The sequence below is a fragment of the Burkholderia sp. FL-7-2-10-S1-D7 genome (assembly GCF_001524185.1).
Taxonomy (GTDB): domain Bacteria; phylum Pseudomonadota; class Gammaproteobacteria; order Burkholderiales; family Burkholderiaceae; genus Burkholderia; species Burkholderia diffusa.
The window spans coordinates 228,144-285,814 of sequence record NZ_LOWY01000011.1 but is presented as its reverse complement, the minus strand read 5'-3'; the positions used below and the strand labels follow the sequence as shown (position 1 = coordinate 285,814).

The 57,671-nt window shown below is 63.4% G+C and carries 43 protein-coding genes, 1 tRNA gene and 3 pseudogenes (2 of these 47 cut by a window edge); 32 read left to right on the top strand and 15 right to left on the bottom strand.

Annotated elements, in window-relative coordinates; all coding sequences use genetic code 11:
- The 3 genes from WS75_RS04050 to WS75_RS04040 form a co-directional block, all read left to right on the top strand.
- On the top strand, window positions 1–18 hold the end of the coding sequence (locus WS75_RS04050; RefSeq protein ID WP_059450813.1) for a CvpA family protein. Its footprint begins 477 nt before the window's first position; the window shows 18 of its 495 coding nt (coding positions 478–495); its start codon lies off the left edge, out of view; the stop codon is at window positions 16–18.
- Window positions 19–69: 51 nt separating this feature from the next.
- Window positions 70–1,602, top strand: coding sequence for an amidophosphoribosyltransferase (gene purF, locus WS75_RS04045; protein WP_059679262.1), 1,533 nt, complete (start codon window positions 70–72; stop codon window positions 1,600–1,602).
- Between the two features lie 258 nt (window positions 1,603–1,860).
- Window positions 1,861–3,051: an O-succinylhomoserine sulfhydrylase gene (locus tag WS75_RS04040; RefSeq protein WP_059679307.1), complete on the top strand. Its 1,191-nt coding sequence runs from the start codon at window positions 1,861–1,863 to the stop codon at window positions 3,049–3,051.
- A 97-nt stretch (window positions 3,052–3,148) separates the two neighbouring features.
- Here WS75_RS04040 and WS75_RS04035 read toward each other — a convergent pair whose 3' ends face one another.
- From WS75_RS04035 to WS75_RS04025, 3 genes are read right to left on the bottom strand one after another with little or no spacing between them, the layout of a single operon-like run.
- Window positions 3,149–4,123 (bottom strand): NAD-dependent epimerase/dehydratase family protein, encoded by a 975-nt coding sequence (locus tag WS75_RS04035; RefSeq protein WP_059679261.1) that lies wholly within the window; start codon window positions 4,121–4,123, stop codon window positions 3,149–3,151.
- Entirely contained in the window at window positions 4,110–5,156 is a 1,047-nt protein-coding gene (gmd, locus tag WS75_RS04030; RefSeq protein WP_059679260.1) for a GDP-mannose 4,6-dehydratase, read from the bottom strand. The genes WS75_RS04035 and gmd overlap by 14 nt, the downstream gene beginning before the upstream one ends.
- Window positions 5,157–5,191: 35 nt before the next feature.
- Window positions 5,192–6,256: an acyltransferase family protein gene (locus WS75_RS04025; protein ID WP_059679259.1), complete on the bottom strand. Its 1,065-nt coding sequence runs from the start codon at window positions 6,254–6,256 to the stop codon at window positions 5,192–5,194.
- Window positions 6,257–6,747: 491 nt separating this feature from the next.
- Between WS75_RS04025 and WS75_RS04020 the strand changes: the two genes are divergently transcribed.
- From WS75_RS04020 to WS75_RS04010, 3 genes are read left to right on the top strand one after another with little or no spacing between them, the layout of a single operon-like run.
- Window positions 6,748–8,940, top strand: a complete 2,193-nt coding sequence (locus WS75_RS04020) for a hypothetical protein (RefSeq protein ID WP_059679258.1) — start codon at window positions 6,748–6,750, stop codon at window positions 8,938–8,940.
- 43 nt (window positions 8,941–8,983) lie between these two features.
- The gene (locus WS75_RS04015) at window positions 8,984–10,450 is read left to right on the top strand and encodes a flippase (RefSeq protein ID WP_059679257.1); all 1,467 of its coding nucleotides are present in this window, start codon (window positions 8,984–8,986) and stop codon (window positions 10,448–10,450) included.
- Window positions 10,447–12,912, top strand: a complete 2,466-nt coding sequence (locus tag WS75_RS04010) for a glycosyltransferase family 4 protein (RefSeq protein WP_059679256.1) — start codon at window positions 10,447–10,449, stop codon at window positions 12,910–12,912. Before WS75_RS04015 ends, WS75_RS04010 begins: the two co-directional genes overlap by 4 nt.
- Before the next feature lie 421 nt (window positions 12,913–13,333).
- On the opposite strand, the gene WS75_RS04005 is transcribed toward WS75_RS04010, so the two are convergent.
- Window positions 13,334–14,509 (bottom strand): acyltransferase family protein, encoded by a 1,176-nt coding sequence (locus WS75_RS04005; RefSeq protein WP_059679255.1) that lies wholly within the window; start codon window positions 14,507–14,509, stop codon window positions 13,334–13,336.
- Between the two features lie 213 nt (window positions 14,510–14,722).
- On the opposite strand from WS75_RS04005, the gene WS75_RS34025 reads away from it, so the two are divergent.
- Window positions 14,723–14,866 carry a hypothetical protein gene (locus WS75_RS34025; RefSeq protein ID WP_006479318.1) on the top strand — a complete coding sequence of 48 codons (144 nt, stop codon included), beginning with the start codon at window positions 14,723–14,725 and terminating at the stop codon, window positions 14,864–14,866.
- 228 nt (window positions 14,867–15,094) lie between these two features.
- The gene (galU, locus tag WS75_RS04000; protein ID WP_059679254.1) at window positions 15,095–15,982 is read left to right on the top strand and encodes a UTP--glucose-1-phosphate uridylyltransferase GalU; all 888 of its coding nucleotides are present in this window, start codon (window positions 15,095–15,097) and stop codon (window positions 15,980–15,982) included.
- 325 nt (window positions 15,983–16,307) lie between these two features.
- Here galU and WS75_RS03995 read toward each other — a convergent pair whose 3' ends face one another.
- Complete coding sequence (locus tag WS75_RS03995; protein WP_059679253.1) at window positions 16,308–17,426, bottom strand: acyltransferase family protein; 1,119 nt, start codon at window positions 17,424–17,426, stop codon at window positions 16,308–16,310.
- Between the two features lie 311 nt (window positions 17,427–17,737).
- On the opposite strand from WS75_RS03995, the gene WS75_RS03990 reads away from it, so the two are divergent.
- Both WS75_RS03990 and WS75_RS03985 read left to right on the top strand, forming a co-directional pair.
- Window positions 17,738–18,187, top strand: a complete 450-nt coding sequence (locus WS75_RS03990) for an HU family DNA-binding protein (protein ID WP_011548077.1) — start codon at window positions 17,738–17,740, stop codon at window positions 18,185–18,187.
- 254 nt (window positions 18,188–18,441) lie between these two features.
- A pseudogene (locus WS75_RS03985) lies at window positions 18,442–19,228 on the top strand (aminoglycoside adenylyltransferase family protein).
- A gap of 139 nt (window positions 19,229–19,367) precedes the next feature.
- Here WS75_RS03985 and WS75_RS03980 read toward each other — a convergent pair.
- The 3 genes from WS75_RS03980 to WS75_RS03965 form a co-directional block, all read right to left on the bottom strand.
- Complete coding sequence (locus WS75_RS03980; protein ID WP_059679252.1) at window positions 19,368–19,841, bottom strand: VOC family protein; 474 nt, start codon at window positions 19,839–19,841, stop codon at window positions 19,368–19,370.
- 469 nt (window positions 19,842–20,310) lie between these two features.
- Window positions 20,311–21,468, bottom strand: coding sequence for a porin (locus tag WS75_RS03970; RefSeq protein ID WP_059679250.1), 1,158 nt, complete (start codon window positions 21,466–21,468; stop codon window positions 20,311–20,313).
- Window positions 21,469–21,892: 424 nt separating this feature from the next.
- The gene (locus WS75_RS03965) at window positions 21,893–22,813 is read right to left on the bottom strand and encodes a YihY/virulence factor BrkB family protein (protein WP_059679249.1); all 921 of its coding nucleotides are present in this window, start codon (window positions 22,811–22,813) and stop codon (window positions 21,893–21,895) included.
- A 140-nt stretch (window positions 22,814–22,953) separates the two neighbouring features.
- Here WS75_RS03965 and fdnG point away from each other — a divergent pair, with 140 nt between their 5' ends.
- From fdnG to WS75_RS03925, 7 genes are all read left to right on the top strand, one after another.
- The gene (gene fdnG, locus WS75_RS03955; protein WP_082729490.1) at window positions 22,954–26,025 is read left to right on the top strand and encodes a formate dehydrogenase-N subunit alpha; all 3,072 of its coding nucleotides are present in this window, start codon (window positions 22,954–22,956) and stop codon (window positions 26,023–26,025) included.
- A gap of 10 nt (window positions 26,026–26,035) precedes the next feature.
- Window positions 26,036–26,950 carry a formate dehydrogenase subunit beta gene (gene fdxH / locus WS75_RS03950; protein ID WP_059679246.1) on the top strand — a complete coding sequence of 305 codons (915 nt, stop codon included), beginning with the start codon at window positions 26,036–26,038 and terminating at the stop codon, window positions 26,948–26,950.
- Window positions 26,947–27,573, top strand: coding sequence for a formate dehydrogenase subunit gamma (locus WS75_RS03945; RefSeq protein ID WP_059679245.1), 627 nt, complete (start codon window positions 26,947–26,949; stop codon window positions 27,571–27,573). Before fdxH ends, WS75_RS03945 begins: the two co-directional genes overlap by 4 nt.
- A 107-nt stretch (window positions 27,574–27,680) precedes the next feature.
- Window positions 27,681–28,616 (top strand): formate dehydrogenase accessory protein FdhE, encoded by a 936-nt coding sequence (fdhE, locus tag WS75_RS03940; protein WP_179948870.1) that lies wholly within the window; start codon window positions 27,681–27,683, stop codon window positions 28,614–28,616.
- Between the two features lie 73 nt (window positions 28,617–28,689).
- Entirely contained in the window at window positions 28,690–30,129 is a 1,440-nt protein-coding gene (selA, locus tag WS75_RS03935; protein WP_059679243.1) for an L-seryl-tRNA(Sec) selenium transferase, read from the top strand.
- A complete protein-coding gene (gene selB / locus WS75_RS03930) occupies window positions 30,126–32,051 on the top strand; it encodes a selenocysteine-specific translation elongation factor (protein WP_059679242.1) in 1,926 nt (641 codons plus the stop codon). Before selA ends, selB begins: the two co-directional genes overlap by 4 nt.
- 28 nt (window positions 32,052–32,079) lie before the next feature.
- Window positions 32,080–32,175, top strand: a tRNA-Sec gene (locus WS75_RS03925).
- Between the two features lie 239 nt (window positions 32,176–32,414).
- Here WS75_RS03925 and WS75_RS03920 read toward each other — a convergent pair.
- Complete coding sequence (locus WS75_RS03920) at window positions 32,415–33,506, bottom strand: IS5 family transposase (protein WP_059679241.1); 1,092 nt, start codon at window positions 33,504–33,506, stop codon at window positions 32,415–32,417.
- A gap of 194 nt (window positions 33,507–33,700) precedes the next feature.
- Complete coding sequence (locus WS75_RS03915; RefSeq protein WP_059679240.1) at window positions 33,701–34,513, bottom strand: DNA-binding transcriptional regulator; 813 nt, start codon at window positions 34,511–34,513, stop codon at window positions 33,701–33,703.
- Window positions 34,514–34,677: 164 nt separating this feature from the next.
- Between WS75_RS03915 and WS75_RS03910 the strand changes: the two genes are divergently transcribed.
- The 9 genes and pseudogenes from WS75_RS03910 to WS75_RS03865 all read left to right on the top strand — a co-directional run bounded on the left by WS75_RS03910 (window position 34,678) and on the right by WS75_RS03865 (window position 44,994).
- A complete protein-coding gene (locus WS75_RS03910) occupies window positions 34,678–36,525 on the top strand; it encodes a bifunctional 3-(3-hydroxy-phenyl)propionate/3-hydroxycinnamic acid hydroxylase (RefSeq protein ID WP_059679239.1) in 1,848 nt (615 codons plus the stop codon).
- A gap of 1 nt (window position 36,526) precedes the next feature.
- Window positions 36,527–37,480: a 3-carboxyethylcatechol 2,3-dioxygenase gene (locus tag WS75_RS03905; protein ID WP_059679238.1), complete on the top strand. Its 954-nt coding sequence runs from the start codon at window positions 36,527–36,529 to the stop codon at window positions 37,478–37,480.
- A gap of 4 nt (window positions 37,481–37,484) precedes the next feature.
- Window positions 37,485–38,273, top strand: coding sequence for a 2-keto-4-pentenoate hydratase (gene mhpD, locus WS75_RS03900; RefSeq protein ID WP_059679237.1), 789 nt, complete (start codon window positions 37,485–37,487; stop codon window positions 38,271–38,273).
- Between the two features lie 17 nt (window positions 38,274–38,290).
- Complete coding sequence (locus tag WS75_RS03895) at window positions 38,291–39,238, top strand: acetaldehyde dehydrogenase (acetylating) (RefSeq protein WP_059679236.1); 948 nt, start codon at window positions 38,291–38,293, stop codon at window positions 39,236–39,238.
- A gap of 15 nt (window positions 39,239–39,253) precedes the next feature.
- Window positions 39,254–40,276, top strand: coding sequence for a 4-hydroxy-2-oxovalerate aldolase (dmpG, locus tag WS75_RS03890; protein ID WP_373558497.1), 1,023 nt, complete (start codon window positions 39,254–39,256; stop codon window positions 40,274–40,276).
- A 58-nt stretch (window positions 40,277–40,334) separates the two neighbouring features.
- A complete protein-coding gene (gene mhpT / locus WS75_RS03885; protein WP_059679306.1) occupies window positions 40,335–41,588 on the top strand; it encodes a 3-(3-hydroxy-phenyl)propionate transporter MhpT in 1,254 nt (417 codons plus the stop codon).
- A 14-nt stretch (window positions 41,589–41,602) separates the two neighbouring features.
- Window positions 41,603–42,487 (top strand): alpha/beta fold hydrolase, encoded by an 885-nt coding sequence (locus tag WS75_RS03880; protein WP_059679234.1) that lies wholly within the window; start codon window positions 41,603–41,605, stop codon window positions 42,485–42,487.
- Window positions 42,488–43,051: 564 nt separating this feature from the next.
- Window positions 43,052–43,919 (top strand): annotated as a pseudogene (locus tag WS75_RS33290) (IS3 family transposase); the annotation flags it as partial.
- A gap of 58 nt (window positions 43,920–43,977) precedes the next feature.
- Entirely contained in the window at window positions 43,978–44,994 is a 1,017-nt protein-coding gene (locus WS75_RS03865) for an IS481 family transposase (protein WP_059679305.1), read from the top strand.
- Here the strand turns inward: WS75_RS03865 and WS75_RS33285 are convergent.
- From WS75_RS33285 to WS75_RS03845, 5 genes and pseudogenes are all read right to left on the bottom strand, one after another.
- Window positions 44,991–45,335 (bottom strand): annotated as a pseudogene (locus WS75_RS33285) (transposase); the annotation flags it as partial. The gene WS75_RS03865 and the pseudogene WS75_RS33285 overlap by 4 nt on opposite strands.
- 183 nt (window positions 45,336–45,518) lie before the next feature.
- The gene (locus WS75_RS03860; protein WP_059679233.1) at window positions 45,519–46,721 is read right to left on the bottom strand and encodes an acetyl-CoA C-acyltransferase; all 1,203 of its coding nucleotides are present in this window, start codon (window positions 46,719–46,721) and stop codon (window positions 45,519–45,521) included.
- A gap of 39 nt (window positions 46,722–46,760) precedes the next feature.
- The gene (locus WS75_RS03855) at window positions 46,761–48,857 is read right to left on the bottom strand and encodes a 3-hydroxyacyl-CoA dehydrogenase NAD-binding domain-containing protein (protein ID WP_059679232.1); all 2,097 of its coding nucleotides are present in this window, start codon (window positions 48,855–48,857) and stop codon (window positions 46,761–46,763) included.
- 24 nt (window positions 48,858–48,881) lie between these two features.
- Complete coding sequence (locus WS75_RS03850; RefSeq protein WP_059679304.1) at window positions 48,882–49,913, bottom strand: NADP-dependent oxidoreductase; 1,032 nt, start codon at window positions 49,911–49,913, stop codon at window positions 48,882–48,884.
- 19 nt (window positions 49,914–49,932) lie between these two features.
- Entirely contained in the window at window positions 49,933–50,613 is a 681-nt protein-coding gene (locus WS75_RS03845) for a carboxymuconolactone decarboxylase family protein (RefSeq protein WP_059679231.1), read from the bottom strand.
- A gap of 266 nt (window positions 50,614–50,879) precedes the next feature.
- Here WS75_RS03845 and WS75_RS03840 point away from each other — a divergent pair, with 266 nt between their 5' ends.
- The 6 genes from WS75_RS03840 to WS75_RS03815 form a co-directional block, all read left to right on the top strand.
- Complete coding sequence (locus tag WS75_RS03840; protein ID WP_082729487.1) at window positions 50,880–52,139, top strand: acyl-CoA dehydrogenase family protein; 1,260 nt, start codon at window positions 50,880–50,882, stop codon at window positions 52,137–52,139.
- Window positions 52,140–52,193: 54 nt separating this feature from the next.
- Entirely contained in the window at window positions 52,194–53,294 is a 1,101-nt protein-coding gene (locus tag WS75_RS03835; RefSeq protein WP_082729486.1) for a phosphotransferase family protein, read from the top strand.
- Window positions 53,295–53,350: 56 nt separating this feature from the next.
- Entirely contained in the window at window positions 53,351–54,541 is a 1,191-nt protein-coding gene (locus WS75_RS03830) for an acyl-CoA dehydrogenase family protein (RefSeq protein WP_059679229.1), read from the top strand.
- A 14-nt stretch (window positions 54,542–54,555) separates the two neighbouring features.
- Complete coding sequence (locus tag WS75_RS03825) at window positions 54,556–55,641, top strand: acyl-CoA dehydrogenase family protein (RefSeq protein ID WP_257129316.1); 1,086 nt, start codon at window positions 54,556–54,558, stop codon at window positions 55,639–55,641.
- Between the two features lie 61 nt (window positions 55,642–55,702).
- On the top strand, window positions 55,703–56,497 hold the full coding sequence (locus tag WS75_RS03820; protein ID WP_059679227.1) for an enoyl-CoA hydratase/isomerase family protein: 795 nt from the start codon (window positions 55,703–55,705) through the stop codon (window positions 56,495–56,497).
- A gap of 291 nt (window positions 56,498–56,788) precedes the next feature.
- Window positions 56,789–57,671, top strand: the 5' portion of a protein-coding gene (locus WS75_RS03815) for a spinster family MFS transporter (protein ID WP_059679226.1). The gene runs 395 nt beyond the window's last position; the window shows 883 of its 1,278 coding nt (coding positions 1–883); its start codon is at window positions 56,789–56,791; the stop codon falls past the right edge of the window.

The following is a 57,671-nucleotide window of genomic DNA, read 5'->3' as shown; positions in this document are numbered from 1 at the left end:
CAGTACGTACGCGTGTGACGACGCGGCCGGGCAGGACGGAACCGATTTTGTCATTCTGAAGGACATGCCATGTGCGGCATCGTAGGCGTTATCTCCCAATCCCCGGTCAATCAGCTGATCTATGACAGCCTGCTGCTGCTGCAGCATCGCGGTCAGGACGCAGCGGGCATCGCGACGGCGGACGGCAGCAATTTCCACATGTACAAGGCGAACGGCATGGTGCGCGACGTGTTCCGCACGCGCAACATGCGCAGCCTGCCCGGCACCTTCGGCATCGGCCAGGTCCGTTATCCGACGGCCGGCTCGGCGTCGAGCGAAGCCGAGGCGCAGCCGTTCTACGTGAACGCGCCGTTCGGGATCATCCTCGCGCACAACGGCAACCTGACGAACTGGGAACAGCTGAAGGACGAGATGTTCCGGATCGACCGCCGGCACATCAACACCAATTCCGACAGTGAAGTGCTGCTCAACGTGTTCGCGCACGAGCTGCAACTGTCGACGACGGGCCTCGAGCTCGATCCGGCCGCGGTGTTCAAGGCGGTCGCGGGCGTGCATCGCCGCCTGCAGGGCTCGTACGCGATCGTGTCGCTGATCGCCGGCTACGGCCTGCTCGCGTTCCGCGATCCGTTCGGCATCCGCCCGCTCTGCATCGGCAAGCTCGAGACCGAACACGGCACCGAGTGGATGGTCGCGTCGGAGTCGGTGGCGGTCGAAGGCATCGGGTTCGAATTCGTGCGCGACGTGCAGCCGGGCGAAGCGATCTTCATCGACAAGGCCGGCAACTTCCACAGCCAGCAGTGCGCGGAGCACCCGACGCTGAATCCGTGCATGTTCGAATACGTGTATCTCGCGCGTCCGGATTCGTGCCTCGACGGCGTGCCCGTCTACAACGTGCGCCTGCGCATGGGCGACTACCTCGCCGAGAAGATCAAGCGCGAGCTGCCGAACGTGCCGATCGACGTCGTGATGCCGATTCCCGATTCGTCGCGTCCGGCCGCGATGCAGGTCGCCGCGAAGCTCGGCGTCGAGTATCGCGAAGGCTTCTTCAAGAACCGCTACGTCGGCCGCACCTTCATCATGCCGGGCCAGGCCGTGCGCAAGAAGTCGGTGCGCCAGAAGCTCAATGCGATGAGCATCGAGTTCAAGGACAAGAACGTGCTGATCGTCGACGACTCGATCGTGCGCGGCACGACTTCGCACGAGATCGTGCAGATGGCGCGCGATGCGGGCGCGAAGTCGGTGATCTTCGCGTCGGCGGCACCGCCCGTGAAGTTCCCGAACGTGTACGGCATCGACATGCCGACGCGCGGCGAGCTGGTTGCCCACGGCCGCACCGACGAGGAAGTCGCGAAGATCATCGGCGCCGACCACCTGATCTACCAGGACGTCGACGACCTGCGCCGCGCGGTGCGCGACATCAACCCGAAGCTCGAGCAATTCGAGGCGTCGTGCTTCGACGGCAACTACATCACCGGCGCCGTGACGCCCGAGTACCTCGATGCGATCGAGCGCGCGCGTCTCGCACCGGCGTCGCAGGCTGATCGCGACACGGCCGGCGATGCCGCGCGTTCGCAGATGAACCTGCAACTGTCGGTCGAGTGATGCAGCCGCACGCTTCCGACGAAGCGTGATAGGATGTCGCCGTGCGTCGATTTGATTCAGCTTGCGGACGCGGGGCGACTTCCCAAAACAGCTAAAGCGAAGGCCGGCGGCAGTCGGCCCGAGTCGATCGCTGTCGTACCGCACCGAAGCCCGCTGATGCCGACGCATAGCGGGCTTTTTGTTTTGGCCTGATTTTGTGGCTGGGTTCGCGCCCGATGCATGACCTGCGGCGCGACCCTCGAATACGGAAAACGGAACATGGACGACTCCCTCAACTTCGACACGCTCGCCGTGCGCGCGGGCACGTTGCGCAGCAACTTCAACGAGCATTCGGAAGCGCTGTTCCTCACGTCGAGCTTCTGCTTCACGAGCGCGGCCGAGGCGGCCGAGCGCTTCGCGAATTCGGAAGACTATTTCACCTATTCGCGCTTCACGAACCCGACCGTCACCATGTTCCAGGATCGTCTCGCCGCGCTCGAAGGCGGCGAGGCCTGCATTGCGACGGCGTCGGGCATGGCCGCGATCATGTCGGTCGTGATGTCCGCCCTGCAGGCGGGCGATCACCTCGTCAGCTCGCGCAGCCTGTTCGGCTCGACGCTCGGGATGTTCTCGCAGATCTTCAGCAAGTTCGGCATCACGACGACCTTCGTCGATCCGACCGACCTGAACGCATGGCAGGAAGCCGTGCGGCCCGAGACGAAGATGTTCTTCCTCGAAACGCCGTCGAACCCGTTGACCGAACTCGCCGATATCGAGGCGATCGGCAAGATCGCGAAGGCCGCGAACGCGCTGTTCGTCGTCGACAACTGTTTCTGCAGCCCGGTGCTGCAGCAGCCGCTGAAACTCGGCGCGGACGTCGTGATGCACTCGGCGACGAAGTTCCTCGACGGGCAGGGCCGCGTGCTCGGCGGCGCGCTGGTCGGCTCGAAGGAATTCATCATGGGCAAGGTGTTCCCGTTCGTGCGCAGCGCGGGGCCGACGCTGTCGGCGTTCAACGCGTGGGTGCTGCTGAAGGGGATGGAGACGCTGTCGCTGCGCGTCGAGAAGCAGTCGGCGAACGCGCTGGAAATCGCGCGCTGGCTCGATTCGCATCCGGCCGTCGCGCGCGTATTTTATCCGGGGCTCGAATCGCATCCGCAGCACGAACTCGCGAAGCGCCAGCAGAAGGCGGGCGGCGCGATCGTGTCGTTCGAGCTGAAGGGCGACACGCCGGAGCAGCAGCGCGCGAATGCGTGGCGCGTGATCGACAGCACGAAGCTGATCTCGATCACCGGCAACCTCGGTGACACGCGCACGACGATCACGCATCCGGCGACGACGACGCATGCGCGCATCACGCCGGAAGCGCGTGCGGCCGCGGGGATCACCGAAGGGCTGATCCGCCTCGCGGTCGGCCTGGAAAACGCGGGCGACCTGCGCAACGATCTCGCGCGCGGTCTCGAGGGCTGAGCGCGGCGGCAGGTCACAGGGCCGACATGACGACGGGCCGCTCGATCAGATCGAGCGGCCCGTCGTCGTTTGGCCGGCGCCGCGCGCGTTGACGCAATCAGCCGGCGTGCCCGGCCTGCGCGGGCCGAGGCACGTCACGCATCGCTTCCATCATCCAGCGCAGCGTGTCGTCGAGCGGCGTCACCGGAAGCTCGCCCACCGCGCGCCGCAGCTTGTCGCGCGACCCGCTCAGGCGCTTCACCTCGTTGTGCCGGACGAAACGTGGATCGATCGTCACGTCGATCACGTAGCCGGCGATCCGCGACAGCATCGCCAGTACTTCCTTCAGCGAATACGCGCGCTCCGAGCAGACGTTGAACGTCTCGCCGGCCGGCGCGGTTTCGAGCAGCTTCAGATAGGCCGTTGTCACGTCGCGCACGTCGGAGAAATCGCGGCTCACGTCGAGATTGCCGAGCGAGATGCGCGGCGCGTTGCGCGCATAGTGCGACACGAGTTTCGGCAGCAGATACGCCTCGTCCTGGCCGACGCCGGTGTAGTTGAACGGCCGCGCGATCACGATTGGCAGGCGGTCGGCCCACAGCTTCGCCGCATATTCCATCGCGAGCTTGCTGACCGCGTAGTCGTTCGCGGGGGCGGGTGGGACGGTTTCGTCGAGCACGCCGGCCGTCGAATTGCCATAGATGTTTGCGCTGCTGGCGAGCAGCACCGCCGACGGACGGCGATCGAGACCCGCGAGCGCGGCCAGCAGGTTGCGCGTGCCGACGATGTTGACCGCGTAAGTCTGCGACGGCGCGTCCTGCGCGACGTGCGCGCGCGCAGCCAGATGCACGACCGCATCGGGTCGCGCGTCGGAGGCCGCCGCGCGCATCGCGTGCGCGTCGAGCAGGTCGACCGGCAGCAGCGTGCAGTTCGCGAACGCCGGATCGTCCGGCCGCGCCGCGCCGGGCGCCACGGTGCCCCACACATCGTAGCCGGCCGCCTCGAGCTGCTGCGCCATGTAGCGGCCGGTGAAGCCCGTCAGGCCCGTGACGAATGCGCGGCGCGACGAGCGTCCGCCATCAGTACGTGTCATGGTGACGATTCCGCGTCAGGTCCGCTTCCACCATCATCTGGCAAAGCTGCTCGAGCGTCGTTTTCGGCGCCCAGCCGAGCTTGGATCTGGCCTTGTCCGCGCAGCCGATCAGCAGGTCGACTTCGGCAGGGCGGTAGAACTTCGGATTCACTTCGACGAGCACGTTGCCGTTCGACGCGTCGAGGCCGCGTTCCTGTTCGCCCTTGCCGGTCCATTCGATCTGGTAGCCGGCCGCCGCGAACGCCATCTGCACGAAGTCGCGGACGGTCTCGGTGCGGTTGGTCGCGAGCACGTAGGTGTCGGGCTCGTCGACCTGCAGCATTTGCCACATCCCTTCGACGTATTCGAGCGCGAAGCCCCAGTCGCGCTTGGCGTCGAGGTTGCCGAGCTCGAGTCTGGTCGCCTTGCCGAGCTTGATCTTCGCGACGGTGTCGGTGATCTTGCGCGTGACGAACTCGCGGCCGCGCAGCGGCGATTCGTGGTTGAACAGGATGCCGCTGCAGCCAAACAGGTCGTAGGACTCGCGGTAGTTCACGGTCATCCAGTGCGCGTACAGCTTCGCGACACCGTACGGGCTGCGCGGGTAGAACGCGGTCGTTTCCGTTTGCGGAATGGCCTGCACCTTGCCGAACATCTCGGACGTCGATGCCTGGTAGAAGCGCGTCTTCGGGCTGACCACGCGGATCGCCTCGAGCAGGTTCAGCGGGCCGATGCCGGTGACCTCGGCGGTCGTCGCCGGCTGATCGAACGACACGCCGACGAAGCTCTGCGCGGCCAGGTTGTACAGCTCGTCGGGCTGCGTGCGTTCGAGCAGCCGCAGGCTCGAGCCGGCATCCGTCAGGTCGTGCTCGACGAGCGACAGGTTCGGGTGCGTATCGACGCCGAGCTCGGCGATGCGCCAGAAGTTCACCGAGCTGGTGCGGCGGTAGGTGCCCGTGACTTCGTAGCCCTTGTCGAGCAGCAGCTTGGTCAGGTAGGCGCCGTCCTGCCCGGTGATCCCCGTGATGATGGCCTTCTTGCGAGTTTGGCTCATGGCAATGTCCTGGTCGAATCGATGGATTGAGAAATTCAGGCGGTCGTGCGCGCGGCGGCGGGCACCGTGGCGCGTGCGGGGCCGCGCGTCAGGCGCCGCTCGAAGCCGTACCAGCTCACGGTGGCGTACGCGAGCGTGATGGCGAGGGCGAGCGCGGCCGTGACGAAGCGGTTCAGGTGCAACGGCCACAGCGCGTACAGCACGCTCAGGTGAATCAGGTAGACGGTGTAGCTGACGGTGCCGACGTACACGAGCAGCGGGTTCGTCAGTACGCGCTGCACGAGGCCGCGTCCGCGCAGCGCGATCACGACGATCGACGTGCACAGCAGCAGCGAGATGCTGTAGAGCGCGGCGTTCGACAGCGGCGTGTTCGCCGCGCGAAAACGCGGGAACGACAGGTGCAGCCAGCCGAGGATCGCGAGCGACACGAGCGCGCCGACGATCGCGAGCGGATAGAACGGTTCCAGCGCGCGCCGGTCGCGGCGCAGCACGATCGCGAGCAGCGCACCCGCGGCGAGCAGGTCCATCCGGAACGGCGTCAGGTAGTAAATCGGCCAGAACGAATCGAACCACGGCGTCGCGATCGCGCGCAGCACGGGCGCCGCGACGATCAGCGCGGCGGCGATCCACAGCAGCGCGCGCTCCGAACACCACAGCACGACGAACGGCCAGAAGATGTAGAACTGCTCCTCGACGGCGAGCGACCACAGCACGTTCAGGCTGTCGTGACCGATGCTGCCGAGCGACAGTCCGATGTTGGTCGAAAAGAACGCGAACCACGGCCAGTGCGGCAGCCAGCTCGCGCCGAACAGCAGCGTCGACACGATCAGCAGCAGCACGTACGGCGGCAGGATCCGGCGCACTCGGCGTGCGTAGAAATGGCTGAAGTACGACTGTCCGCGTGCCTTGCGATCGAGCAGGATGCCGGTGATCAGCAGGCCGCTCAGCACGAAGAACAGGTCGACGCCCATCCATAGCGGCGCCTTCAGCGCGTGCTGGAGGAACACGGCGCCGACGGCGATCGCGCGCAGCCCGTCGAGCTGCACGATGCGGCCGTGTTGCGGCGGGGCAAGGTCGGTGGTGCGCGAGATGCCCGTCATCGCGCCGCTCCTTCGCGACGCGCGGCCGATGCCGTGGCGCGCCGCGCTTCCGATGCGTGAACGTAATGCATGCGTTTAAATGAAATATTGAATCGAAATCGATTCTAGGGAAAAGAAATCGGCAAAAAAACGCATGCCATTTATCCGGCTGAAAACATTCGAATGCCGGTTTTTCAATCGCGACATGAAAGGTTTGCAGGCTACGCGCCCCAGCTGGCGGGCCGGGGTGGCATTTTCTACGGATTGCCGCATGAAAGGCGGTCGATATTTCCGCTTCGTCGGGCCAATTTTTCGTTGTTCCGGTTCAATATTTCAGGTGGAAACATCCCCAAATATTTCCAAATTTCTTGTGATTATTTTTGCTTGTAACCTGCATCGCGACGTTTGAAACCTATTTAGCGACAGGGCATCAGGGCAGGCAGCATGCCGCGGCGCCGGTCGCTTCCGAATCGAGTCTGGAGAGCGCATTGCGACGTCTGATTCTGGTTGGCATGACGGTATGCGCGGTGCTGTCCGCGAGCGCCGCACCGGCTGAAACCGTGTTGCCCGCGACCACGTCGTGGATCGGCAACACGTTCGGCTATGGCGACGGCAGCTGGACGCAGATCGACATTCGCGCGATCGCGGTGACACCGGACGGCAAGGTGTATACGAACGCGCCGTGGGACGAGAGCGGCGCCGAGGCGAGCGTCTACCAGGACGGGAAGATGCTCGGCTTCGCGGGCGGCACGCACGGCTGGGGCAACCTCGGCGGCAACGCGGTCGCGGTGAACGGCAAGTATGCGTACGTCGCGATCGGCGTGGGCAACGAGCGCGGCCATCTGCAGTCGCCCGGCATCTGGCCGGACAAGGGCAAGCAGTGGTTCGGCATTTCGCGCCGCACGATCGGCGACATGAAGCAGCCGGCGCCGTTCCGCGCGGCGCCGCAGGTCGCGCCGGGCGGGCGTGCCGATGCCGGTCGCGCGCGGATGGCCGCCAGCTTCATGATGGTCAACGAGGTGCCGGCCCCGGCCCGGTCGGAAGTGGGCGACGCGAAGGCGGAAGTCGGCGGCCTCGCGGCCGACGACAAGACGCTGTTCGCGACGAATCCGTCGCATGACGCGGTCGACGTGTATGACGCCGAGACGATGCAGAAGAAGGCCACGTGGAGTGCGCACGAGCCGGGCCGCATCGCGCTCGCCGGCGACGGCACGCTGTGGCTGCTCACCGATACGATCGGCGGGCCCGCGCATCTCGTGCACGTGCGCGCGGACGGCCGCAAGCTCGATGACGCGCCGCCGCTGCCGGAAGGCACCGATGCGGTGGACGTGGCGGTCGACGCGAAAGGGCGCGTGCTCGTCGCGGACAACGGGCCGCGCCAGCAGATCCTGATTTTCTCGAAAGGCGGCAAGGGTTATGCGCCGTCCGGCACGCTCGGCGAGCGCGGCGGAATCTTCGCGGGCCCGGTGCCTGGCCGTCCGGGGCCGCAGCGCTTCAACGGGCTGACGGGCGTGGGCGTCGATCGCGCGGGCAACATCTATGTGTCGATGAACGGGATCGGGCCGCGCCACGACACGATCGGCGCGGGGCTCGGCGCGGTGCTGGAAAGCTACACGCCGGACGGCAAGCTCCGCTGGCAGGTGCAGGGGCTGCTGTTCGTCGACGGCGCGTGGCTCGACCCCGCGCGGCCGAACAGCGTGTATACGGGCAACAAGCGCTTCGAGCTCGACCTGTCGAAGCCGCCGGGCCAGGACTGGAAATATGTCGGATTCCTGTCGAACCGCTTCAAGTATCCGGACGACCCGGTGTTCCACACGGACCAGTATCCCGGCATGCCGATCGCGCGGCGCGTCGACGGCCGCACGTTCCTGTACCTGACCGACATGTACGCCGATCACCTGAAGATCTACCGCTTCGACGCGAAGCGCGACGGCGAGGTGGCGATTCCGTCGGGCCTGATCGCGGGCCGCGCGCGGCCGGTCGACAAGGTGCCGAACAAGCCGCCGGGCGGCGACTGGATCTGGCGCGACGCGAACGGCAACGGCCGGCTCGACGAGGACGAGTTCACGACCAACACGACGGGTAAGGCCAAGGCGGGCGGCTGGGGCTGGTGGGTCGACACGAAGGGCGACATCTGGCGCACGAGCGACGTGCGCGGCATACACCGCTTCGGTTACGGCGGCATCGACAAGGCCGGCAACCCGATCTACTCGTACGACAAGGTCACGACCTATCCGATGCCCCAGCCGTTCACGCAGCTGCGCCGCGCGATCTACGAGCCGCAGACGGACACGCTGTACGTGACCGGCTACACGGCCGACGCGCCGCCGCAGCCGGGCATCAACAAGGAAGTCGGCCGCGTGCTGGTGCGCTTCGACAAGTGGTCGAGCGGCTCGCCGGTGGTGCGCTACACGGTCGCGCTGCCGTGGCAGCTCGACGCGAAGCCGATCCTCGACCTGATCGGCATCACGGTCGAGGGCCGCTACATCTTCACGGTGGAGCCGGTCGGCAAGATCCACGTGTACGACAAGGAAACCGGCAAGGAAGTCGGCGTGATGAGCCCGGGCGCGGAGGTCGGCAAGGCGTCGGGCTGGGTCGACGTGCCGTTCGGCATCAGCGCGTTCCGGCGCGAGAACGGCGAATACCTGGTGTTCGTCGAGGAAGACGCGCGCGGCAAGGTGCTGATGTATCGCTGGAAACCGTGACGGGCGGCGCGCCGTCGTCGTTGGCGTCACACAAGGCAGAAGCATGGACAAAGGCATACTCAAGAACGTATCGATCAACTTCATCGGGCTGATCCTCCCGACCTTCGTGTCGTTGGTGACGGTGCCCGCGTATATCCACGCGCTGGGCGTCGAACGCTACGGCGTCGTCAGCCTCGTGTGGACGCTGATCGGTTATTTCGGGATCCTCGATCTCGGGATGAGCATGGCCGCGCAGAACCACATCTCGAAGGCGCTCGCGAGCGGCAACGCGGACGAAAGCGCGCGGGTCTTCTGGAGCGCGTTCTGGCTGAACCTCGGCACCGGCATCGTCGGCGGCCTGCTGATCTATTTCGGCGCGTTCGTCTACACCGCGTATTTCACGAAGGTGTCGGCGGCGATGCAGCACGAGGTGTATCTCGCGTTGCCGTGGCTCGCGCTCGCGATTCCGCTCGCGAACGTGTCGTGGGTGTTCGCCGGCGCGATCAACGGTGCCGAACGGTTCGGCGTGTTCAACACGAACCAGACGATCGGCACGTTCCTGTTCCAGTTGCTGCCGCTCGGCGCCGCATGGTGGATCGCGCCGAACCTGCAGACGGTGCTGGCCGCGGCCGTCGTCGCGCGGCTGATCGCGGCGGTGATGCTCGGTCACGCAAGCATCAAGGTGCTCGCGATCCGGCGCATCGATCCGCCGCAGTGGGGCACCGCGAAAGGGCTGTTCAACTTCGGCGGCTGGATGCTGATCGCGAGCACGACGAGCATGATCGCCGACACGCTCGATCGCGTGATGCTCGGCGCCGGCATGGGCGCGAAGTTCGTCACCTATTACACGGTCCCGCAGAACCTCGTCACGCGGCTGAACATGCTGCCGAACGCGCTGGTGCGCACGCTGTTTCCGCGGCTGTCGGCGGTCGGCCGCGAGCATGCCGACACGCTCGCGCGCCAGTCGCTCGAATTCCTGAACGGCGTGTTCACGCCGGTCGGCATCGTCGCGATCTTCGCGCTCGCGCCGTTCCTCACGTTGTGGGTCGGCGCCGATCTCGCCGCGCATTCGGCACCCGTCGGGCGCGTGCTGGTGATCAGCGTATGGCTCGTCGGCCAGGCGAGCGTCACGCGGATCCTGATCCAGTCACAGGTCAATCCGGCCCGGGCGGCGTTCGCCGGGCTCGTCGAAATGCCGTTCTTCGTCGGCGGCCTGTGGTTCGGCATTCATCACTTCGGGCTGATCGGCGCGGCGGTGGTCGTTGCTGCCCGCGCGCTGGTCGATTACGGCGTGCTGCTTTACCTGTCGGCAATCCGGATGCGCGCGATCGTGCTCGACATGCTCGCGCATCTCGCCTTCCTGCTCGCGAGCCTGTTTCTCGCGCGAGCGTGGTCGGGGCTCGGCGAGTCGATCGGCTTCTGCGCCGTCGTGCTGGTGCTGAACCTTGCGTGGTCGTTCACGATGACGCCGGCCCTGCGCGCGCTGGTGCGCGACCTGTTCGTCCGTCTCAATGCGAGGAAAACCGTATGAATCGCGATCTGGCGGAACACGCCATCCTGAACCTCGCCACGGCCGGTGCCGCGGTGGCCGAAGCCGGCGACACCGCCGCGCTGCGCCGGGCCGAACCGGCCGCACAGGCGGGCGCACGTGATGCGTCGCGCCCGCTGCGCGTGGCCATCGTCCACGACTGGCTCGTCACGTACGCCGGCGCCGAGCGCGTGCTCGAACAGATCGTCGCGTGCTTTCCCGACGCGGACCTGTTCAGCCTCGTCGATTTTCTCGACGATCGCGCGTTCGTGCGCGGCAAGCGGGTGACGACCTCGTTCATCCAGAAACTGCCGTTCGCGCGCACCAAGTACCGCAGCTACCTGCCGCTGATGCCGCTCGCGATCGAGCAGCTCGACGTGTCGGACTACGATCTCGTGATCTCCAGCAGCCATGCGGTCGCGAAAGGCGTGCTGACCGGGCCGGACCAGATGCACATCAGCTACGTGCATTCGCCGATCCGCTACGCGTGGGACCTGCAGCACCAGTATCTGGAACAGTCGAACCTCACGCACGGGCCGAAGTCGCTGCTCGCGCGGATGATCCTGCATTACATCCGCAACTGGGACACGCGCACCGCGAATGCGGTGGACGGCTTCGTCGCGAACTCCGCGTTCATCGCGCGACGCATCCGCAAGGTGTATCACCGCGACGCGGCGGTGATCTTCCCGCCGGTCGACGTCGACGGCTTCTCGCTGAACGAGGCGAAGGACGATTTCTACCTGACCGCGTCGCGGATGGTGCCGTACAAGAAGATCGACCTGATCGTCGAAGCGTTCTCGCGCACGCCGGAGCGCAAGCTCGTGGTGATCGGCGACGGCCCCGAGATGCAGAAGATCCGCGCGAAGGCCGGCCCGAACGTCGAGATCATGGGTTATCAGCCGTTCGCGGTGCTGCACGACCGGATGCGGCGCGCGAAGGCGTTCGTGTTCGCGGCCGAGGAGGATTTCGGGATCTCGGTGGTCGAGGCGCAGGCATGCGGCACCCCCGTGATCGCATACGGCAAGGGCGGTGCGCTCGAGACGGTGCTCGACCCGAGCTCGCACGCGCATCCGACCGGGCTGTTCTTCGACGAACAGACGCCGCACGCGATCGTCGCGGCGGTCGACGATTTCGAACGCGCGCCGCAGCGCTTCACGCCGCACGCGTGCCGCGCGAATGCGGAGCGCTTCTCCGCCGACACGTTCCGGCGGCGCTTTCTCGACTACGTGGAGACGGTGCTGCCCGGCTCGACCGCGCAGCGCGGCACGGCCGTCGCGCCGGTGCCGCCCGCGCGCGGCCCGGCGACGCTCGTGCTGGACCAGAGCGGTGTGCTCGGCGGCGCGGAGCTGTCGCTGCTGGAGATCATGAAGCACATGCGCGCGAACGCCGACGTGGTGCTGTTCGACGACGGCCCGTTCCGCGCGGCGCTCGACGAGATCGGCGCGCGCGTCGACGTGCTCGACCAGGGCGCGCTCGCCGGGGTACGCAAGCAGGGCGGCGTGTCGGCCGGCGCGTTGAAGCAGCTTTTCGCGCTCGTGCGGGACGTCGCACGGCGTGCACGGCGGGCCGAGGTGATCTACGCGAACACGCAGCGCGCGATGGTGGTCGCGGCGCTGGCCGGGCGGCTCGCGCGCAAGCCGGTGGTCTGGCACCTGCGCGACATCGTCAGCGGCGACCATTTCGGCAGCAAGCAGCTGATGGCGATCAAGCACTGCGCGCGGTTCGGCGTCACACGCGTGATCGCGAACTCCGACGCGTCCGCGCAGGCATTCCGTGCGCTGACGGGCTTCACGCCGCAGCACGTCGACGTCGTGTTCAACGGCATTTCGGCCGAACCATTCGACGCGCTGGACACGGCCAGCCAGGCCGCGCTGCGCGCGCGCTTCGGGTTGCCGGAGCACGCATGGCTGGTCGGCTCGTTCAGCCGCCTCGCGCACTGGAAGGGGCAGCACCTGCTGCTGGAGGCCGCGGCTCGCCATCCCGAGCTGCACGTGGTGCTGGTCGGCGCACCGCTGTTCGGCGAGGACGAATATGCGGCGCAGCTGCACGAGATCGTCGCGCGTCACGGGATGGACGATCGCGTGCACTTCCTCGGCTTCCAGCGCGACGTGGCCGCGTGCATGAAGGCGGTCGACGTGGTCGCGCATACGTCGATCACGCCGGAGCCGTTCGGGCGCGTGATCGTCGAGGGCATGCTCGCGCGGCGTCCGGTGGTCGCGGCTCGCGCGGGCGGAGTCGTTGAGATCATCGAGGACGGCGAAAACGGGCTGCTGTGCGAGCCGGGCAATGCGGCCGCGCTGGCCGATGCGCTGGGCAGGCTGCGGCACGACGCCGCGCTGCGCGAGCGGCTCGTCGCGAGCGGGCGGGCGACCGCGGTGCGCCGGTTCGGCACCGAGACCTATGTGGAACGGGTCGAGAAGATCCTCGCGGATACGGCGAAGGCTGCGAAGGCGAAGAAGCGGTAGGTGCGGTGCGGCGGCGCGAATCGACGCCATGCGCCGGCAAGCGAGCCCTCATGCGGCGGTGTGCTGCATGAGGGTTCTGCTTTTTGGGCGGGCGGGAGCCTGTTACGCGTCAGGCATGGGTTGCCGGAGGCGAGCTGATGATGCGTTCGCGCATGGGGCCTTGGGGGAGCAATCGCCGTCTGGATCGGAATTGCTTCACGGAACGCCGTGAGGCGATGCAGTGAGGCCGGCGAGGGGGCGGGCGACGCGACGGTAGCGCAGCCGCCCAGGCGGCGTGTGACGCCTCATGAGCACTTCGGTACGTCATACCAGCCGCACCCGACGACGCGCAAATGCATCCCCGCGCGCGTCGCGCTCATGAAGATGCCCCCGTACGACTTGAGGACGTGCGGGGGGGCAGGGAGCGCCGGTCAGGGCGCGCTCAGACAGCCCGTTCGGGTGCCGGCGCCACGACGCGGGCCGCGCGAGTCGGCTTCAGGCTGGCCGACCACATCATCGCGGGGCGCTCGAACAGCCGGTAGAACACGTAGGCGACCGGAATCGCGGCGGCCATGAACGCGATCGACGGCCAGATCGACAGTTGCAGTTCGGAGTGGAACAGCACCGAGCCGAGGCAGACGAACAGCGGCAGATGGATCAGGTACAGCGAGTAGCTGAAGTCGCCGAACCAGCCGAGCACGCGCAACAGCGGCGTCGGGCGCGGCGGGCAGGCGAGCGCGCGGTACAGGAAGCACGCGAAGCCGGCCGCCCACAGCTGGAACGCGCCGTACTGGCCGAAATGGAACGCGCCGCAGCCCGCGGCCAGCAGCGCGGCGGCCGCGAGATACCAGGCGCGCGAAGGCACGGCGGCCGTGCCGCGCGCCGGCTGCGCGCGCAGGTCGGCGATCCATGCGCCGACCGTCCAGGACAGCCAGTACGACGTGAAGAACTGCAGGTCGTGCCGCTCGAGCAGCCACGCCGACGCGACGTTGACGAGCGCGACGGCCGCCACGATGGCCGGCATGCCGATCCGACGGCGCAGCGCGAACAGCAGCGGGTAGATCGCATAGAACTGCACTTCGAGCGACAGCGTCCACAGCGCGCCGTTCGACCCGTACGTGTAGCCGGCGACGCCCTGCAGCGAGAACAGGTTCACCAGGAACGCGGTGATGCCGACGTCGCGGATCTTGTGGCTGACCGGCGCGATCTGCAGGCTGACCGCGTCCATCGCGAGCGTGAACAGCAGCGCGGCGAGCAGCACCGGGTAGATGCGCGCGAAGCGGCGCGCCCAGAAGTTCGGCGCGTCGAGCCGGTACGCCGGGTTGGCCGCGAGCTTGAGCGCCGCGTTGCGGTGGATGCAGTAGCCGCTGATCACGAAGAAGATCGGCACGCCGGCGGAGCCCCACGCGAACGGGAAGGTCAGGTAGCCGGCGATTACGCTCGGGTTCAGCGCATGACCGTAAGCGTGATGGAAGCTCTGCATGCCGACCCAGACGACCTGGCGGCAGTGGAAATAGGCGACGAGCAGCGCCGCGAACCCGCGCATCGCGTCGATCACGTGTTCCTTGTGGTCGGCGACGGGTGGCGCGGTCAAAGACGATCCGCTGGAAGCTTGCATGCGATTCGATTCCTTGCGACGGATGAAGGGGATGGTCCAATCGTAATGCGCAAGAATTCGATCGAATGAATAAAGAAATATCGCCGGGAAATAATGGTGTTTCGGATTGTGGTTTTATTCCGGTCTGAAAGCGGTTCCGTCGTCGCCACAATTATTTGCCGATTTTTTTCTGATAGTTTGAAGCTCCAGTTGATTGATGCAAGGAGCGGCAAGATGGACATGCATTGGATCGCGAGCGCGGCAGTACTGCTGGTCATGGCCGTGCTGTCGGCGTACCGCGAGGCGCTGAAGAACGAGCCGATTCGCCCGGGCCTCGAGCGGGGCGGCGTCCCGTATATCGAGGAATTCGAATCGTAAGAATTTGTATCCGGAAAATCGGTAATTTGTTTATGTTTCGGCATCGGGTTCGGCAATATCGACCGGATGCGCGGATTATCCATTTTCCGGAAACATGGGCAACAGGTCCATATCGAAAATGAGCGGAGTGGAATGGGCCGTGCCGCCGGTTCTCGATATGCCGTTCGAAAAACAATCGCGCCGGGTCGCCCAGCGACGCGGCGCAGTCAACGCAACCAGGATGCGAACATGTTGAAAGTCACCAAGGCCGTGTTCCCCGTCGCCGGTCTCGGCACGCGGTTCCTCCCGGCAACGAAGGCGAGCCCGAAGGAGATGCTGCCCGTCGTCGACAAGCCGCTGATCCAGTACGCGGTCGAGGAAGCGATCAACGCCGGTATCACCGAGATGATCTTCGTGACCGGGCGCAGCAAGCGCGCGATCGAGGATCACTTCGACAAGTCGTACGAGATCGAGGCCGAACTCGAGGCGCGCGGCAAGGAAAAGCTGCTCGAACTCGTGCGCGGCATCAAGCCGAGCCACGTGAACTGCTTCTACGTGCGCCAGCCGGAAGCGCTCGGTCTCGGCCACGCGGTGCTGTGCGCGGAAAAGCTCGTGCACGGCGAGCCGTTCGCGGTGATCCTCGCCGACGACCTGCTGCACGGCGAACAGCCGGTGCTCAAGCAGCTCGTCGACGTGTTCGACCACTATCACAGCTCGGTGATCGGGGTCGAGACGATCGCGCGCGAGGACAGCCGCTCGTACGGTGTCGTCGAAGGCCGCGAGTGGGAAGAGGACATCATCAAGCTGTCGGGCATCATCGAGAAGCCGGCGCCGGAAGACGCGCCGTCGAACCTCGGCGTGGTCGGCCGCTACGTGTTCATGCCGACGATCTTCGATCACCTGCGCAAGCTCAAGCCGGGCGCCGGCGGCGAGTTGCAGCTGACCGACGCGGTCCAGACGCTGCTCGCGAACGAACAGGTGCTCGCGTATCGCTACTACGGCACGCGTTTCGATTGCGGCAGCAAGATCGGCTATCTCAAGGCGACCGTCGAACTCGCGCTCCAGCATCCGGAAGTGAGCCGCGAATTCGAGGCGTACCTGCGTACCTGTCTGCCCGCGCTCGCTGCTGTCGCATAAGCAGCCGCGCTGCTCCGTTGTTTCAGGTGGTGGTTGTTCCGTTGGCCCCGGCTGCCTCGTGCGTCGGGGCTTTTTTGCGTGTGGACGAAGCGCAGGCATGCGGCGGCGGGTGAGCGGCAGGGCTGAATTCGGGCGGATTCCAGCGGGTGCGTACGCGACGATTCTGGTATGCCGCCAGACGGTGATGCCGGCTCGGGCGCGCGTTGCGCGATGCGCCGGATGCCGGACACCGAGGCGGTGAAACCGGTGCCGACGCGCCGGTCGCATGCGGCCTGATGAACGATGGTTGCTTGCCGGCTGCGTCGCGTCCGTGCCGGTATCGCGCTCAGTGCGGCGACGTGCTCGGCCGCGCGACGAAGTAGCGCGCCAGCGTCGCGGAGATCGGCTTCTTGAAGTCGAGCAGGCGCCTTTCCAGATAGCGCCACGACAGATGGGCAAGCAGCACGGCGAGCGCGAACTGCAGCAGTTCGGGCAGCACGTCCCGGACGATTGCGGGCATCGGCACGTGCGCGAACAGCGCGGGCATCTCCCCGAAACGTGCCGGAATCAGGTTGTGGAACAGATAGAAGCCGTAGCTGATCGTGCCGAGATAGACGAGCGGTGCCCAGTCGAGCAGTGTCACCGCCGGATGGTCGGGTTCGGTGACGATCCACAGCATCAGCGCGCCGAGCGACGCGGACAGGCCGAGATCCGCGAGCCCCGTGACGACGTCCGGCAGCATCGTGAACGCGGGCAGTGCGAGGAAGAACACGACGCCGGCGGCGCCGAGCCAGCCGGGCGGAATGCGGCGGACGACGTCCTGGCCGCGATCGGCGAGCGCCATCGCACCGACGCCACCCAGCGCGATCAGCGCGAAATTCCACGGGGAAAACGCGTAGATCAGCACCGGCGATGCGTCGACCGCGTAGAGCGCGAGATGCGCGAACGCGCACAGCACGACGGCCACGACGCCGAGCACGACGTGGCGCGCGGCCGGCACCGCGAGCAGCGTGAGCGGTGCAATCAGATAGAACTGCTGCTCAACCGCGAGGCTCCAGAAGTGCGACGTGGAGCCCGGCCAGCCGTCCTTGACGACGCCGATCCAGTAATTCGACAGGAACGTGGCGTGCCACGCGAGCCCGAGATCGACGCCGCGCTGGTAGAACAGCGCTTGCGCGATCGCGAGCGCGGCGAGCAGCAGGTAGTAGACCGGAAAGATCCGCAGTGCGCGCTTCGCGAGAAACAGCGCCAGCGCGTGGCGGCGCGTCATCGCGCCGCACTCGATCGCCTGACGATTGCGATGCAGTTCGCCGACGATCAGGAATCCGCTGATGAAGAAGAACGTCCACACACCGAGCTTGCCCACGTCGACAGCGAGGACGTGGCCCTTGTGGGACAGGAAAACGAGGATGACGGCGATGGCTCGCAGGCCGTCGAGTCCTTTGACGTATCTGACTTCGCGCATGAAGGCATCCGGGGCACTGAGCGAAGTCAGTATAGGTGCGCAAATATCGAACGTAATTCGCGATCGGACGCGTTTGGACGTATACGTGAAGGCGTTTTTCGATGCCAGGGTCTGTTTGCGCGTGCGCGTTCGATGCGTAAACAGACCCTGGCGCGCCGTCGAAGTCGGTCGCGCGCAACAAAACCTGCGGGAAACCCCGCGAAAACGCATAAAAGTACTCCACGAAGCGTCAAGGCGCTTGTAGAATCCGGCGTTGAAGCGCGCGCGTTGCACGCTTCGTGTATCCAACGACCACACCTGGTAGGAGAAACATGGCGACTTCCGCAAAAAAGGTGGCCAAGAAGGCTGCCGCACCGGCCACCAAGAAAGTGGCTGCCAAAAAGGCTGCGCCCGCGAAGAAAGTAGTGGCCAAGAAGGCTGTCGCGAAGGCAGCACCGGCTGCTCCGACGCCGCTGAAGGACAAGTTCACGAAGGCATCGCTCGCAACGCACATCGCTGAGCGCGCAGCTGTCGAAGTGAAGGCGGTCAAGGCAGTGCTCGTCGCACTCGAGAACGTCGTGCTGGGCTCGGTTCACAAGAAGGGCGCAGGCGAGTTCACGCTGCCGGGTCTGCTGAAGATCACGGCGCAAGTCGTGCCGGCGAAGAAGAAGCGCTTCGGCAAGGATCCGTTCACGGGCGAAGAGCGCTGGTTCCCGGCAAAGCCGGCCAGCGTGCGCGTGAAGGCACGTGCGCTGAAGAAGCTGAAGGACGCGGCTGCGTAATGCCGCGTAACGGTCGCCGAATGCGGCGGCCGTTGCGATGTCCGACAGTCCCCGTACGCGAAAGCGTGCGGGGATTTTTATTGCGCCGCGCAAATCGCGCGGCCGCGTCGGCATCGCATGGCGCGGATACGGCATGACGTGATGCGCATCCGGCGTAGCGGGCCGCTTGCAGGGATGGCCGGATCGTCGTGTTCGTGCCGGCGCGCGGCTGGGTATCGCCACGCGTTGCGCGTGTGTCGCGCGGGTTTCGCGCCATGAACGCGACGATCGTTTTCGTCGAGATCGCCGACCAGGTGACGGTCGCGTGCGCCGCGATCGAACGGCATCTCGGCGCGACGCGGCAGGCGATGCATCTGTTCGGTTCGGCGCTCGACGGCGGCCTGAAACCGCGCAGCGACATCGACCTGCTGATGACGGTTGCCGCATCGCCGGGCGAAGCGGTGCGGCGCGCGCTCTGATGCTCGACTTGCTCGACGTGTCTGCGCCGCCGCGGAGTGCGGCACGCGTGCGCGCGCTGGAAGTAGCGGTGGTCGTGCGCGGCGGCGGGGTGCCGTGGCGTCATCCGGCCCGGCGCGAACTGCAATTCGGCGAATGGCAGCGCCGCGATCTGCGCGCGGGTATCGTCGAGCCGGCGTGCGTCGATCACGATCTGGCGATTCTGTTGACGAAGGTGCGGCAGCACGACGTTGCGCGGCCGCAGGGTTCGGCGTGGTGCCCGCAAGCGATTTCGTCGCCGCGCTCCTCGCTACGGTTGCACAGTAGGATGCAGAGCCGGACTGGCGCGGCGACGAATGCAACGTCGTGCTCGCGCTCGCACGCATCTGGTACAGCGCCACAACCGGCGGGATCGCGCCGAAGGATGTCGCCGCGACGTGAGCGCCGCAGCGCCTGCCCGACACGTACCGGCCCGTCCTGTCGGCCGCGCGTACCGTCTATCTGTGCGGCGACGGTGACGGTGCCGACACGCTGTGGTCGGGCGAACCGGTCGCCGCATTCGTGCGTGCCGTGCGACGGATCGTCGACGCCATGTTGTCGGCATAGCCGCGCGCCAACCGCCGCTGCCCGCGATTGCTTCGCGGCGCGATGCAATCGCGTCGACGGCCGCGATCATGCGCGTATCGCACGCGCACCACAGGCGTGCCGCTGCCCGCGCGAGGGACGCCGCAGCGCCCGAGCTTCGTCAGCCCGCCATGCCCGCGTAGGCGGCCTTCAGCGTGGCGACGTCGAACTTCGTCATCTGCATCATGGCCGCGGCCACGCGCGCCGCCTTGGCCTCGTCACGGTCGGCCATCATCGGAATCAGCGCATCGGGAACGATCTGCCACGAGACGCCGAAGCGGTCACGCAGCCAGCCGCAGCCGTCGGCCGTGCCGCCGTCGTCGAGCAGCGCGCTCCAGTAGCGGTCGAGTTCGGCCTGGTCGGCGCAACTGACCATCAGCGAGATCGCGTGGTTGAACGTCTCGGTGCGCGGGTGGCTCATCGCGATGAACGGCTGGCCGAACAGCTCGAATTCGACCATCCGCGTGCCGCTGGTGCCGGCTACCGCCGTGACGCGCACGACGCGCGAGTTCGGAAAAATGCCGGCGTAGAAGGCTGCGGCGTCTTCGGCTTCCGTCGCGTACCAGAGGAACGGCGTGATCTTCTGAATCGTCATGGAGCGTCTCCTGTCGGATGTCGATGAGGGACGGCGCAATCTGCGTGCCGCCATCGATACGACGGACGAAGGCCGTCGAAATCGACACGTCGAAGCATCGTGCTGCGCGTCACGGCATCGAAATCGGCAGGGCGGACGGACAAGCGTCCGTTGCGATGACGGATCCCGTTGTCACGCGTCAAGAGGGATATGGCGTGGCCCGCGCGGCGGCGTGCGCCTGACCGGCCGTATGCAGCTCTCGGACAGCAAGGGGTGTCCGGATGCGTTGGACAGGCTTCCAGCGCGCGACAGGCGGCTCAGGAACCGCTCCCGGCCGGTTGCCGTACCCAGCGTGCCGACCACGGCCATCGCCCGCCACGGCGGCGCCGGCAACGGACGAAAAAAAACCAGCCATGGCCGAAGCCAGTGACTGGTTTTGCAGTTCGGCGACATGGCGTCGGAGACGCCATGCACACCGGAAACGTACTTCTTAGAACTTGTGGCGAATGCCGACCGCGACCAGCTCGGCCGAGCTCTTGCCGGCGTAGCCGTACGATGCGATCGACGCTTGCGCGGTTTGCTGCACGCCGTCGACGAGCTGCGTGCCGCTCGCGTGCTGGTATGCACCAACCAGGTAGACGTCCGTACGCTTCGACAGCGAGTAGTCCGCGCCGATACCGACTTGGTGGTACTTCGCCGACGTGTCGCCGCTCGCCTTCGTGTACGAGTAGCCGAGGCCCAGCAGCAGCGGCGGCGTGACCTGGTACGTCACGAACGCGCGGCCCGTGTTGTACTTTTCGGTCGAGCCGAAGCCCGAGAATGCGTCCGGCTTGTACTGTGCGTTGCTGTAGCCGAGGCCGAAGGTCACCGGGCCGAGGGCGTACTGGCCTGCGACTTGCGCGATGGCGATCGACTTCGCCGTTGCGTAACCCGAGTTGATCGGGCCGTCGAAGATCGCGTCGGACGTCGTCGAACCCCAGCCTGCGCGGCCGACAGCCGTCGTCGGCGACGGGTTGGCTGCGTAGAAGTAGCCTGCTGCAACGCCGACCGGGCCGTTGTTGTATGCAGCTGCGACCGACCACGTCTGGCCCGAACCCGTCTTGCCTGCAACGCCGCCGAGGGCGTACATGCCTTCGACCTGGAAGCCTGCCCAGACCGGCGACGTGTACTTGATTGCGTTGCTGACGCGCAGCGAGTTGTCGTTGTTGTCGACGTCGCCCGGCGTTGCCATCACGCTGCCGAAGTAGTTGTCAGCCGTGACTGCCTGGACCAGGTCGACCAGCGGGTCGTACTGGCGGCCGAGCGTCAGCGTGCCGTACTGGCTGCTTTCGAGGCCGACGTATGCCTGACGACCGAACATGCGACCGCCCTGGTTCAGGTGGCCGGTGCCCGGATCAAAACCGTTTTCCAACTGGAAGATCGCCTTCAGGCCACCGCCGAGGTCTTCAGCGCCTTTCAGGCCCCAACGGCTGCCTTGCAGGTTGCCCGACAGCATTTGCCACGAGTTGTTGGCTTCGCCGTTGTTGCCGTGAACCCATGCGATCGACGTATCGATCACGCCGTACAGCGTGACGCTCGATTGAGCGTGAGCAGCGCCGGCGGCGCCCAGCAGGGCGAGCGAGAGGGTCGAGAGTGCGAGTTTCTTCATCGTTGAGTATCTCCACGCAAATGAATCGTCATTCGTTATTTGTTGCGGATTGGAGAATAGCTCAGTGCCAACCATGCAAGAAAGCTTAAAAAATAAAGTGTCTCGAAAAGGTAACAGCGGGAAAAAGTCCATATATATCAAGCACATCAAGGACTGTTCCTCTTTTTGAAATAGTTGACAATTGCTGCGCTGCGATTGTTGCAGCGGTTGATGCGCCCAGCAGGGAAGGGGCAAGTTTCGCGGGGTCGCGCACGGAAATCGGGGTGTGCAAACGTTTGCCTTTGCAGCGCGCATCGCTTGCCGATGTAATGAACGCATCAAAGTTGCAGGATTGCCCAGCGGGCAGGGTGGTTGCGCAACGGGCGGCGGTCGCGTAGGGCGGCGATACGATGCGCGCGGTGCGCGGGAAGCAATGCGTGGGGAATCAGTCGCCGCCTGCGCGATCCGGCTGCGCGGACACGGCCGCAACGTTGTCGGTGCGGCGATGCGCATCGCCGCGCGCGGCCGCGAATTCCGCGCCGAGCAGTAGCACGGCCGCCGAGAAGTACAGCCACATCAGCAGGACCGCGAACGATCCGGCCGCGCCGAACGCGCTGGCCGTGCCCGCATGCGCGAGATACAGCGCGAACAGCTTCTTGCCGCCCGAGAACAGGATCGCGGAGACGATCCCGCCGGTCATCGCGTCGCGCCATGCGACGCGCGCATCGGGCAGGAACTTCATCAGCGCGGCGAACGCGCCCGCGAGCACCGCGATGCCGACGAAGAACTGCAGCAGGTTGGTGATCGCGACGTACGGCGAATCGCCGAGCAGCCAGGTACCGATGAACGTGATCGCGGTGTCGAGCACCAGCGACACGATCAGCAGGAACGCGACGCCGAGCACGAGCCCGAACGAAACCAGCCGCACGCGCACGAGCCCGAGCATGCTCGACCAGCGGCTTTCCGTGCTCGGCCAGATCACGCTCAGCGCGGTGTTCAGCGACGCGAACGTCGCCGACGCGCCGATCGCGAGCGCGGCGAACGAGATCAGCGTCGCGATCCCGCCGCGCTGGCCCGCGCGATGGGCGTTCTGCACGATCGTCTGGATGCTGGCCGCCGCGTCGTCGCCGATCAACTGATGCGCCTGCTCGAATACCTGGCCGCGTGCGGCGTCGTCGCCGTAGAACCAGCCGGCCACGGCGATCACCATCACGAGCGTCGGCGCGAGCGAAAACGCGGAGAAGAACGCGATGCTAGCGGCCATCGCCGAGCAGCGGTCGGACGAGAAGCGCTTGAACGCGTTGAGTGCCCAGTTGGCCTGTCGTTGTGCGAGGCGGGTAGCTTCGGAAGTGATCTGTCGTTTCATGACGGTTCGGTTGCGCGCTGATCGCCGGACATCGGTGGATCAGACAAATCGGTATTGATCCGAGGATTGCATCATAGTTGCGCTCAATGTCTATAATTCCTTTCAGTTTCACCCCACCCCACAAAAACGCCGAGACCATCATGCTACAAATGTCCAGGCGCCAGTTCCTGAAGGTGACGGCCACGTCGCTTGCCGGATCGAGTCTTGCCCTGATGGGCTTTTCTCCGACGGAAGCGCTCGCCGAGGTCCGACAGTACAAGCTGGCGCGCACAGTCGAAACGCGCAACACCTGCCCTTACTGCTCGGTGGGTTGCGGCATCCTGATGTACAGCCTCGGTGACGGCGCGAAGAACGCACAGCCGAGCATCATCCATATCGAAGGCGATCCCGACCATCCCGTCAATCGCGGCACGCTGTGCCCGAAGGGCGCGAGCCTGATCGACTTCATCCACAGCCCGAACCGTCTGACGCATCCCGAATACCGGGCGCCCGGCTCGGACAAGTGGGAACCGATTTCGTGGAACGACGCGCTCGACCGGATCGCGAAGCTGATGAAGGCCGACCGCGACGCGAACTTCGTCGAGACGACCGAAGACGGCGCGAAGGTCAACCGCTGGCTGACCACCGGCATGCTGGCCGCGTCGGCGGGCAGCAACGAAGTGGGCTACCTGACGCACAAGACCATCCGCAGTCTGGGGATGCTCGCATTCGACAATCAGGCGCGTGTCTGACATGGCCCGACGGTGGCAGGTCTTGCCCCGACGTTTGGCCGTGGAGCGATGACGAACCATTGGGTCGACATCAAGAACGCGGACGTGATTCTCGTGATGGGCGGCAATGCAGCCGAGGCCCATCCGTGCGGTTTCAAGTGGGTAACGGAGGCGAAGGCGCACCGCAAGGCGCGGCTGATCGTCGTCGACCCGCGCTTCACGCGTACGGCCTCGGTGGCCGACTACTACGCGCCGATCCGCACCGGCACCGACATCGTCTTCCTGGGCGGTGTGATCAACTATCTGCTGACGAACGACAAGATCCAGCATGAGTACGTGAAGAACTACACGGACTTCTCGTTCATCGTGCGCGAGGATTTCGCGTTCAACGACGGCATCTATTCCGGCTACGACGCGGAGAAACACGCGTATCCGGACAAATCGAGCTGGGACTACGAACGCGGCGACGACGGCTTCGTGAAGGTCGACCCGACGCTGCAGCATCCGCGCTGCGTGTACAACCTGCTCAAGCAGCACTACGCGCGCTATACGCCGGACATGGTCCAGCAGACGTGCGGCACGCCGAAGGAGAAATTCCTGAAGGTGTGCGAAATGCTCGCGACGACGGCCGTTCCCGGCCGCGCCGGCACGGTGCTGTACGCGCTCGGCTGGACCCACCATTCGATCGGCGCGCAGATCATCCGCACCGGCGCGATGGTGCAGTTGCTGCTCGGCAACATCGGCATCGCCGGCGGCGGCATGAACGCACTGCGCGGCCACTCGAACATCCAGGGCTTGACCGACCTCGGGCTGATGTCGAACCTGCTGCCGGGCTACATGACGCTGCCGATGCAGGCCGAGCAGGATTTCGACGGCTACATCAAGAAGCGCGTGCAACTGCCGCTGCGGCCGAACCAGCTCAGCTACTGGAAGAACTACAAGGCTTTCCACGTCAGCTTCATGAAGTCGTGGTGGGGCGATGCGGCGACAGCCGAGAACAACTGGGCCTACGACTACCTGCCGAAGCTGGACAAGCAGTACGACCTGCTGCAGGCGATCGAGCTGATGAATGCCGGCAAGATGAACGGCTACATCTGCCAGGGCTTCAACCCGCTCGCGGCGGCGCCGTCGAAGGTGAAGACGGCAGCAGGCCTCGCGAAGCTGAAATGGCTCGTGATCATGGATCCGCTCGCGACCGAGACCTCCGAGTTCTGGAAGCATCACGGCGACTACAACGACGTCGATGCGTCGAAGATCCAGACCGAGGTGTTCCGTCTGCCGACCACGTGCTTCGCGGAGGAAAACGGCTCGCTCGTCAGTTCGAGCCGCGTGCTGCAATGGCACTGGAAGGGCGCGGAGCCGCCGGGCGAGGCGAAGAGCGACCTCGAGATCATGGCGGGGCTGTTCCTGCGCATGCGCAAGATGTACCAGACGGACGGCGGCAAGTATCCGGACCCGATCGTGAACCTGACCTGGCCGTACGCGAACCCGGAAAGCCCGACGCCCGAAGAGCTCGCGATGGAGTTCAACGGGAAGGCGCTCGCCGATCTGCCCGATCCGAAGGATCCGACCAAGACACTCGTGAAGAAGGGCGAGCAGCTCGCCGCGTTCGCGCAGCTGAAGGACGACGGCACGACCGCGAGCGGCTGCTGGATCTTCTGCGGTGCCTGGACGCAGGCCGGCAACCAGATGGGGCGGCGCGACAACTCGGACCCGACCGGCATCGGCCAGACGCTGAACTGGGCGTGGGCGTGGCCGGCCAACCGGCGGATCCTGTACAACCGCGCGTCGTGCGACGTCGCCGGCAAGCCGTTCGACCCGACCCGCAAGCTGATCGGCTGGAACGGCAGTGCGTGGAAGGGGGCCGACGTGCCGGACTTCAAGGCGGACGAGCCGCCCGAAAACGGGATGGGGCCGTTCATCATGAACCCGGAAGGTGTCGCGCGCTTCTTCGCCCGTGCGGGGATGAACGAAGGTCCTTTCCCCGAGCACTACGAGCCGTTCGAGACGCCGCTCGCGGCGAATCCGCTGCACCCTGACAACCCGCAGGCGCTGAACAACCCGGCTGCCCGCGTGTTCCCGGACGACCGCGCGTCGTTCGGCAAGGTGTCGGAGTTCCCGCACGTCGCGACGACTTACCGGCTGACCGAGCATTTCCACTACTGGACCAAGCATGCGCGGCTGAATTCGATCATCCAGCCCGAGCAATTCGTCGAGATCGGCGAAGATCTCGCGAAGGAAGTCGGCGTCGCGCACGGCGATCGCGTGAAGGTGTCGTCCAAGCGCGGCTACATCGTCGCGGTTGCGCTCGTCACGAAGCGGATCAAGCCGCTGACGATCCAGGGCAAGAAGGTCCAGACGGTCGGCGTCCCGTTGCACTGGGGCTTCAAGGGGCTGACGAAGCCTGGCTATCTCGCCAATACCCTGACTCCGTCCGTAGGCGACGGCAACTCGTACACACCGGAATTCAAGTCGTTCCTGGTGAAGGTCGAAAAGGCGTAAGGGGAACGAGATGGCATTGCAATCGCTGGATATCAAGCGCGTCTCGGCCACCACGACGCCACCGCCCACGGTGCGCGAACCGGTGACCGGGAGCGTCGCGAAGCTGATCGACGTATCGAAGTGCATCGGCTGCAAGGCATGCCAGACGGCATGCATGGAGTGGAACGACCTGCGCGACGAGGTCGGCACCAACGTCGGCGTGTACGACAACCCGGCCGACCTGTCCGAGCACTCGTGGACGGTGATGCGGTTCTCCGAATACGAGAACCCGGCAGGCGACCTCGAGTGGCTGATCCGCAAGGACGGCTGCATGCATTGCGAGGATCCGGGCTGCCTGAAGGCGTGTCCGTCGCCGGGCGCGATCGTGCAGTACAACAACGGGATCGTCGATTTCCACGAGGAGAACTGCATCGGTTGCGGCTATTGCGTGACCGGCTGCCCGTTCAACGTCCCGCGGATCTCGAAGAAGGATCATCGCGCGTACAAGTGCACGCTCTGTTCCGACCGCGTCGCGGTCGGCCAGGAACCGGCCTGCGTGAAGACCTGCCCGACGGGCGCGATCGTGTTCGGCACCAAGGAGGACATGAAGCAGCACGCGGCCGAGCGGATCGAGGACCTGAAAGAGCGCGGCTTCGAGCATGCGGGGCTGTATGACCCGCAGGGCGTCGGCGGCACGCACGTGATGTACGTGCTGCACCACGCGGACAAGCCGTCGCTGTACCACGGGCTGCCCGACAATCCGTCGATCAGCCCGATGGTGAAGCTGTGGAAGGGCATCGCGAAGCCGCTCGCGGTCGCCGGTCTCGCGCTCACCGCGCTGGCCGGGTTCTTCCACTACACCCGGGTCGGTCCGAACGAGGTCAGCGAGGACGAGGAAGCCGCCGCCCGCGACGAGGCGCGACGCATCAAGGAGGACGGAAAATGAAGCACGACGACCCCAACCTGATCGTCCGCTACTCGGCGAACGAGCGCACGAACCACTGGATCACCGCGATCACGTTCGTGCTGCTCGCGCTGTCCGGGCTCGCGCTGTTCCATCCGTCGATGTTCTGGCTCACCGCGCTGTTCGGCGGCGGCCAGTGGACGCGGATCCTGCATCCGTTCGTCGGCCTCGTGATGTTCGTGTCGTTCGCGATCCTGGTGGTGCGCTTCTGGCACCACAACACGCTCGACGCAGACGACCGGCAGTGGCTCAAGCAGATCGGCGACGTGCTGACCAACCAGGAAGACAAGCTGCCGCCTGTCGGGCGCTATAACGCCGGGCAGAAGCTGCTATTCTTCACGTTGGTGGCGTGCCTGCTGCTGCTCCTGCTGTCGGGAGTCGTGATCTGGCGGCGCTACTTCTCGTTCTACTTCCCGATCGGGGTGATCCGCGCGGCCGCTGTCGTGCATGCCGTGGCGGCCTTCGTGCTGATCGCGAGCATCATCGTGCACATTTACGCGGCGTTGTGGGTGAAGGGCTCGATTGGCGCGATGGTGCGCGGCACCGTCACGCTGGGCTGGGCTCGCAAGCATCACCCGAAGTGGTTCCGTGAAAGCGTGAAATAACGCACCGGAGCGGGGCGGCTCGCCGATCGCGGCGGGCCGGCCCGTCAGCCGTCGGAACCGCCCGAAGCGCCGACCTGTCGGCGCTTGTTTATTTGGAAGACATTTTTGTGACACAACGCATTCTCGAACCGACCGAGATCTCGGCACTCGATCATTCTGCCATCCCGCGCTTTCGCCTGCCGGAGCGCGCCACCGCGTTCTCGGCCCGCGCCGCGCGGCTGCGCAAGCTGGCCGACCTGAACCCGATCAGCGGCTACCTGCGGCTGATGGCCACCGTCGCCGATGCGCAGCATGCGACGCTGCAGACGCTAGAGCTGCCGCTGCCGTCGAAGGACGCGATCGCACGTGCTCAGCAGCATTCGATGCCGCTCGTGCCGGCGCTTGGCGGCGAGCGCGACCCGCGCTGGCGCGCCGTGCTGTACGAACTGCTCGACCGAGTCGAAGGCGCCGGGCTGGTCAACCCGCAGCTCGCGAAGCTGCTCGACCGGCTGCGCCTGATGGCGCCCGCCGAACTCGACGCGCAGGCCGACGCGATCCTCGCGCTGCGCTTCGCCGAAGTCGACCCGGCCACCGCGCCGTTCCTGATGGCCGCGCTACAGGTCGTCTGGACGGATCTCGCCAGCCGCGTTTCGCCGGCCGACGTCCCGTACCTCGACCAGCCCGGGCTGTGCCCCGTGTGCGGCACGCATCCGGTCGCGAGCGTCGTGCGCGTCGGCGGCCAGTACCAGGGTTACCGCTTCCTGCAATGCGGGCTGTGCACGACCGAGTGGCACATGGTGCGCACGAAGTGCTCGCATTGCGACTCGACGAAGGGCATCGCGTATCACGGGATCGAGGGTGGCAGCGAAGCCATCAAGGCCGAATCGTGCGACGAGTGCAAGACCTATCGCAAGATCGGCTATCAGGACAAGGACTACGAGTTCGAGCCGCTGGCGGACGATCTCGCGAGTCTCACGCTCGACCTGCTGATGAACGAGGCCGGCTACCAGCGCAGTTCTCCGAACCCGCTGCTGTGGCCGGACGTCTCGCGGGAAGCGGATTGACGGCAGTCGCCGGGGCGGTGCGCGAGCGCTGGCGCCGGCCGACTGCGAAGCATGAGACTGGAGCCACCACGACGTGACCGAACCGGGTTTGAATGAACTGAATGCCGTGCTGGCGCGCGTACCGTCGGTCGAGCGTGTGCTGTCGTCGGCGCCGCTGCAACCGCTGCTCGCCAACTATGGCCGCACGCGCGTGCTGAACGCAGTGCGCGCCGAGCTCGAACGCTGGCGTGCCGCCGCCCAGCACGATCCGGCGGCCGCCGAACCGCTCGACGAGCCGAGCATCGCCGCGGCCGTCGCGCGCACGCTGGCCGCGCAGAGCGCGGGCGCGGTGCGCACCGTGTTCAACCTGACCGGCACCGTGCTGCACACGAACCTCGGGCGCGCGCTGTTGCCCGACGACGCCGTGCGCGCGGTGGTCGATGTGCTCACGCGGCCGGTCAACCTCGAATTCGATCTGGCCACCGGCCGTCGCGGCGATCGCGACGACCTGATCGACGATCTGCTGTGCGAACTGACGGGCGCGGAAGCCGCGACCGTCGTCAACAACAACGCGGCGGCCGTGCTGCTGGCGCTGTCCGCGCTCGCGACGAAGCGGGAAGTCGTCGTGTCGCGCGGCGAGCTGGTCGAGATCGGCGGCGCATTCCGCATCCCCGACATCATGAGCCGCGCGGGCGCAAGGCTGCGCGAGGTCGGCACCACCAATCGCACCCATCTGCGCGACTACGCGGACGCGATCGGCCCGCGCACCGCGCTTCTGATGAAGGTGCACTGCAGCAACTACGCGATCAGCGGCTTCACGAAGGAAGTGACGCTGGCCGAACTCGCGCCGCTCGCGCGCGAGCACGGGCTGCCCGTCGCCGTCGATCTCGGCAGCGGCACGCTCGCCGATCTGTCGCAATGGGGCCTGCCGCACGAGACGACCGTGCAGGAGACCGTCGCGGCCGGCGCGAACCTCGTCACGTTCAGCGGCGACAAGCTGCTCGGCGGGCCGCAGGCCGGCCTGATCGTCGGCGATCGCGCGCTCGTCGCGAAGATCAAGAAACATCCGCTCAAGCGCGCGCTGCGCGTCGGCAAGCTGACGCTCGCCGCGCTCGAACCCGTGCTGCGGCTCTACCGGGCGCCGGAGTTCCTGCGCGAGCGGCTCACCACCTTGCGCCTGCTGACGCGGCCGCAGCGCGATATCGCCGAGGCCGCCGAACGTGTGCGCCCGGCATTGCAGGCCGCGGTCGACAGCGGTTTCGTCGTGACGGTCGAGCCGATGTTCAGCCAGATCGGCAGCGGTGCGCTGCCGGTCGATCAGTTGCCGAGCGCCGGGCTCGTCGTGCGCACGCCGGACGGCAAGCGCGGCGGCCGTGCGCTCGCGCAACTCGAGAAGAAACTGCGCGAATGGCCGCGTCCGGTGATCGGCCGCATCGCCGACAATGCGCTGCGGCTCGACCTGCGCTGCCTCGAAGCGGCCGATGAAGCGGCATTCGTCGCGCAATGCGTGCAGGTCGCGGGGCCGGCTGCATGATCGTCGGAACCGCAGGGCACATCGACCACGGCAAGACGACGCTGGTGCGCGCGCTGACGGGCGTCGATACCGATCGCTTGAAGGAAGAGAAGGCGCGCGGCATCTCGATCGAACTCGGTTATGCGTATACGCCGCTCGAGAATGGTGACGTGCTTGGCCTGATCGACGTGCCGGGCCACGAGAAGCTGATTCATACGATGGCGGCCGGCGCGTGCGGAATCGACTTCGCGCTGCTCGTGATCGCTGCCGACGACGGTGTGATGCCGCAGACCCGCGAGCATCTCGCGATCCTGCAACTGCTCGGCATCACGCATGGCGCGGTCGCGCTGACGAAGTGCGATCGCGTCGACGCCGCACGCCTGTCGGCGGTGCGCGACGAGATTGCCGCGTGGCTGCACGGCACGACGCTCGACGGCGCGCCGATCTTCGAAACCTGCGCGACGCGCGCGGACGATCCCGGTGTCGCCGCATTAAAGCGTCATCTCGCCGATGCGGCGCTCGCGTGGCGTGCACGCCGCGACGACGGCCTGTTCCGGCTCGCGGTCGATCGCGTGTTCACGCTCGCCGGGCAGGGCACCGTCGTGACGGGTACCGCGTTCGCCGGACGCGTGGCAACCGGCGACACGCTCGCGATCGTGCGCACCGGCGCCGCCGCGCGCGTGCGCAGCATCCATGCGCAGAACCGGCCGGTCGACGCGGGCCGCGCGGGCGAGCGCTGCGCGCTGAACCTGGCCGGCATCGACAAGGCGGACGTCGAGCGTGGCGACACCATCGCGGATGCGTGGCTCGTCGCGACGTCGCCGCGTCTCGACGTCGACCTGAAGTTGCTGGCCGATGCGGGGCTCACGCTGACGCACTGGGCGCCGCTGCACGTGCATCTCGGCACGCTGCATCGCGTCGCGCACGTCGCGCTGCTCGACGGCGATACGCTCGCGCCCGGCCAGCAGATGCGCGTGCAACTGGTGTTCGACGAGCCCGTGTTCGCGCTGCCGGGCGATCGCTTCATCGTCCGCAATCCGCAGGCGACGCGCACCGTCGGCGGCGGCCGCGTGCTCGACCCGTTCGGTCCCGCACGCAAACGCCGCACGCCCGCGCGTCGCGCATGGCTCGATGCACTGGCGGCGTGGCTCGACGAAGGGCGGCTCGATGCGTTGCTTGCGCAGGCGCCGCTCGGTATCGCGCGCACGATGCTCACGCACCTGACGGGCTTCGCGCCCGGCGCGCTTGCGTTGCCGGACGACGCCCTGGCCATCGGCCAGCGCGAGCGTGCGTCGAACGACGGCGCGGTGATCGCGCGAGCGCACTGGCATACGCTGCAGGCGCGGGCGATCGACACGCTGCGCGCGTATCACGAGCGCGTGCCGGACGAGCAGGGGCTCGATTCGGCGCGCCTGCGGCGAATGGCGGCGCCGCTCGTCGGCGATGCGCTGTGGCGTGCGCTGGTCGATGCGTTGTTGGATGGCGGGGAGGTTGCGCGAAGCGGGCCGTGGCTGCATCTGCCGTCGCATTCGGTGAGTTTCGATGCGCGCGAGGAAGCGCTGGCGCGGCAACTGCTGCCGCTGATTCATGCGGGGCGCTTCGATCCGCCGTGGGTCCGCGATCTGGCGCGCGACACGGGCGCGGCCGAGGATGCCGTGCGCACGCTGCTGCGCAAGCTCGCGCGACGCGGCGACGTGCACCAGGTCGTGCGCGACCTGTTCTATCACGCGGATGTCGTGCGCGAGCTGGCCGGGCTGGTGGCGCTTCTCGCCCCGACGCGCGGCGGCGGGCTCGATGCGGCGACGTTTCGCGACGCGACCGGGCTCGGCCGCAAGCGCGCGATCCAGATTCTCGAATTCTTCGATCGGGTTGGGTATACTCGCTTCCACCGCGATCTTCACTTCCTGCGGCCTGATAGCGGGTGGGTGGGTATACAGGCGTAGGCGCTCGTCGTTCTTTTGTTTTTCCCACGGAAGGCATTCGTATCCGGTGGTACGGCCGGACTTCAAATCCGGTTGGGGGTGTCAGACACTCCCGGGTAGGTTCGACTCCTGCTGCCTTCCGCCACAATGGTTTCGAGCGATTTTAGCACTCCGAGCAGAGCGCCCCTTTCGTTCAGGGTGTGGGTTTTTCTGCCCGATTCGTGTTCGCGACCTAGCAGGCCGTTGAAATACCCATCGACCGGATTCAGACCACTCATCGCAAATGACATGAATTCGCTCAACGGCTCGGCAATTTTGTTGCGTCACGCCGGGTTCAGCGGTAGAGCCCGGCCGGCGAAGGTATTTCCTGCCAGATTTCCTGCATTACGCGCCCTGCGGACGCACGAATCCCAACGTTCTCAGCCGCGTCAGGTTGTAGGCCGCCATCGTCAGCGTGAGCAACTGATCAACTTTCTCCAAGCCTCTCACCATCACCTGCCGGATCGGCCCGATCCGTTTGCCCCAGCCGAAGCACTGTTCGATGCATTTCCGTTTGCGCTGGCTCAGTGCGTAACCGAGATGCCGCGTCGTCCGACCATCGATTGCACTTCCGCCGGTGCGCTTCGTGTTGCGTGGGACGTGCGGCGTCACGTTGTATTCGCGGCAGGCCTTCACAAATCCACGCGTGTCGTACGCCTTGTCTGCGCCCACCGTAATACGTACGTCCGAACCCGACACATCGCGCAGCATGTCCGTCGCCACTTTGCGTTCCGCTCGGCCATTCGCCTCGCTGGCCTGAACGTTCACGACCAGACCGTGCCGGTTATCCGTCAGCACATGGCCCAGGTAACTCGGCAAGGCTGGCGCGGCATTGCTCTTGCGATAGAGCCGGCTCTCACCGTCGCTCTTCGATTCGTACGTTTCATTACTGCGCGATTCGCCATGCCAATTGTCAGGCGGACGATCATCGTCCCCGCCATCCTTGCGCCGGATGCTCTTGTGGCTGGCCCACGCATGGATCAAGGTGCCGTCCACACTGAAGTGCTCGCCCGACAGCAAGCCGCGTTTATGCGCCGTTTCCACCGTCGCGTTGAACAGGTCAGTCACTGCGTCGAACTCGATCAGTCGATCCCGGTTCTTGCTGAAAACCGAGTGATTCCACACCGCGTCTTCGATCGACAGGCCGACGAACCAACGGAACAAAAGGTTGTACGAGATCTGCTCGACCAGTTGCCGCTCGCTGCGAATGCTGTATAGCACCTGAAGTAGCATGGCCCGCATCAGCTTCTCCGGCGCAATGCTCGGCCGACCGCCTTTGATGTCCGCTTCGTACATCGCCGAGAACTTGGCATCCATATTCGACAGCGCCTCGTTCATCCAAGTCCGGATCGGGCGCAGCGGATGCGTTTGCGGTACGAACTCCTCCAGTCTGACTGTACTGAACAGGGATTCGTTGTAGCTGTCGGTGCCTCGCATGCTGCCTTCGTGCCTTGGGATCGGGTTCGTTACATCGTGACGGATCGGCGGGGGTATTTCAACGGCCTGCTAGGGTGGCCAGTAGGAGAAATGTTTGGAACTCGGTTGCTCGTTCCAATGTGCCGGGCGCCCCTAGAGCTTTGTCGATTTGGGTAGTTTTTTCGTCACTCATAACATTCGGTCGGTCCAGGCGTCTACGTTGATACATGGGGACGAGTTGCTGGTTCCTGCCTCAGTGCTTCGGCAATATCCAGCGCTGCCTTTTGCAGTTCGGGCACATAGCGGCGAGTGGCATCTTCGAGACTCACCGCGCGTGACAGGAAGACGACATTGAGACTGGCGATCACGCGTTCGTCCGCGCTGATCGCGACAGCCACCGCACCAATTTTCGCTTGTGCGGCCCAGTCCCCGTGATTCGAGCCGAAACCATCCTCGCGCACGCGCTGGATCAGCTTGAGTACGAGCGCATCGTTCCTCGCGAACGCCTGTTGCTCTTCGCCGCCCGCGCCGGAACGCAACAGTTCCAAAATGTCCTCGCGCTCCTCATCGGGGCACGTCGCGAAGTAGGCGCGGCCTGCCGCCGTCAGCAGGATCGGCAAGCGCCGCCCGACCATCGCGCGATGAAACGACAGCCGGCTGAAGCGATGCGTCGTCTCGCGAATGATCATCGCGTCGCCATCGGGCGTGGTGAGATCGGATGGCCACGCGACGCGCTGCAGTAGCTGCCCCATGATCGGCGGCGCCACGGTCGCGATGCGCTCGGTATCGGTGAAGCCCTCGCTCAACGAACGCACCGCGAGCGTCAGGCGGAAGCTGTCGTCCGATGTGCTGCGGCGCACGAACCCTTCCTCCATCAAGGTTTCGAGCAGGCGGCGCACCGTGGTGCGATGGAGGCCGGTCAGATCGGCGATCTGCTGGCTCGTTGCACGCCCGTCTTCCATCGCATTCAGCGTTCGCAACACCTGAAGGCCGCGTGCTAGTCCGCGTACGTTCGTATAGGTTGTCACGTCAAAAAATCCCATTGAAATCAATCATGTGCATTCTATGCACATTCCGGAGATTTTGTTGAGGGCGTTGTCCGCCGTCCATAAACTGCATTCACAAGCTGAACGAGCGAGCGCCGGACGCTTCGTCGGTTCAGCGCATCGGACAAACCAGTCAGGAGACAAGCATGCGCCCCGCCTTTGAACCGGCGGCCGGCAACGGCCGCGCTCATCCTCACGAAACGACACATCGTTCGATCGAGACCGATGTCGCCATCGTCGGCGCGGGCCCGGTCGGTCTGATGATCGCGAACATTCTCGGCTTGGAGGGCGTGCGCGTCGTCGTGGTCGAGAAGCTCGCGCAGATCATCGACTATCCGCGCGCCATCGGCCTCGACGACGAAGCGCTGCGCGTATTCCAGTCGGTCGGCCTTGTCGACGAACTGCTTCCGCACACCACGCCGAATCACTGGATGCGCTTCACGCTGAAAGGGAAGTGCTTCGCGTCGATCGAGCCGCGCACCGACGAATTCGGCTGGCCGCGCCGCAACGCCTTCATCCAGCCGCTCGCCGATCAGATTCTGTACCGCGGCCTCGAGCGCTTCGAAAATGTGTCGACGCTGCTTGGGCACACCGTCGACAGCTTCGCGCAGGACGAGTCCGGCGTAACCATCGACGCGACCGACGTGCACGGCGTGAAGACGACGATCCGCGCCGCGTACATGGTCGGCGCGGACGGTGGCAACAGCTTCGTGCGCCGGGCGCTCGACGTGCCGTTCGAAGGCCGCACGAAGCCCAATCAATGGATCGTGATCGACGTGCGCAATGATCCGATCGGTTCCCCGCATGTCTATCTGCATTGCGACGCGCGGCGTCCCTACGTGTCGGCGGCGCTGCCGCACGGTATCCGGCGCTTCGAATTCATGGTGATGCCCGGCGAGACGGAGGCGGAACTGTCAAAGCCGGAGAATATGGCGGCGCTGGTGCGTGGGGTCGTCGACGACCCTGACAAGGTCGACTACATTCGTCAGCGGGTCTATACGCACAACGCGCGGCTCGCGAGCACGTTCCGCGTGAAGCGCATCCTTCTCGTGGGCGACGCCGCGCACATCATGCCGGTGTGGCAGGGGCAGGGTTACAACAGCGGCATTCGCGACGCAAGCAATCTTGGCTGGAAGCTCGCGATGGTCGTGAAGGGCGCGGCGCGCGATTCCCTGCTCGATACCTACACGCTGGAGCGGCGCGCCCACGCACGTTCGATGATCCACCTGTCGGAAGTCGCGGGCGATATCTTCGCGCCGACGAGCTTCTTCGGATCGAAAGTGCGTGACGCGTTCGTGCGCTGCTTCGACGTGCTGCCTTCCATGAAGCGCTACTTCGTCGAGATGCGCTTCAAGCCGATGCCGCGCTATGAAGAGGGCGTCGTGCTGTTGGCGCGACGCGAGCGGTCCGACGGCCTGCTCGCGCGCCTGATCGCGAATCGGGGGCACGGCGCATTCGGACGGCTGGTCGGGCTGATGAGCGAGAAACGTGAATCGCTGATCGGGCGGATGGTGCATGGCCGCGATCCACAGGCGGGCACCCCCGTAGGCCGCATGTTCATCCAGCCGCGCGTGCGCGTCGAGGATGGCAGCATCGTCCGGCTCGACGATGCTATCGGAAATCGCTTCGCGATCGTGGGATGGGGCACGGACCCGACCTTCGGTCTGACTGCCGAGGCGCGCCGGATCTGGAACACGCTCGGAGGATGCTTCGTGATCGCGAAGCCCGACACGCAGCTTGCCTTCCACGACGACGTGCCCGAAGACGTTATCGCCATTGGCGATGTCGACTCGCGCCTGCGCGACTGGTTCGCGCGCGTGCCGGAATCGGTCGTGCTGCTGCGGCCGGACCGCTTCGTGGCCGGCATGTGCTCGCCGCAATGCGTATCGGATTGCGTGTCGCGGCTGGCACAGCGGCTATCGCTTCCGATGACGACGGGTGCAACGACCCACGACGCGACGTTGGTGCACGTCGCCGACCTGGCAGGAGCCTGAGATGCCGATCCATCTCGAATGCATGTCGCACTCGCCGCTGCACGGCTACTTCGATCCGGAGCCGGCGGTCGTCGAGGAAGTCGAGCAGGTGCAGCGCGCGGCGCGCGAGCGGGTCGACGCGTTCGATCCGGAGCTGGTGATCGTGTTCGCGCCTGACCACTACAACGGATTTTTCTACGACGTGATGCCGCAGTTCTGCATCGGCGTGAGCGCGACGGCCATCGGCGATTTCGGCAGTGCGGCTGGTCCGTTGCCCGTCGCGCGCGATGTGGCGCTCGGGCTCGCCGACGCAACGCTCGCGAGCGATATCGACGTAGCTGTGTCCTATCGCATGCAGGTCGATCACGGTTGCGCGCAGGCGCTCGAGGTGCTCACGGGCGGCATCGACCGCTATCCAGTGGTGCCCGTCTTCATCAACTCGGTTGCGCCGCCGATGGCGTCGTGCCGCCGCGCCCGGCTGCTCGGCGATGCGATTGGTCGCGCCGTCGCGCGTATGAACCGACGCGTGTTGCTGATCGGCTCCGGCGGCATTTCGCATGAGCCACCGGTGCCGGAAATCGCGAGCGCGGACGATGTCGTCGCGGAACGGCTGATCGCGGGGCGCAACCCGTCACCGGAGTCGCGCGATGCGCGGCAATCCCGCACCGTCGCGGCGGCCAAGGCATTCGCGGCGGGCGACAGCCGCCTGCACCCGCTTAATCCCGCATGGGACCGCATGTTTCTCGAACTGCTCGAGGGCGGTGAGATCACTGCCGCCGACGGCCTCACGAACGATGCGATCACGCGCGATGCGGGCAAGTCCGCGCACGAGGTCCGGACGTGGGTTGCCGCATTCGGCGCACTCGCGGCGAGCGGTCCTTACGCGGCATCGATCGATTACTACCGCGCGATTCCGGAGTGGATCGCGGGCTTCGGCGCGATGCACGCGCGAGAACAGGTCTTTTTCAGGAAATAGAACCATGGCGAATGACAACAGTATGCTGGCGATGGCCGAGCGCCTGCGCGAAGCGCAGGCCTCGCGTCGGACGATCGCACCGCTACGCGATGCGTGCCCCGAAGGCGACGCGGTACTGGCCTACGCGATCCAGCAGATCAACAACGACTTGCGCAAGGCGAACGGCGAGCGTGTCGTCGGCAGGAAGATCGGCCTGACTTCGCCCGCGGTGCAGAAGCAGCTTGGCGTCGATCAACCCGACTTCGGCGCGTTGTTCGCGTCGATGGCTTACGGCGACAGCCAGCCGATGCCGCTTGCTTCGTTGATCCAGCCGAAGGTCGAAGCGGAGATCGCGCTCGTGCTCGAACGCGACCTGACAGCCGACAAGCACACCTTCGCGGATCTGATCTCCGCGACCGCGTATGCGGTGGCCGCGATCGAGGTCGTCGACAGCCGCATCCACGACTGGGACATCAGCTTTTTCGACACCGTCGCGGACAATGCGTCGAGCGCGCTGTTCGTGCTCGGTAGCCGCCCGGTCCTGCTGCGCGATGTCGAACTGACCGCTTGCGCGATGACGCTTACGCAGGATGGCGAAGTTCTTTCACGCGGCAACGGCAGCGCGTGCCTAGGCAATCCGCTCAATGCGGCCGTGTGGCTCGCGGATCGGATGGTTCGACTCGGCACGCCGCTGCGCGCGGGCGACATCTTGCTGACGGGCGCGCTCGGCCCGATGGTCGCCGTGAACGCGGCCGGCACCTATACGGCACACATCGAAGGGCTCGGCAGTGTGCGCGCCAGTTTCAGCGAATGACGGACGGAGACATTCCCATGGCAACAGACAACACCAAGCGCAAAGCCGCGATCATCGGATCAGGCAACATCGGCACCGACCTGATGATCAAGATCATGCGTCGCAGCCTGCATCTCGAAGTCGCGGCGATGGTCGGCATCGATCCGGCCTCGGACGGTCTCGCGCGCGCCGCGAAGCTCGGCGTGGCGACGACGCATGAAGGTGTGGAAGGGCTTGCGCGCCTGCCCGTGTTCGAGGAGATCGACTTCGTGTTCGATGCGACGTCCGCCGGCGCACATGTGAAGAACGACGCGTTCCTGCGTACGCTCAAGCCCGGCATCCGCGTGATCGATCTGACGCCCGCCGCCATTGGCCCGTACTGCGTGCCGGTGGTGAACCTCGACGCGCATCTCGATGCGCCGAACGTGAACATGGTTACGTGCGGCGGACAGGCGACGATCCCGATGGTCGCCGCCGTGTCGCGGGTCGCGAAGGTGCATTACGCGGAGATCGTCGCATCGATCAGCAGCAAGTCTGCGGGGCCCGGCACGCGCGCCAACATCGACGAGTTCACCGAGACGACGTCGAAGGCCATTGAAGCGGTCGGCGGTGCCGGCAAGGGCAAGGCGATCATCGTGCTCAATCCGGCCGAGCCGCCGCTGATGATGCGCGACACGGTCTATGTGCTGTCCGACACGGCAGACCGGACGCTGATCGAAACGTCGGTCGAGCAAATGGCCGCTGCGGTCCAGGCCTACGTGCCCGGCTATCGGCTGAAGCAGTCCGTTCAGTTCGACGATATCTCCGCCGCTGAGCCGCTGCATATTCCCGGACTCGGCCGCTTCAGCGGACTCAAGACCTCGATCTTCATCGAAGTGGAAGGCGCGGCACATTATCTGCCAGCCTACGCGGGCAATCTCGACATCATGACTTCCGTCGCGCTGGCAACGGCCGAACGCATGGCCGCGTCGCTTGTGAACGCGTGAAGCAAGGAGCACTCGATCATGGACAAGAAACTCTATATTTCCGACGTGACGCTGCGTGACGGCATGCATGCGATCCGTCATCAGTATTCGATTCAGAACGTGCAGGATATCGCCCGCGCGCTGGACGACGCGAAGGTCGACAGCATCGAGGTCGCGCACGGCGATGGCCTGCAGGGCTCGAGCTTCAACTACGGCTTCGGCGCGCACAGCGATCTGGAATGGATCGAGGCGGTCGCCGATGTGGTGAAGCACGCGAAGATCGCGACGCTGCTTCTGCCCGGCATTGGCACGATTCACGATCTGAAGGCTGCGTACGATGCGGGCGCGCGTGTTGTGCGTGTCGCGACCCATTGCACGGAAGCGGACATTTCGAAGCAGCACATCGAATACGCGCGCAGCCTCGACATGGACACGGTCGGCTTCCTGATGATGAGCCACATGACCATGCCTGAAAACCTCGCGATCGAAGCGAAGAAGATGGAAAGCTATGGTGCGACCTGCGTGTACGTGGTCGATTCCGGCGGCGCGATGAATATGAACGACATCCGTGCACGCTTCCGGGCGCTCAAGGCGGCGCTGCGCCCCGAGACCGAGACGGGCATGCATGCCCATCACAACCTGAGCCTTGGCGTGGCCAACTCGATCGTTGCGGTCGAGGAGGGGTGCGACCGTATCGATGCGAGTCTGGCGGGCATGGGTGCGGGCGCGGGCAATGCCCCGCTCGAAGTGTTCATCGCGACGGCCGAGCGCCTTGGCTGGCATCACGGCACCGATCTCTATCGCCTGCTCGATGCGGCCGACGATATCGTGCGCCCGTTGCAGGACCGGCCGGTGCGCGTGGACCGCGAAACGCTCGCGCTGGGCTATGCGGGCGTGTATTCGAGCTTCCTGCGACATTCCGAAATTGCGGCGAAGAAATACGGCCTGAAAGCCGTCGATATTCTCGTCGAGCTGGGCAAGCGCCGCATGGTGGGCGGTCAGGAAGACATGATCGTCGACGTCGCGCTCGATCTGAAGAAGCGCGAAGCACGCGCCTGAACCACCCAGTATGCCATGCGCCATGAAGAGCGCCGTATCGTTCAACCTGGAGACATCGATGAAAACGTCAACGGCTTTATCCGCGCGCGCAGGCGGTGCCATCACCATCGGCCTGTGCCTCGCGGTTGCCCTCCTCGAAGGGCTCGACCTGCAATCAACCGGCATCGCCGCGCCGCGCATGGCACACGAGTTTCATCTCGCGATCGCGCAGCTCGGCTGGGCATTCGGCATCGGCGCGCTCGGCCTGTTGCCGGGCGCGGCGATTGGCGGCAGGCTCGCGGATCGCATTGGCCGCAAGCGCGTGCTGATGATGTCGGTCGCGCTGTTCGGGATATTTTCGATTGCAACGACTCAGGTGTGGGATCTGCAGAGCTTGCTCGTCGCCCGCTTTCTCACAGGCCTCGGTCTCGGCGCTGCGATGCCGAACCTGATCGCATTGTGCGCGGAGGCGGCAGCGCCCGGACAACGCAGCACGGCCGTCGGCGCAATGTACTGCGGCATGCCTTTCGGCGCGGCGCTCGCGGCTGTGATCGGCATCGTCAGCCCGGGCGCCGAGGGCTGGCGGCATATCTTCTATGTCGGCGGAATCGGGCCGCTGCTGACCTTGCCGCTCCTGGCGCTCTTTTTGAAAGAGTCGCCGCACTTTGTCGCGGCGAGCCGGACGGCGATCCCCGAATCGAACGACGGCATCGTCCGAGCGCTCTTCAGTGACGAGCGTGCGGTGACGACCATCGCGCTGTGGATTAGCTACCTGGGGACGTTGATCGTGCTGTACTTCCTGATGAACTGGCTGCCGTCGATGGTGCTCTCGCGCGGCCTCACGCCGGTACAGGCGAGCATCGTGCAGATGATGTTCAACATCGGCGGCGGCGTCGGCGCGATCGTGATCGCGGGGCTGATGGATCGCATTGGCAAGCGGCCGGTCGTGATCGGCATGTATACCGGCATCGCTATTGCGTTGCTGGCGCTCGCCGGCGCGACGGGCAGCGTGTCGATGGCATGGGGCGGCCTGCTGGCGGGTCTGTTTCTCGTTGGCACGCAGTCGGTGCTGTATGCGCTCGCGGGGGCAACGTATCCGACGCTGGTGCGGGGCACGGGCGTCGGCGCAGCGGTCGCGGTCGGCCGCGTGGGTTCGATGGTCGGCCCGCTGATCGCCGGGCAACTGCTGGCGTTGGGCCAGAGCGCGTCGATGCTCGTGATTTCGAGCATTCCGCTCATCGTGATCGCGGCGCTCGGCGCGCTCGCCGTGGTTGCGAAATCTGCACGCGAGTCGGCCAACGGCTCGCACACTTTTGGAACCGAATCGATCTGACGAAGGACATCGACATGACTGACACCGTGATTCATACAGAGGCCGCGACCAGCAAGTTCGTGAACGTGATGGAAGGCGGCAAGGAACTGCGCGTGCACTACAACGACACCGGCGCAGGCACGGAAACGCTGGTGTTGCTGCACGGTTCCGGGCCGGGCGCGAGCGGCTGGGCCAACTTCCATCGCAATGTGGACGCGTTCGCGAATGCGGGTTATCGCGTGATCCTCGTGGACTGTCCCGGCTGGGGCAAGAGCGATTCGATCGTGTGCACCGGCTCGCGCTCCGACCTGAACGCGCGCGTGCTGAAGGGCGTGCTGGATATGCTCGGCATCGAGCGCGCGCATCTCGTCGGTAACTCGATGGGCGGGCATAGTGCAGTGGCCTTCGCGCTGTCGAATCCGGAGCGCGTCGGCAAGCTCGTGCTGATGGGTGGCGGCACGGGCGGTCCGAGCCAGTTCGTTCCAATGCCGACGGAAGGCATCAAGCTGCTGCAAGGGCTGTATTGCGACCCGACGCTCGAGAACCTGAAGAAGATGTTGAACGTGTTCGTCCACGATGCGAGCACGATGACGGAAGAGCTGATGCAGACACGGCTCGATAACATGCTCGCGCGACGCGATCATCTCGAGAACTTCGTGAAGAGTCTGGCGGCCAATCCGAAGCAGTTTCCGGACTACGGTCACCGGCTGAACGAAATCAAGGCGCCCGCGCTGGTGATTTGGGGCCGCGATGACCGGTTCGTGCCGCTCGATGTCGGCCTGCGGCTCGTTTGGGGCATGCCGAACGCCGATCTGCATGTGTTCGGGCGTTGCGGGCACTGGGCGCAATGGGAGCATGCCGAGCGATTCAACCGGATGGTGCTGGAGTTCCTGCACCCGGCGCCGACCGAAGGCCAGTGACGTGCGTGCTTAACCCGCCGCGCGACGTTGCGCCTGACCCCGGCCCACGTCGCGCTCTACTGCACGTACCTCGAAGGACTCGACGAAGCCACGCTGCACGCGCACTACGGCGTGCCGGGGACGGACGTGCGCGTGACGTGCCGCACGCTCGCGACGCCGCGGGATAACCTGACGATTGGCGCGCGGGGCGCGCGACGTCGACGTGACACACGCCATTCACAACGACGACTACGCACGATTTCTCGACAACGTCGGGATGTCCGAACTCGCGGCGGATATGCGCTCTTCCGGAATCCGTTCGGCCTGGGAGCGAACGCTGGAAGTTATCGACCGCGTGCAGGCCAGCAGCCGTTAGAAGTGGACGGATCGGAAAAGGCAGCCGGACAGTTGGACGGCGCCGCCCTTGCAGCCGTCCACCTTGAACCTCGTGGATTTCTTGGACAGCGCCGCGCGTTAGTGTTCGGTCGAGCAGATCTGAGCAGATCAATGACGCTGTGGTCTGTAGTGGTCTAATGAATCCGGACACTGATTTAGGCGAGAATGGTCGCCATGAAGAGGTGTCTGATGAGCAAGCAACGACGTACGTTTTCCCCGGAGTTCAAACAGCAAGCCGCCTGTCTGGTGCTCGACCAGGGCTATAGCCATATGGAAGCAAGCCGCTCGGTCGGCGTCGGCGAGACGGTGCTGCGCCGCTGGGTGCAGCAACTTCAGATGGAACGCCAGGGCGTCACGCCGCAGGGCAAGGCAATCACGCCGGATCAACAGCGTATTCAGGAACTCGAGGCGCGTATCGAACGCCTCGAGCGTGAGAAGGCCATTTTAAAAAAGGCTACCGCGCTCTTGATGTCGGAAGGCATCGAACGTACGAAGTAATTGATCAGATTGGTGCAAGCGAATCGGTCGAGCTGATCTGCGCGGTATTCGACGTGTCGCGGTCCTGCCTGTATGCCCACCGAGGGCGAGCCCGACGCGTTGATGCCGAGCGCATGGCAACGCGTAGCCGGGTACACGAGTTGTTCATCGAGAGTCGAAGCTCTGCTGGCAGTAGCAGCATCATGGGCATGATGCGCGAGGAAGGTACGGCGATTGGCCGCTTCAAGGTCAGCCTCTTGATGGAAGAACTCGGGTTGATCTGCAAGCAGCCGGGCCGCCATGCCTACAAGCAGGCCACGGCCGAGCGGATCGATATCCCGAACCATCTCAATCGCGAATTCGAGGTTTGTACGCCGAATCAGGTGTGGTGTGGTGACATCACGTATGCCTGGGCGCAGGGCCGTTGGCATTATCTGGCCGCAGTACTCGACCTGTTCATGCGTCGGGTTGTTGGCTGGGCGTTCTCGACACGCCCTGATGCCGATCTGGTCGTGCAGGCGTTGAAGATGGCCTATGAGCAACGTGGTCGACCGCAGGCTTGCTGTTTCACTCGGATCAAGTGTGTGATTCATGGACATCGTTTCAACTAATATGGAACGATGGAGCGCGAAATCTCGATGCGATTACGTTGGGTCCACATGTATCACGAGACCGGCAACGCCGGTCTCGTGTGCACGCGTTGCGGCATCTCTAGGCCAACGCTTCGAAAATGGCTGCGCCGCTACCAGGAGGCGGGAGAGGACGGTCTTCGCTCTCAAAGCCGTCGCCCTCTGACCAGCCCGAATCGAAAGGTCTCTGACGCAGATAGGGCAACGATTCTTCGCCTGCGGGCTGAGCGCAAGGGGGCACGGCGGATTCAGAACGAATTGCGTCTGCACGAGCAAAGAGAACTATCCCTCGCGACCATTCATAAGGTTCTGTGCGAAGCGTCCGCGAAGCCGTTGGTTCGCCCCAGGAGGCCGGCGCAACCGAGGCGCTACAGTCGTCCGGTTCCCGGAGACCGCGTCCAGATGGACACGATGAAGATTGCGCGAGGCGTCTACCAGTACACGGCCATCGATGACTGTTCACGGTTTCGCGTACTGGCCGTCTACCCCCGGAGAAATGCCCGAAATACGCTGCTTTTCCTTGATCGTGTCATCGAGGAGATGCCGTTTCCGATTCAACGTATCCAGACCGATCGCGGCGGCGAGTTCTTCGCTGAATTTGTGCAGCGGCGCCTGATGAGCGAGTACATCAAGTTCCGGCCAATTCCACCACGCTCGCCGCACCTCAATGGCAAGGTTGAACGCTCGCAGCTTACTGACCTGAACGAGTTCTGGTTCCACCATGCCCCGACAGAGCAGGCAATCGACTTGCGAATCGAAGAGTGGCAGTTCGACTACAACTGGCGTCGGCCACACGGCTCACTCGGTGGAAAGACTCCTGTTGACCGCATCGCGGAGCTGGGTGAAATCACACCTCTCGCAGACGAGGTGGAAAGTGCGTACGACGAGCGGAAAGAGCGAATTCGGCACCGCGAATGGCGGGTCGACAAGATCCTCGGCGAACATCATCGGCGCGCGTCGGAACCCGTGTCTCCTATCGGCGCCACGGGTTCCGACGCGCCAAAGAAACGGCCTTCAAGAAAGTGAAACGATGTCTGCGAATCGCACACGTGAAACGTCGGTCGAACTCTGCCAGGGCGAAAAACGCGCTCGCCAGCTGAGAATCTCGTTGGTCCGGCGCGGCTCTTGACGTCGCGCTCCAGCGCCTTGATGCGTTCACGCTTGGCCGTGCTCACACCATCGCGCTCTCCACGTGCGACCTTGTCGCGCTTGATCCAACCCGGCAGCGTCTGCGGTGTGTAGCCGATCATCGGTGCGATTGATTCGACCGCTGCCCACATCGACGGGTGCTCGCTACGCTGCTCGCGTACCAGACGCACTGCGCGCTCCCGGACTTCCGGGGAACGCTTGCTTGGCTTCTTGTTCATGGCTCGATTCTCTCAAGAGTTCGAGCCTCCACAAAATCCGGTGCGGTTCACTTCAGTTTCTTCGTCGCCGTGGTACAAGGACGCTCTTTGCAATGTGCAGGTTTCGCCGGGTCATTCCACTCGTGCGTGGCGACAAGGAAAAAGAGGCCGAAGCCCCTTTGAGTCAATAGTGCTGGACCGAGATCAGTAGATCTCGAACAGCGCGGCCGCGCCTTGCCCGCCGCCGATACACATCGTGACTACGCCGAACCTTGCACCACGGCGATGGCCTTCTATCAGGATATGGCCGGCCATACGCGCGCCCGACATACCGTAGGGGTGGCCAACGGCAATCGCACCGCCGCTCACGTTCAGGCGATCATCTGGAATTCCCAGCACATCCTGGCAGTGCAGAACCTGGCATGCGAACGCCTCGTTGAGTTCCCAGAGGCCGATATCGTTCACCGTGAGGTTGTGTTGCTTGAGAAGCTTGGGGATGGCGAACACCGGGCCGATACCCATTTCGTCCGGATTGCAACCGGCGACTGCCGTGCCGCGGTAAGCTCCAAGCGGCTTGAGACCACGCCTGGCGGCCTCCTCAGCCTCCATGACGACCAATGCCGCCGCACCATCCGAGAGCTGCGACGCATTGCCTGCCGTAATGTAGTTGCCTTCCTTGAGTTGTTGACCACCACGGAACACGGGCTTGAGGCTCGTCAGGTCCTGGAGCGTGGTGCTCGGACGGTTGCCTTCGTCGTGAGTCAGCGTCACGGTCCTCACGCTGACTTCCTTCGTTTCCTTGTCAACGACTTTCATTTGCGTCGTCATCGGCGCGATTTCAGTGTCGAAGCGGCCTTCGGCTTGTGCTCGCGCGGTCAGTTGTTGTGAGCGCAGAGCATACTCATCCTGACGCTCACGACTGATACCGTAGCGAGTGCTCACGATTTCAGCTGTTTCGAGCATCTGCATGTAGACCTGCGGAACCGTCTTTTGCAGTTCGGGATCGAAAACCTGGAACTGGTTGAAATGTTCGTTTTGAACCAGCGACACGGACTCGACACCACCTGCAACGACGATCTGCTGCCCGTCGTACATGATTTGCTTCGCAGCCGTCGCGATAGCCATAAGGCCGGATCCGCATTGACGATCAACCGTCATGCCGGCAACGGAGTGCGGAAGGCCCGCACGGAGGGCGGACTGACGGGCAACGTTGAAACCCGTCGTGCCTTGTTGCAGCGCGGTGCCCATGATCACGTCGTCGACGTCAGCGCCGTCGACGCGAGCTCGTTGCACAGCAACGTTCACGACATGGCCACCCATTGCCGGACCGGTCGTATCGTTGAACGCGCCGCGGAATGCCTTGCCGATGGGAGTACGAGCTACAGAAACGATTACAGCGTTACGCACGATTAGTACCTCCTATTAAATACATGGATACGGATACGGTTACGCTTGATATACAGGCCACTGGTTCGTCTTGGCAGCTTCCGCAAGGGACTGTGCAGGCCGCCACGTATCACCGTAACGCTGGTTATAGTCCTGAATCTTTTCGTAGACCTTCTGGAGCCCTGTTTGCTGCGCCCAGAACATAGGGCCGCCGCGATAGCTCGGGAAGCCGTAGCCGTTGGTGTACACGATATCGATATCGCCTGCGCGCCGTGCCGTGCGAGAGTCTAGGATGCGAGCGCCCTCGTTGACCATGACGCACATAATGCGTTGGACGATTTCTTCGTCCGAGATCTCGCTGCGTTCGATACCGGCATCGGCCGAAACCTGGACGAGTAACGCCTCGATTTCAGGACAGGGAATCGCTGTACGACCTTCGTACCGGTAATAGCCGCAACCCGTCTTCTGGCCAAATCGACCAAGTTCGCAGATTCGATCAGCGAGCACGGAGTAGCGCTCATAGTCAGGGCGCGTGCCGTTGCGTTCCCGTTCCTGACGAATGCGCCAGATCACGTCCAAGCCGGCCATGTCACGCATGGCGAACAGGCCCATCGGGAACCCGAACTGATTGAGTACGCGATCGATTTGCCACGGCGTTGCGCCTTCTTCGAGAAGATAGTCGGCTTCGCGGCCATAGGCGCCGAGGATACGATTGCCGATAAACCCGGCTTCGTTGCCGGCAAAGACAGCGATTTTGCGCAAGGCTTTCGTGACTGTGAGTATCGTGGCAGAGACTTCGTTCGAGGTATGCGAGCCCATGATCACTTCCACAAGTTTCATCACGTGGGCTGGGCTGAAGAAGTGCATGCCGACAACCTGCTGCGGCCGACGCGTCACATTCGCAATCAGATCGATATCGAGTGTTGACGTATTAGTCGCCAAGATAGCTTCAGGCTTGGCTACAGCATCGAGATCCCTGAAGACACTCTGTTTTAAGTGGAGGTCTTCAAAAACAGCTTCGATAATGAGATCACTCTTCGAGACCGCTACGAGGTCGCAGGAGATTGAAATAAGGTTGAATGCCCGATCCGCCCTCGCGCGTGCCATTGAACCGCGAGCGACCGAGGTTTCGTAGTTCCCTTGAATAGCAACTATGGCGCGTTCCAGTGCTTCATACGTGTGGTCTACGAGGACGACGGACATACCAGCGCTCGCACAGGCTTGCGCAATGCCCTGACCCATCGTGCCAGCGCCGATCACGGCTACAGACTTGATATCCAGCAGCGTTGTGTTGTCCGTGCCGGGGATTTTGGACGCTTCCCGTTCAGCGAAGAACAGGTGACGCAAGGCCGCGCTTTCAGGGCTGTGCTCGCACGCCTGGAACGCTTTTTGTTCGAGTGCGCAGCCCTCGTCGAAGGTCAACGCGCAGGAAGCCTCGAGCACGTCGACAATCTTCTGCGGAGCGACGAGACCGTGCCACTTCTTTTGATTCTTCTGACGATAGGCGTCAAATACGGCGAGGTCTACGTCTTTAACAGGGCCTTTGATCGCGCTCAGGTCGCGAGCGAGGGTGCCCTGGTTAATCAGGTCCTGTGCGAAGGCTATCGCTGCTGAAACGAGATCGACGCTTGGGTCGGTAACGAGATGATCGATCACGCCCCATTCGTGTGCTTGCTCGACGGACACGGGATTGCCTGACGTCGAAACGTCCAGCGCAACTTGAGGCCCGGCGAGCCGGAGCCACCACTGCGTACCGTAGCCGCCAGGCATCAAACCGAGCTTCACCTCGGGCTGCCCGATCTGGGCATTCGACCGGGCCACGCGCCACGTGCACGAGAGAGCGAGTTCGAGACCGCCGCCCAGTGCCGTCCCATGAATGGCTGCAATAGTCGGCTTGGAACGCTTTCCCAATGCATCGAGAATCTTGTACAGCGACGGTTCTTCGTACGGCTTGCCGAACTCGCTGATATCAGCGCCTGCAACGAACGTACGGCCGGCGCATGCAATGATCAGTGCTTGTACGTCGTCTTCAACTTGCGCGCGTTCGATAGCGTCCAAGAGATCGCGACGCACGCCGATGCTCAGGGCATTGATGGGCGGGTTGTCGATCGTAGCGACAGCAATACCGTTCGACTTCGAGTAGGTAACGTAGGACATGAGCGTTCTTTGGAGGTAGAGGGGCTAGCGCACGGGGTCCGCGATTTTGACGATCAAGCGGCCTTTGTGTGCTCCAGTGAAGAGGCAGTTGTAGACATCCGGTACAGTCTCGAACCCATATCGGATATCAATGTCACATTTCAACCGGCCGTCGGCGATCCATTCGTTGATGGACTTCAGCATCGCACTCGTCCGCGCTCTGTCTCCGAGAATGGAGCTGACGAGAAAGCCGCGAACTTGCGCGGTCTTGACGACGAGGTTCCAAAGATTCGACGGTCCAGGTTCGGCGTTGGAGGCGTTGTAGCGGCTGATCATGCCGCAAATTGCGATCCGCGCATTCCGCGCCAGGTTGTTAAGCGATGCTTCAAATATCGAGCCGCCAACGTTCTCGAACAGCAGATCAATCCCCTCGGGGATGACCATGCCAAGCTCGGCGTTCAGATCGATGCAAGAACGGTAGTCGATACACACGTCATAGCCGTAGTCATCGACTGCGCGTTGGCATTTGGCTGTGCCACCGGCAATGCCGACGACGCGGGACGCACCTTTAATCTTCGCGATTTGGCCTACCAGTGAGCCGACTGCCCCGGCTGCGCCGGAGACAAGCACGGCATCTCCGGGTTTGAAATCGCCAACGTCAAGAAGGCCGTAATAGGCAGTCAGGCCAATCGTGCCCCGCACGTGCGTAAAAGACGCGAGATCGGAATCGGCGTCTGCTTCTATGGCGTAGAACTGTGATGCAGGCGCGACAACGTAATCGCTCCAGGTACCGAAGCCCCATACAAACTGACCTTCACCGAGGTCGGAAAACGGCCCCGCTCCCACGACTTGTCCAAGCATGATTCCGCGCACGGGTGCTCCCAGCGGCAACGGTGCCGTGTAGTTGCCCGACGCATTCAGGAATCCGCGAATTGCAGGGTCCATAGCAAGATACAGAACGCGTACCAGCACTTCACCGTTCCCGGGAACCGGAATTTCTCGGTCTTCGCGTGTCAAGTCGCCCGGCTTGAGAGCGCCTTGCGGACGGTTAGCCAGGATCCAGTTTCTGTTTTTCATTACCGACCCCCGAGGTATGTCAGAGGTATGCGGCAGCACCCATTACGGCAGCGATACCTGAAGAAGGAACGGAGCAGAGAATTGCTTCGGCGAGTTCAGTGTCCGTAGCCTGGGCGGCACGAGCTGCACCGATATGGCGCGCAACCATCGAGCTGTAGTCAGACGCGAGCACGGCGACGAGGCACAGTTCCGCGTATTTCGGCTCGATGGTGTTGCAGTAGATCGTGCCCTTGCGCATCAGGTAGTACGCGTCCGCACCCTTGGGCGACAAATCAAGCATCTTCTGAAGCGGGTCGGGAATCGTGCCGAAGTACTGCTTGAAATCGGCCTCGGCCTCGCCCGACGCGACGACCTGGCGCTCATAGTCAGCAACCGGGCTCGCGCGATCGCGCGGATACACGTCGTTGACCACGCCCTGATATGCGAGCGCCGCACCTTCACCGCGAAGGCTGCTCAGGAGAATCAATCCCGAGACGGCTTCTTTTTTAGTCAAGCCGCGTTCGTGCGCGATAGAGAGCGCGCGGCGGGCAACGTCGATGTAGCCCTTGTTGACTGCAGCGACAGCGACGAACAGGGTCTTGAATTTCGCAGGAATCGCGCCATCGGTCTCTACGATGTCGCGGAACAGTTGGTAGCCCGACAGCGTGTAGGGAGCGATTTCACGCAGCAGTTCCGATTCGATCAGTGGGTTCGCGGCCATGAAGTTTACTCGGGTGGAGGTCTACGGAAGTGACGAAGAACGGCATATCCATGCTATCGACCGACTGGTCGGGCGTCAACCCCAGGCGAGCCCTAATCAGTAACCCTAGGTTGGTCATTTTTTCGAGAAATTCTGCGCGACCACGGTTGACGCCCGACCAGTCGGTCGAGTACTCTCGGGCCAATGGAAAGTACGAGATGGTGCGCCCCTTACGCGTCGTAGACAGTGAGTGTGCATGTCGTGAATGTTGTCTTAGGGAGTCTTAGATGAATTTCGAACAATCGAAAAAATCGAAAGAGTGGTATGGCCGTGTCGAAGCTTTCATGAACGAGTATGTGTACCCGGCGATCCCCACGTATCACGAACAGCACGCGAAGATGGATCGCTGGAAGGAAACGCCGGCCATCTTCGAAGAACTCAAAACCAAGGCCAGAGCCGCAGGCCTATGGAACATCTTCATGCCTCCGTCGAGCCATGACGACGAGTACTTCACGAGCGTTGGTCTGACCAACGTAGAGTACGCACCGATTGCGGAACTCATGGGGCGTGTCTCGTTTGCTTCCGAGGTGTTCAACTGCATGGCCCCGGATACGGGCAACTTTGAAGTCTTGCATCGCTATGGCACGCCGAAGCAAAAGGAACAATTCATGATTCCGCTGCGTGACGGTCTCACGCGTTCGGCTTTCCTGATGACGGAGCCTGCTGTCGCGTCGTCGGATGCGCGCAACATCCAGACGCAAATCAGGCGCGATGGCGACGAGTACGTGATCAACGGTCGCAAGTGGTGGTCGTCGGGCGCCGGCCATCCGAAGTGCGGATTCTTCATCGTGATGGGCAAGACTGACCTTGAGGCTTCGGCCTATCGCCAGCAGTCGATGATTCTCGTGCCAGTCGGAACGCCCGGCGTGACCCTCGTGCGTCACCTGAACGTCTTTGGTTACGACCACGCGCCGCACGGCCACTTCGAAGTCGTTCTCGATAACGTTCGCGTGCCCTCAGAAAACATGCTCGTGGGTGAAGGGTTCGGCTTCGAAATTGCGCAAGGTCGCCTCGGGCCGGGTCGTATTCACCACGCCATGCGCACGATTGCTTCAGCTGAAGTCGCGCTCGAGCGCATGGTCATCCGTCTGATGTCACGAGAAGCATTCGGCAAGCGCATTCACGAACACTCGATTTGGGAAGAGCGTATCGCGCACGCACGAATCGATATCGAAATGGTTCGCCTGCTGTGCCTGAAGACGGCACACATGATGGACACCGTAGGCAACAAGGCGGCGCAAGGCGAGATTGCAATGATCAAGGTCATCGCTCCGCAAGTCGCTGAACGCATCATTGATATGGCAATTCAAGCTCACGGCGGTGGTGGTGTGTCCCAGGACTTCGGCTTGGCCGAGATGTACGCCAATACGCGTATCGTGCGTCTTACCGACGGTCCTGACGAAGTGCATTGTCGTGCCGTTGCTCGTCTCGAATTCAAGAAGCATGAAGGCCACCAGTACAGCGATATCCTCGCGTACTCGAAATAATCGAAGGCAATGCCTATGGGTCTCGTTTTCATACAGCTATAGAGGGCCACAAGATTGAGTTCCCAGGAAACGCAAGCTGTTGAGCCTAAGCGCTACATCGGTGAAGTCGGTTCAGTTCGTGAAAGCAGTCGCTTTAATGAAGCGCGGCTTGCGACGTATTTGAGCGACATGATCCCCGGATTTCGCGGCCCGATGATCGTGAAGCAATTTGAGGGCGGTCAGTCCAATCCTACTTTTTTGCTGGAAACGCCGAGCGGAAAGTATGTCGTACGCCGTAAGCCGGAAGGTGTGCTGCTGAAGTCGGCGCACGCGGTGGACAGAGAGTTTCGAATCATCAAGGCGCTTTCGGGCGCGGACGGTATTCCCGTCCCTCAGGCGCTGGTGATTTGCGACGACGACAGTATTATCGGGAGCATGTTCTATGTCATGCGATTCGTGGCCGGACGCACTTTCTGGGATTGCAAAATGCCAGACGTCAGTCGAGAAGACCGTGCGGCGATCTACGATTCCGCGAACGAAACACTCGCACGATTACACTCGATCGACTACAACAAGATCGGTCTGACGGACTACGGTCGTCCTGGCAATTACTTCTCGCGTCAGATCTCCCGTTGGTCGACCCAGTACGAAGCTTCCAAGTCGGAAGACATTCCGGAAATGGACAGGCTGATCGCGTGGTTGCCTGGTCAGGTCTCAGTTGACGATCGGCGCTCGTGTATTGCTCACGGTGACTTCTCGTTCCACAACCTGCTGATTCATCCGACCGAGCCGCGTGTAGTTGCTGTTCTCGATTGGGAACTGTCGACCATCGGACACCCGATGGGCGATCTGATGTATCACACGATGGAGTGGTACAGGCCGCATGGCGTCGACGCGCGCGGGACGCTGAACGGCGCAGCGTTACAGGCCTTGGGTATTCCCAGTTTTGAACAGTACGTCGAGCGCTATTGCGAACGTACCGGATTCAAGATCGAAGGCAACCTCGATTTCTACAAGGCATACAACCTGTTCCGTGTCGCTGCGATTCTGCAAGGCGTGGCCCAACGGGCTTTGCAAGGCAATGCTTCATCTGCTCATGCGGATACGGTGACGAAGTTGATTAAACCGCTGGCTAAAGCTGCATGGGATTTCGCGCTCGCTGGCGGGGCTGTGTAATCGAATCATCGGAGGTCGCTGACAGGCCGCTATCGATTCAATTTTGCGACGATCATATGGACGATACGATCAAATCCGCACGCGTGCGCGCTCAGGCACTCAGTGCGCAGATACATGAATTCTGTAAGAGCGAGATGCCTGCCGATCTTCTTGATCGGTCCCGACGTCACCAGGTATTAAGTAAAGAGGACTATCTTTGCTGGATGAGATTGTTGCAGAAGAAGAATTGGGGGACGGCGCACTGGCCCGCAGAGTACGGCGGGCAAGACTGGTCTCCGCTCGAACGCTTTACCTTCGAGGATCAGTTTGCGCGATTGGGTTGCCCGTGGGTGATTCCGTTTGGTGTCAAATATGTCGGACCTGTCATCTACAAGTACGGATCGCCGGAACAGAAAGCACGATTCCTGCCGCGAATCGTCAACAACGTGGATTTCTGGGCGCAGGGCTACTCCGAGCCGGGCGCAGGCTCGGACTTGGCAGGTTTGCGCACGACGGCAGTTCGTGACGGCGATGTTTATGTCGTCAATGGTCAAAAAGTGTGGACGACGTACGCGCAATGGGCCGATTGGCTGTTTTGCCTCGTGCGTACCGGCGACGCTCAAACCAAGGCACAAAGCAGCATTTCATTCCTGCTCGTCGACATGAAAGGTGAAGGGGTGACGGTCAAGCCTATCGACACGATGGATGGCTATCATCACGTGAATGAAGTGTGGTTGGAAAACGTTCGCGTACCTGTCGAGAACTTGGTCGGTGCTGAAGGGCAGGGATGGACGTATGCCAAGTTCCTGCTCAAGAATGAGCGCACGGCAGGCGCGACTGTCGGCATGGTTCGCCACGCATTGGATCGACTTAAGATCGCGGCAACAGAGAGCGGAAACTTCGAAAACCCGCTCATGCGTCATCGCATCGGTGAATTTGAGCTGCGATTCATGGCGCTCGAACAGGTTGCATATCAGTCCGTTGAAGCGATGATGAACGGTACAGAGAACGGCGGCGAGGCCTCGTTGATCAAAATCCGGTCATCGGAACTGTACCAGCATGTCGCGGAAGCTACGGTCGAAGCGCTCGGTGTGGAAGGACTTCCGTTCGATATCGAGGCGCTGCACACGGGCATGGCACCGCCGATTGGCCCTGACGATGCGGCTGGTGTGCTTAAAGATCACTTTTACAACCGTGCCGCTACGATCTTCGGTGGTGCATCGGAAATTCAACGCAATATTATTGCCAAGACCGTTCTCGGATTATGAGTGCAGACCACGAAATGCTCGCTCTGCTCAGTGAGAGTATCGAGCGCTATACGACCGATAACTACGACTTCCAGAAGCGTCACGCTCTGCTTAAGGGGAATCAGAGTTATAGCGAGGGAGCGTGGAAAGACTACGCTGAATTCGGCTGGCTGGCGCTAACGCTCGGAGAAGACCTGGGAGGTCTCGATGCTGACGCGACTACACTCGGTCCGCTCATGGAAGTCGTCGGCTATCGGCTGCTGATGGAGCCAATTCTGTCGAGTGCTGTCATCGGTACGCGATTGGTGTCCCTGTTGGGTGGCGCGGAGCAGAGGGATCGGATTCTTCCGACGCTGATCGACGGGTCGGTAAAGCTCGCCGTACTCGACCTCGGAACTCCGCGTTCGCAGTGGCTGACTGCACCGGACAATCGGCTGACTGGTACGGCACCTATGGTGTTGCATGGCGACGTGGCTGACAAGTTCATCGTACCGGCAGTCAATGCGGACGGCGAGGTTCAGGTTTACGTAGTAGAAGCAGTGGACTGCGTTCGCAAGAACTATCGGCTGGTCGATGGACGAGGTGCTGCGTCAGTCGACTTTCAACGCGTCGTCGCGCAGCGACTGGGTACTGACAACAACGGTGCGAGAGTAGAGGCCGTACTCGCTGATGTCGCGGATGAGGCCGTCGTAGCGCTCTGCGGTGAAACTTTCGGTATTGTCACGGCTCTGGTGAACGCTACTGGTAATTACTTGAAGGTGCGCAAGCAATTCGGCAAGGCCCTGAGCACTAATCAGGCACTTCAGCATCGTATGGCTGACATGTACATGATTCAGCAAGAAGTTGGGGCGCTGACAAATGCTGCAAGGCTATCAATGGATCAGCCCCGCGCAGACAGAACTCGGATCATCAGTGGAGCAAGGGCGTATATCGGGAGAGCCGCTCGCATAGTGGGTAATGAAGCTGTCCAGATGCACGGCGGTATCGGAATTACCGAAGAACTTGATGTGAGCCATTATTTTCGTCGCCTGATCGTCAACGCTGCTTTGCTCGGTAGTCTGGATCGCCATTTCGAAAATTTTGTTCAGTTGACGTTGGCTGACAGTAAGGGACTGAACTAAATCACCAATGCCGCCGTTCGAATTATAAGCGGGCATTGTTTTGTGAGTAAGGAGTGGCGCAATGAGTGAAAGTAATGCAGCGGTGCACGTGAATCGTTCTGGTGCGATTGTCGAAATCGTATTGAATCGCCCACCGGTGTTGAATTCGGCGAACGTACAACTGGCGACCGATTTCCTCTCTGCATGCCGACGGGTTGCCGGCGATCCAGGCGTTCGCTGTGTTGTCGTGCGCGGAGAGGGCAAGGCGTTCATGGCTGGCGGCGATCTCGCTGAATTCACTGAAGACCTCGATCATGCTGCCGAAGTTGCCGACGCATTGATTAAGCCGCTGAACGAGGCTGTGACTATCCTCTCTCGGATGTCGGCACCGGTGATCGGCAGTGTTCACGGCGCAGTCGCAGGGGCTGGAGTGAGTCTGGCCCTTGCCTGTGACCTGGTGCTTGCTGCGGACAACACGAAGTTCAATATGGCGTACTCGAACATCGGAGCCAGCCCGGACGTAAGCGGTTCCTGGTCGCTGCCTCGCGCAGTGGGGCTGCATAAGGCCATGGAAATCGCGTTGCTCTCCGAGACTTTCGATGCGCTGGAAGCGCATCGTCTGGGTCTGGTCTATCGTGTCGTTCCCAGGGCTGAACTCGCACCAGAGACCATGCGCCTCGCAGATCGACTCGCTAATGGGCCTACAAAGTCGTTTGGCGTCATTAAACGGCTAATTAGAAATTCGTTCGATCGAAACCTGAATTCACAGCTCGAAGCGGAGCATCTGGGTTTCCGGGAATGTGCGGCAACCAATGACTTCAAGGAAGGTGTCCTTGCTTTTCAGCAGCGGCGCGTGCCGTTGTTTACAGGATCATGAGCGGTAGTTCGGTAATCCGAAAAATCGCGACACGATATAAAGATCCTGCCATGAAAGATATTAAAGGATCCGCGAGGCTCAAGTAGAGATAGCCTATGAGGTTTCGCTCGACCACGATTGGAGACGCGTAGAGCAAAAAGCAATGCGTTTCGCTCCGGAAATGCGGAAAAATTAATCAGTTTGAGGCATAGGGAGATACTGTGGGCTACTTAGGTATGTTCGTCTGTGTATACGAGACAAGTGCGAATAAAGTACGCGGCGAATCACATATGTTTTTCCTGGAGGAAAATAATGGTTAGTGCAGCCCAACGCAGGTACATTCTTTTCTTGCTGTTTATAGTGTCGGTATTCAACTACGTAGACCGCACGATTCTTTCTATCCTGCAAATCCCTATCAAGAAGGAACTGGGCTTGACCGATGCTCAGCTGGGCATGCTCACCGGTCTGGCTTTCGCGATCTTCTACGCGGTACTCGGTGTGCCAATCGGACGTCTGGCTGACTACTGGCAACGTCGTCGTCTCGTGGCAGGCGCGTTGACGGTCTGGACGGGTTTCACGGCACTTACGGGTATTGCAACCAGCTTCGGGTCGCTCCTGGGTTTCCGTATCGGCGTCGCTGTCGGAGAAGCCGGGTCAATCCCGGCATCGCATTCAATCATCTCGGACTTGTATCCGCCTAATAAGCGAGCAACGGCGATCGCAATCTTCGGCTTGTCGCTGCCCGTGGGTATCCTTCTGGGTTACTCCAGCGCGGGTTGGTTGGTGACGAACGTCGGGTGGCGTGAAGCATTTACGGTTATCGGTCTGTCTGGCCTGATCGTCGTCCCTTTTATGTGGTTCGCCAAGGAACCGAAGCGCGGGACGTTCGATCCAGTCGAGGTAGCGAAGGCGCCGGCACCGTCCACCGCGGAAGCGCTGAAAATCCTGTGGAGCAAGCGGGCCTATCGTTGGCTTGTTCTTGCGGGCGGTTTTCATGCGTGGACGTGGTACTCGGTTAACTCGTGGAACGCTATGTTCTACGTGCGCGTCCACCACGTGCCGCTATCGACCGTTTCGTACTATCTGGCACTCGCGAACGGTATCGGCTCCGCTATCGGCATTTATGCCGGTGCGAGACTTGCTGACTATTTTGGTTCGAAGGATGTTCGCAGTCGCCCGCGCGTCATCGCAATTT

Coding starts and splice junctions, on each gene's coding strand:
- WS75_RS03895 (WP_059679236.1), top strand. CDS start 38,291: ATGGCAACAGACAACACCAAGCGCAAAGCCGCGATCATCGGATCAGGC.
- WS75_RS03905 (WP_059679238.1), top strand. CDS start 36,527: ATGCCGATCCATCTCGAATGCATGTCGCACTCGCCGCTGCACGGCTAC.
- WS75_RS03840 (WP_082729487.1), top strand. CDS start 50,880: ATGAATTTCGAACAATCGAAAAAATCGAAAGAGTGGTATGGCCGTGTC.
- galU (WP_059679254.1), top strand. CDS start 15,095: ATGTTGAAAGTCACCAAGGCCGTGTTCCCCGTCGCCGGTCTCGGCACG.
- WS75_RS03920 (WP_059679241.1), bottom strand. CDS start 33,506: ATGCGAGGCACCGACAGCTACAACGAATCCCTGTTCAGTACAGTCAGA.
- WS75_RS03945 (WP_059679245.1), top strand. CDS start 26,947: ATGAAGCACGACGACCCCAACCTGATCGTCCGCTACTCGGCGAACGAG.
- WS75_RS03825 (WP_257129316.1), top strand. CDS start 54,556: ATGCTCGCTCTGCTCAGTGAGAGTATCGAGCGCTATACGACCGATAAC.
- WS75_RS03845 (WP_059679231.1), bottom strand. CDS start 50,613: ATGGCCGCGAACCCACTGATCGAATCGGAACTGCTGCGTGAAATCGCT.
- fdxH (WP_059679246.1), top strand. CDS start 26,036: ATGGCATTGCAATCGCTGGATATCAAGCGCGTCTCGGCCACCACGACG.
- WS75_RS03855 (WP_059679232.1), bottom strand. CDS start 48,857: ATGTCCTACGTTACCTACTCGAAGTCGAACGGTATTGCTGTCGCTACG.
- WS75_RS04010 (WP_059679256.1), top strand. CDS start 10,447: ATGAATCGCGATCTGGCGGAACACGCCATCCTGAACCTCGCCACGGCC.
- WS75_RS03865 (WP_059679305.1), top strand. CDS start 43,978: ATGCGATTACGTTGGGTCCACATGTATCACGAGACCGGCAACGCCGGT.
- WS75_RS04040 (WP_059679307.1), top strand. CDS start 1,861: ATGGACGACTCCCTCAACTTCGACACGCTCGCCGTGCGCGCGGGCACG.
- WS75_RS04025 (WP_059679259.1), bottom strand. CDS start 6,256: ATGACGGGCATCTCGCGCACCACCGACCTTGCCCCGCCGCAACACGGC.
- WS75_RS04005 (WP_059679255.1), bottom strand. CDS start 14,509: ATGCAAGCTTCCAGCGGATCGTCTTTGACCGCGCCACCCGTCGCCGAC.
- gmd (WP_059679260.1), bottom strand. CDS start 5,156: ATGAGCCAAACTCGCAAGAAGGCCATCATCACGGGGATCACCGGGCAG.
- selB (WP_059679242.1), top strand. CDS start 30,126: ATGATCGTCGGAACCGCAGGGCACATCGACCACGGCAAGACGACGCTG.
- WS75_RS03910 (WP_059679239.1), top strand. CDS start 34,678: ATGCGCCCCGCCTTTGAACCGGCGGCCGGCAACGGCCGCGCTCATCCT.
- WS75_RS03880 (WP_059679234.1), top strand. CDS start 41,603: ATGACTGACACCGTGATTCATACAGAGGCCGCGACCAGCAAGTTCGTG.
- WS75_RS03995 (WP_059679253.1), bottom strand. CDS start 17,426: ATGCGCGAAGTCAGATACGTCAAAGGACTCGACGGCCTGCGAGCCATC.
- WS75_RS04020 (WP_059679258.1), top strand. CDS start 6,748: ATGACGGTATGCGCGGTGCTGTCCGCGAGCGCCGCACCGGCTGAAACC.
- WS75_RS03830 (WP_059679229.1), top strand. CDS start 53,351: ATGGACGATACGATCAAATCCGCACGCGTGCGCGCTCAGGCACTCAGT.
- WS75_RS03965 (WP_059679249.1), bottom strand. CDS start 22,813: ATGAAACGACAGATCACTTCCGAAGCTACCCGCCTCGCACAACGACAG.
- WS75_RS03850 (WP_059679304.1), bottom strand. CDS start 49,913: ATGAAAAACAGAAACTGGATCCTGGCTAACCGTCCGCAAGGCGCTCTC.
- WS75_RS03990 (WP_011548077.1), top strand. CDS start 17,738: ATGGCGACTTCCGCAAAAAAGGTGGCCAAGAAGGCTGCCGCACCGGCC.
- WS75_RS03980 (WP_059679252.1), bottom strand. CDS start 19,841: ATGACGATTCAGAAGATCACGCCGTTCCTCTGGTACGCGACGGAAGCC.
- mhpT (WP_059679306.1), top strand. CDS start 40,335: ATGAAAACGTCAACGGCTTTATCCGCGCGCGCAGGCGGTGCCATCACC.
- WS75_RS03970 (WP_059679250.1), bottom strand. CDS start 21,468: ATGAAGAAACTCGCACTCTCGACCCTCTCGCTCGCCCTGCTGGGCGCC.
- WS75_RS04015 (WP_059679257.1), top strand. CDS start 8,984: ATGGACAAAGGCATACTCAAGAACGTATCGATCAACTTCATCGGGCTG.
- WS75_RS04035 (WP_059679261.1), bottom strand. CDS start 4,123: ATGACACGTACTGATGGCGGACGCTCGTCGCGCCGCGCATTCGTCACG.
- WS75_RS34025 (WP_006479318.1), top strand. CDS start 14,723: ATGGACATGCATTGGATCGCGAGCGCGGCAGTACTGCTGGTCATGGCC.
- purF (WP_059679262.1), top strand. CDS start 70: ATGTGCGGCATCGTAGGCGTTATCTCCCAATCCCCGGTCAATCAGCTG.
- mhpD (WP_059679237.1), top strand. CDS start 37,485: ATGGCGAATGACAACAGTATGCTGGCGATGGCCGAGCGCCTGCGCGAA.
- WS75_RS03820 (WP_059679227.1), top strand. CDS start 55,703: ATGAGTGAAAGTAATGCAGCGGTGCACGTGAATCGTTCTGGTGCGATT.